Raw genomic sequence first — 55,661 nt, 5'->3', positions numbered from 1 at the left:
CGGCCCTGAACCGGTATCCCGGCGACGCGGCCACCCTGCACCGGGCCGTGCGCGAGGCCTTCGACATCCCGGCGCAAGCGGCACTGCTGTTCGGCAACGGCTCGGACGAGCTGATACACCTGATCGTGCAGGCCTGCTGCGAACCCGGCGACGTGGTGCTGGCGCCGGCGCCGTCTTTCGTCATCTTCGAGATGGCGGCGCGCTACAACCACGCCCGCTACGTCGGGGTCCCCCTGACCACCGGCCTGGAACTCGACCTGCCCGCCATGCTGGCGGCCATCGCCACGCACCGGCCCAAGGTCATCTTCCTGGCCCTGCCCAACAACCCGACGGGCGGCCTGTGGCCGGCCGCGGCCGTGCAGGCCATCCTGGCAGCGGCGCCGGGCCTGGTGGTCATCGACGAGGCCTACCAGCCCTTCGCCGACCAGACCTGGATGCCGCGCGCGGCGGAGCTGGCCAATGCGGTCGTGCTGCGCACCGTGTCCAAACTGGGCCTGGCCGGCCTGCGTTTCGGCTATCTGGCCGGGCCGCCGGCGTGGATAGGCGAATTCGACAAAGTCCGCCCGCCCTACAACGTCGACGTGCTGACCGAAGCGGTGTTGCTGGCCGTGCTGGCCCATAAACCGGTGCTGGACGCCCAGGCCGCGCAGCTGCGCGCCGACCGCGAACCGCTGGCACGGGCCCTGGCCGAACTGCCCGGTACAACGGTCTATCCGTCCGCCGCCAACTTTCTGCTGGTCCGCTTTTCGGAGGAGTTAGGAGCGGATGCCGTGCATCAAGCGCTGAAATCGCGCAAAATATGGGTCCGTGCATTCGGTGGCGGCGACGTTTTGCTCAAGAATTGCCTGCGCATCTCCATCGGCACCCCCGCGGAAAACGCGGCCCTGCTGGCGGCGCTGCGGGAAATCCTCGGTCATCCGCCACAATCGGCGGGCCTGAAGCAAGCCTCCGCCGCCTGAGCCCCTGGCCCGCTCCGCTCATACGAACGTTCTTTACGAGTACTCCATGCGTACCGCCGAAATTACCCGCAACACCAACGAAACGCGCATCCGCGTGGCGATCAACCTGGACGGCACCGGCCGTCAGGCCATAGACACGGGCGTGCCTTTCCTCGACCACATGCTGGATCAGATCGCCCGCCACGGCTTGATCGATCTGGAAGTGAAGTGCGACGGCGACCTGCACATCGATGACCACCATTCGGTGGAAGACGTCGGCATTACGCTGGGCCAGGCCATCGCGGCCGCCATCGGCGACAAGAAGGGCATCATGCGCTACGGCCATGCCTACGTGCCGCTGGACGAAGCCCTGTCGCGTGTGGTGGTGGACTTCTCCGGCCGTCCCGGCCTGGAATTTCACGTTCCGTTCACGCGTTCGCACATCGGCAAGTTCGACGTCGACCTGACTCGCGAATTCTTCCAGGGCCTGGTCAACCACGCCCTGATCACCCTGCACGTGGACAATCTGCGCGGCCAGAACGCGCATCACCAGTGCGAAACCGTCTTCAAGGCCTGTGGCCGCGCGCTGCGCATGGCGATCGAGCGCGATCCGCGCAGCCAGGGCGTGGTGCCGTCCACCAAGGGCGTTCTGTAATCAGGCTATCGGGCATACCTTCGTGACTACCATCGCTATCGTCGACTACGGCATGGGCAATTTCCATTCGGTGGCGCGTGCCGTTGCGCACGCCGCGCCGGACGCCGACATCCGTATCTGCAACCAGGCCGCCGACATCGACGCGGCCGACCGCGTGGTCTTCCCCGGCCAGGGCGCCATGGCGGACTGCATGCGCACGCTCAACGAATCGGGCCTGCGCGACGCCGTCAAGCGCGCCGCCCGCGCCAAGCCGCTGCTGGCCGTGTGCGTGGGCGAACAAATGCTGTTCGACACCAGCGAGGAAGGGCCGACCATCTGCCTGGGCATTTTCCCGGGCGTGGTGCACCGTTTCAGCGGCCCGCAGTACGCCGCGCCCATCGGCGCCTATGAAGAGCACCCGGCGCAGCCGCAGCAGGAACTGCTGAAAGTGCCGCACATGGGCTGGAACCAAGTGCGCCAGTCGGGCTCTCATCCTATCTGGGCCGGCATTCCGGACCAGACGCACTTCTATTTCGTGCATAGTTATTACGCCGTGCCCGCCGATCCTTCGATTATTGTTGGGGAAAGCGATTACGGCGGTTCCTTTACCTGCGCGGTAGCGGCGGATAACATTTTCGCGGTGCAATTCCACCCCGAGAAGAGTGCCGAACATGGCTTGCGCATGTACCGCAATTTTGTAGACTGGCGCCCATGACTGCCTGCTGCCGCCCCAACGCGGCAGCGACGTCTGCCGGCCTGGCCCCTTCTGTTCCGACCAACTAAAATTTTTACGCGCTATCAATCATGCTGCTGATCCCCGCCATCGACCTTAAAGACGGACGCTGTGTCCGCCTGCGCCAGGGAGACCTGGACGATGCAACGGTGTTCTCCGAAGACCCCGCCGCCATGGCCACCCACTGGCTGGAGCAGGGCGCGCGCCGTCTGCATCTGGTGGACCTGAATGGCGCGGTTGCCGGCAAGCCGCGCAACGAGGCCGTCATCAAGGCCATCGTCGACGCCGTCGGCGACGAGATCCCGGTACAGATCGGGGGCGGCATCCGCGACCTCGACACCATCGAGCGCTATCTCGACAGCGGCATTTCCTACGTCATCATCGGCACCGCCGCGGTAAAGAACCCCGGTTTCCTGCACGATGCCTGCGGCGCCTTCCCCGGCAGCATCATCGTCGGCCTGGACGCGCGTGACGGCAAGGTCGCCACCGACGGCTGGAGCAAGCTGACCCGCCACGACGTGCTGGACCTGGCCAGCAAGTTCGAGGACTACGGCTGCGAAGCCATCATCTACACCGACATCGGCCGCGACGGCATGCTGTCCGGCGTGAACGTGGATGCCACCGTGCGCCTGGCGCAACACGTGCGCATTCCCATCTACGCCTCGGGCGGCATCGCCGGCCTGCAGGACATCGAAGCCCTGTGCGCCGTCGAGGAAGAAGGTGTCGAAGGCGCCATCCTGGGCCGCAGCATCTACGAAGGCGCGCTCGACTTCCAGGTCGCGCAGACGCGCGCCGACGAACTGGGCAAGCAATGACAGACAGCGCAACGGGCACCGCGGTCAACGCTTTGACGCGGCGCATCATTCCCTGCCTGGACGTGACCGCCGGGCGGGTCGTCAAGGGCGTGAACTTCGTCAACCTGATCGATGCGGGCGACCCCGTCGAAATCGCGCGCCGCTACGACCAGCAGGGCGCTGACGAACTGACCTTCCTGGACATCACCGCGACCAGCGATGGCCGCGACCTGATCCTGCCCATCATCGAGCAGGTGGCCTCGGAAGTGTTCATTCCCCTGACCGTGGGCGGCGGTGTGCGCCAGGTCTCGGACATCCAGCGCCTGCTCAACGCCGGCGCCGACAAGATCAGCATCAATAGCGCTGCCGTGGCCAATCCGGAACTGGTACGCGCGGCCGCGGACTTCCACGGTTCGCAGTGCATCGTTGTCGCCATCGACGCGCGCCGCGTGTCGGAGCCCGGTGCCGCTGACCGCTGGGAAGTATTCACCCATGGCGGGCGCAAGGCCACCGGCATCGATGCCGTCCAATGGGCGCGCCGCATGGCCCAATACGGCGCCGGCGAGATCCTGCTGACCAGCATGGACCGCGACGGTACCAAGTCCGGTTTCGACCTGGCCCTGACCCGTGCCGTGTCCGACGCCGTGCCCGTGCCCGTGATCGCTTCGGGCGGCGTGGGTACGCTGCAGCATCTGGCCGACGGTGTCACCACCGGCCGCGCCAGCGCGGTGCTGGCCGCCAGCATCTTCCACTACGGTGAGCACACCGTGGGCGAATGCAAACGTTTCATGGCCGATCAAGGCATTGCGGTACGATTGGACGCATGATGGATAACACTCCCGCCTGGTTGGCCGACGTCGAATTCGACGCCAACGGCCTGATACCCGCCATTGCCCAGGACGCCGCCAATGGCCAGATCCTGATGGTGGCCTGGATGAATAGCGAATCGCTGGCCGAGACCGCCGCCACCGGTCGCGCCGTGTACTGGTCGCGCTCGCGCCAGCGCCTGTGGCGCAAGGGCGAAGAGTCCGGCCACGCGCAGCTGGTGCGCGAGTTGCGCCTGGATTGCGACGGCGACGTGGTGCTGCTGAAGGTAGAGCAGCAGGGCGGCATCGCCTGCCACACCGGTCGCGCCAGCTGCTTTTTCCGCCGCCTGGACGGCCAGGACGCGGACGCCGCCTGGACCACCGTCGATCCGGTGCTGAAGGATCCGGAGCTGATCTACAAATGAATGCCGCCCAAAACGTGGACGCAAATGCCGCGGACGCAAAGACGGCCGATGTGCTGGCACGCATCGCCGACATGCTGGAAACCCGCCTCCCGCGGAACGGCGGCGACCCGGCGGCTTCCTATTCGGCCAAGTTGCTGGCGCGCGGCCCGGACGCCTTCCTGAAGAAGATCGGCGAAGAGGCCACGGAACTGGTCATGGCCGCCAAGGATGGCGTGGCGGACAAGATCGTCTATGAAACGGCCGACCTGTGGTTTCATTGCCTTGTCGCCTTGGCCCACTACAATCTGCGCCCCGAAGACGTGCTGGCCGAACTGGCCCGCCGCGAAGGTATGTCGGGCCTGGCCGAAAAAGCCAGCCGGCCGGCGTCCTGAAGCCGGTTTCCAGGGTGCCATTCCCTATCGAGGTCTCATGAGCGAAAACTGTATCTTCTGCAAGATCGGCCGTGGCGAGATTCCGGCGAAGAAGGTCTACGAAGACGACGATTTCGTCGCCTTCCACGACATCAATCCCGCCGCGCCGGTGCATCTTCTGCTCATTCCGCGCCGCCATCTGGCGTCCATGCAGGACGTGACACCCGAGGACGCGGGCTGGTTGGGTAGAATGATGGCATTGGCGCCTCGATTGGCGGCCGAAAACGGCTGCAATCCGGGCCCACAAGGCGGATTCCGCATCGTCGTCAATTCCGGCGTAGAAGGCGGACAAGAAGTCCCGCATCTGCATTTACACATTATTGGCGGTTCGCGACCCTGGGCGGGTCGCGCAGCCCCGAACGCTTGATTACGGAGAACCGTCATGGGCAGTCTCAGCATTTGGCATTGGTTGATCGTCCTCGTCGTGGTGGCGATGATTTTTGGTACTAAGAAGCTGCGCAACATCGGCGGCGACCTGGGTGGTGCCGTCAAGGGCTTCAAGGAAGGCATGAAGGACGCCAACGGCGACCGTGTCGAACCCGAAGCGCCGGTGCAGCAGCGTGTCGGTGGCGACACCATCGACGTCCAGGCCAAGGAAAAGACCCACTCCTGATCCCGCAGCCCGCGCCATGCGTGGTGGGCCGCAGCGCGGCCGCCGGCGGGTGCCTACTCCCACTACGGCCGTCGTATGTTTGATATGAGTATGGGGGAACTGATGGTGATCGGCGTCATCGCGCTGATCGTCATCGGTCCCGAACGTCTGCCCAAGGTCGCCCGCACGGTAGGCCACTTGCTGGGCCGCGCGCAGCGCTACGTCAACGACGTCAAGGGCGATATCCGCCGCGAGATCGAACTGGACGAGCTGCGCAAGTTCAAGAGCGAGATGGAGGATGCCGCGCAGACCGTGCAGACGTCGATGCGCGACACCACCGAATCCCTGCGTGAACCGGCCCAGGCGCTGCGCCAGGAGCTGGATGATGCGGCCAAGGCCGCCAGCGGCGCACTGTCGCTGTCGACCCCTGTCGTCGACGAGGACGGGCAACCGGCCCATGTCGAAACCGCTGCTGGCACCCCGGCTGCGACTGGCGTGGACAGCAATGCGCCAGCCGTCACTGAATCCGCAACCGGCGCCGCTGCCGGGACCGCGACGGAGCCTGCTACCGGCGCCGCCATCGTGGGTGCCGACCCCGCGGCGGGTACCCGGGTGGAAACGGGCGCCTTGCCCGCCAGCGCTATCGCATCCGCCACGGAAGCCACGCCCGGCCTGACCATCCCCGCTGAAGTCGCGGGCAAACTGCGCGTTGCCGCGGCAGCCCCGGTATCCGCAACCCCGGCCACCCCTGCTGCACCCGCTGCCCCGACCCCGGCCGCGGCACCTGTTCAATCGTCTACCGGTACGCCCACGTGAGCCAGGAAGTCCCACAAGAAGAAGGACAAGAAGACAGCTTCATGTCCCACCTCATCGAGCTGCGCTCGCGCCTGATACGCGCGGTGCTGGCGGTGCTGGCGGTCTTCGTCGTGCTGTTCCTGTATCCGGGCACCGCCAAGATCTATGACCTGCTGGCGCGCCCGATGCTGTCATCGCTGCCGGAAGGCACGCACATGATCGCCATCGGCGTGATCACGCCCTTCATGGTGCCGCTGAAGGTGACCATGATGGCGGCCTTCGTCATTGCCCTGCCAGTGGTGCTGTGGCAAGCCTGGGCCTTCGTTGCCCCCGGTCTGTACAAGCACGAAAAGCGCCTGGCGCTGCCGCTCATCGTCTCGACGACCATACTGTTCATCGCCGGCATGGCGTTCTGCTATTTCGTCGTCTTCCACACCATCTTCCACTTCATCGCCAACATCGCACCGAGTTCGATCACGACGGCGCCGGACATCGAGGCCTACCTCGGTTTCGTCATGACGATGTTCCTGGCCTTCGGCATTACCTTCGAAGTGCCGGTGATCGTCGTGCTGCTGGTGCGCTTCGGCGTGGTCGACGTCAAGAAGCTGGCCGCCGCGCGCGGCTATGTGGTGGTGGGCGCGTTCGTCATCGCCGCCGTGGTGACGCCGCCCGACGTGGTCAGCCAGTTCCTGCTGGCGGTGCCGCTGGTCCTGTTGTTCGAACTGGGCCTGATCTGCGCCCGCATGGTGCGGCCCAACAAGAGCGCCGTTGCCGACGGCGAAAACGCGCTGGTGGAAAAGGAATAAGAAGACGCAAGGCGCGGGGGGTCGGATTATTCCTACCCCAACGTCCGAACACAGAGGCAAAAACAGGACTGATTCACGCTTGTCGGCTACGGAACCGGTCCGTAGAGTGTTCGCATGAACATCGCTGACCGTCTTTCCTCGTTGATGCGCTGGCGCGGCATCCGCAGCCAGCGGCACCTGGCCCGCCTGTCTGGTGTCCCGCAGACTTCCATTCATCGCATCCTGGCCGACCGGCCGGGCTATGCGCCGTCCTATTCCACGGTGGGCAAGCTGGCCTATGCCCTGTCCGTCAGCCCCGACTGGCTGCGCGGCGACGAACACGCGATGCGGATACGCCCGCCCGCCATCGCGCTGCCACCCCGCCCGCCGCGACCTTCGCAGCGCGGCGAGGACGATGTAGCGGAGATGAAGCGCCTGATGGCCACCCTGACCGCCGCCGAGCGGCGCAAGATCGTGGCGGTGGTGCGCCTGATTGCCCAGGGGCGGCTACCGTCTACTTTGGCCGCTGAGGCCGCACGCCAATCTTGACCTTCAAATTCATCAAGCGGTTGTTGCGCAACACGGTCACCACCACTTCCTGATTGGGTGGCAGCAGGGCAATCATCGCCAGCATGGACGTCGTGTTCTGCACTTCATTGCCATCCAGGCTGCGCACGATGTCTCCCACCTTCAGGCCACCGCGTCCGGCCGGGCCGTCGCGCATCACGCCCGCGATGATGACACCGCTGTTGCTGGACAGGCGGAAGGCGCGCGCCAGTTCCGGCGTCAGGTCCTGCGGCTCGACCCCCAGCCAGCCGCGCTTGACCTGGCCGGTGCGGATGATCTCGTCCATGACCGCGCGCGCCGTATCGATGGGAACGGCAAAGCCGATGCCCAGCGAGCCGCCCGACTGCGAGTAGATGGCGGTATTGATGCCCACCACATTGCCGGCCGCGTCGATCAGCGCGCCGCCCGAATTGCCGGGATTGATGGCCGCATCCGTCTGGATGAAATTCTCGTAGGAGTTCAGGCCCAGGCGATTGCGCCCCAGCGCCGAGATGATGCCCTGGGTGGTGGTCTGGCCCACGCCGAAGGGATTGCCGATGGCCAACACGACGTCGCCCACCTTCAGGCCCGTATCCGCGCCCAGCGTGGCCACGGGGGTCTCGCCGAACTGCGCGGGCAGCTTGAGCACCGCCAGGTCGGTGTCCGGATCGGCACCTACCACCTGGGCGGCGGTCTCGCGGCCGTCAGCCAGGGCCACCTCGATGGCGTCCGCGGCCTCCACCACGTGATAGTTGGTCAGCACGTAGCCGGCGCGCACGATGACGCCCGACCCCAGGCTGGTCGATTCATGGCGCCGCGATGCGTTCGGCAACTGGCCCATCAAGCCACGCAGGACCGGATCGTTGGGCTGGGGAATCGACGGCACGTCGACATGCTTGGCCGTGTACACATTGACCACGGCGGGCGCCGCCCGCGCCACCGCGTTGGCGAAGGACAGCAAGGGCGCGGGAGGGGCCGGTTCCGGCGCTGCGGCCCGCGGCTCGGCCTCGGGGACGGCAGGCGCGCCGCGGCCGCCCAGGGCCACCCAATCGGGCCGCAGCGCGGAGACCACGAATAGAATGGCAAGACTGACCGTGACGGCCTGGGCGAATATCAGCCAAAGTCGACGCATGAATTTAGGAAGGCAAGGCTATGAACAGAATAGATACCCACGAACTGGCGGCGTGGCTGGACCAGACGCTGCAACCGGCGCGCTTCAAGGACTACGCCCCGAACGGCCTGCAAGTGGAGGGCAAGGCATCGGTGGGCCATATTATCGCTGGAGTCACCGCCACCGAAGCCTTGCTGCGCGTAGCGATCGAACGCGGCGCCGATGCGTTGCTGGTACACCACGGCTGGTTCTGGCGCAACGAAGACGCCCGCGTGCGCGGCCCGCGCCGCAACCGGCTGGCGCTGACACTGGCGCACGACCTGAACCTGTTCGCCTACCACCTGCCGCTGGACGCCCACCCGCAACTGGGCAATAACGCGCAGCTGGCGCGCGTGCTGGGCCTGGAACCGGAGGCCGATGCCAACGGTAGCCCGCGTACCTGTGGCCGCGACAACCTGATCTGGCTGGGTAGCGCGCCGGGCATCGCCACGGTGGGCGAGTTGACGGCCCGCATCGCCGAACGCCTGCAACGCACGCCGCAAGTGATCGGCGATCCGGACCAGCCGGCAGGCCGCATTGCCTGGTGCACCGGCGGCGCCCAGGGCATGTACACCGAAGCGCTGGATGCCGGCGCGCAGGTGTACATCACCGGCGAAATCTCCGAGCCTTGCGTGCACACGGCGCGCGAGACCGGCACCACCTTCATCAGCGCCGGCCACCATGCCACGGAACGCTACGGCGTCCAGGCACTCGGCGAAGCCGTCGCGCGCCAGTTCGGCATCCGCGTCGACTTCGTCGATATCGACAATCCGGTCTAGTGCCAGTTCACACCGGCGACCGGACCGCTTATACACCCGGCGTGCGTGGCGGTTGCTGCGGCTGCAGCGGCTGCGGCGCGGCGGCTTGCTGCAGCGCTTGCGCCTTGAGCAAGTCGCGGATTTCCGTCAACAGCTTCTGGTCGGCGGTGGGGCCGCCAGGCGCGGCGTCCAGCTTGGAACGCGCACCGGCAATCGCCTTGACCATCAGGAAGATGATGAAGGCCAGCAGGATGAAGTTGATCAGGATGGTGACGAAGTTACCCCAGGCGAACACGTTGCCGCCGGCCTTGAGGATTTCGGCATACGTCATCGGGCCGGTGTAGCCCTCGGGCATATGCAAAACGATGAACTTGTTGGAGAAATCGACCGAACCACCCAGAATGAAGTTGATCAGGGGCATCACGATGTCTTTGACCAGGGAGTCGACGATCCTGCCGAACGCCGCACCGATGATGACACCAACGGCCAGGTCAACGGCATTTCCCTTGACGGCGAAGTTGCGGAAGTCTTTTAGAAATCCGGTCGCTTTGCTCATACGTGCTCCTTACAGTGATACGCCCTGGATTGGGCTGAGGCTATAATACGCGGTTGCTACATTGTTACAAATGGCCAGCCACATATCCACACCCCTTTTAAGGGGGAATGCTACACACCGTTGTCCAACGGGCAGCGGTCGCATAACAAGGATGGAAGATGAGTCAGAACACGATGGTGCATGGAGATGATGAAGGCGCAGTACCCACCAATTTGCCGCCTGATCCATCTAGACGTTTTTGGGTAACAACAGCCTGTGCTCTGGGTGGCGTTGCAGGGGTAGCAACCGCCGTGCCTTTTGTCAGTACCTTTGCCCCCTCCGCCAAGGCCCGCGCGGCCGGCGCTCCCGTTGAAGTCAACGTTGGCGATATTCCCGTCGGCCAGATGATCACGGTTGAATGGCGCGGCAAGCCAGTCTGGATCATTCATCGTTCGAAAGAACAACTCGAAGGCCTCAAGGTCAACGATCCTCTCGTTGCCGACCCGCAATCCAAGCGGCCGGGCTTCACTCCCGCGTATGCCGAGAACGAACACCGCTCACGCAAGCCCGAGCTGTTCGTCTGTGTCGGCATCTGCACGCACCTGGGTTGTTCGCCGACCGCTCACTTCGAGACAGGTGGCGCGGGCGGTTTGCCTTCGAATTGGGAGGGCGGTTTTCTCTGCCCCTGCCATGGTTCCACCTTCGACCTCGCCGGCCGCGTGTTCAAGAACAAGCCCGCGCCGGACAACCTCGAAGTGCCTCCGTATCAGTATTTGACCGACGCCCGCATCATCATCGGTGTCGACGAAGACAACAAAGCCTAGGACCCACGCCCCTCGTCACGGGGGGTGGGTGCCTGCGCACACAAGAATCAGATACGCCGGGCGGGGAACCCGCCACGTATAGCAAAGGAGCGGCTTCATGGCTGGCGAGAAACACGTCGAGACAACAGGTTTGCTGGGTTGGGTGGACAGGCGCTTCCCTGCCACCGCCACCTGGAAGGCACATCTTTCCGAGTACTACGCCCCGAAGAATTTCAACTTCTGGTACTTCTTCGGCTCGTTGGCGCTGCTGGTGCTGGTGATCCAGATCACCACCGGCATCTTCCTGGTGATGCACTACAAGCCCGACGCGGAACGTGCGTTCCAGTCCGTCGAATACATCATGCGCGAAGTGCCCGGCGGATGGCTGATCCGCTACATGCACTCGACCGGCGCATCGATGTTCTTCGTGGTGGTCTACATGCACATGCTGCGCGGCCTGTTCTACGGGTCGTACCGCAAGCCGCGCGAACTGGTCTGGATCTTCGGCGTGGCGATCTTCCTCTGTCTGATGGGCGAGGCCTTCTTCGGCTACCTGCTGCCCTGGGGCCAGATGTCGTACTGGGGCGCGCAGGTGATCGTCAACCTGTTCTCCGCCATCCCGTTCATCGGACCGGACCTGGCCATCTTCATCCGCGGCGACTATGTCGTGTCCGATGCCACGCTGAACCGCTTCTTCGCCTTTCACGTCATCGCCATTCCGCTGGTGCTGGTGGGCCTGGTGGCGGCGCACCTGGTGGCGCTGCACGAAGTGGGGTCGAACAATCCGGACGGCGTGGAAATCAAGCAGGGCCCGAAGGACCGCTTCGGCCGGCCGCTGGACGGCGTGCCTTTCCACCCGTATTACACGGTGCATGACATCGTCGGCGTGGCGGGCTTCCTGATCGTGTTCGCCGCCATCGTCTTCTTCGGCCCGGAAATGGGCGGCTATTTCCTCGAGTACAACAACTTCATCCCCGCCGACTCGCTGAAGACGCCGCCGCACATCGCGCCGGTGTGGTACTTCACGCCGTTCTACTCGATGCTGCGCGCCACCACCGACGACTTCACCTGGGTGTTGTCCGGCGCCGCGGTCCTGGGCGCCATCGCGCTGTTCCTCAAAGGTAACTTCAAAGGAATCTGGCGCCTGGTGGTGCCGGTCATCCTGCTGGCCATCGCCGTGCTGCTGCGTGTCCTGGACGCCAAGTTCTGGGGCGTGGTGGCCATGGGCGGCACGGTGGTCATCCTGTTCTTCCTGCCCTGGCTGGACCATTCCCCGGTCAAGTCGATTCGCTACCGGCCGGATTGGCACAAGGTGCTTTACGGCATTTTCATGATCAATTTCGTGGTCCTCGGTTATGTCGGCACCCAGCCGCCATCACCCGCGCTGAACCTGACATCGCAGATCGGCACGCTCTATTACCTGGCGTTTTTCCTGTTGATGCCGGTCTGGAGCCGTCTGGGCACCTTCAAGCCCGTACCCGACCGCGTCGTCTTTCACGCCCACTAAGCCCCAGGACCTGAAACGGAATGATCATGATCAAGAAGCTGATGGTTGCCGCGGCGATGATGCTCGCGTGTACCGCCGCGCAGGCGGCAGAAGGTGGATATCCGCTGGACCGGGCGCCGGACCGTTCGAACGACATGGCTGCCCTGCAAAATGGGGCCAAGCTCTTCGTCAACTATTGCCTGAACTGCCATGCGGCCAGTTCGATGCGCTACAACAAGCTGCAGGATATCGGGTTGACCCCCGAGCAGATCACCAAGAACCTGATGTTCACGGGCGAGAAAGTGGGCGACCTGATGACGGTCGCCATGCCGCCCAAGGACGCCAAAAAGTGGTTCGGCACCACCCCGCCGGACCTGTCCGTGATCGCCCGGGCCAAGTCCCAGACTGCAGGCCAGCCCGGAACCGATTATATTTACGCCTATCTGCGTTCTTTCTACCGCGATACCAGCCGGCCGACCGGCTGGAATAACCTGGTGTACCCTAATGTGAGCATGCCGCACGTGCTCTGGGAACGCCAAGGTCCGCGTGAGTTGACGACGGTGGCCATGCACGAAGTCGAAGGCAAGGGAGGCGAACCCGGCTGGGAACGTACAACCACCGTTTATGATGCGCAGGGTTATGCCACCGTAAAGAAAGAAGCGGTCGAGCATTTCCATGGCAGTGAAAGCTTCAACGCGACGTTCAAGGCCTCGAACCCGGCGCTTACCGCCCAGTTCGACAATGATGTCGCCGATCTCAGTGCATTCCTGACCTGGATGGCCGAACCTGTCGCTCAATTCCGCAAGGCGTTGGGCGTTTGGGTATTGCTATTCCTGGGTCTGTTCCTGGTCGTGGCCATGCGCCTTAATGCTTCCTATTGGAAGCACGTCCGGTAAACCAGCTTGCCCCGCCGGGGGCTGGCGGGGCTCCTGGAGCCTCCGTGGGCAGCATCGCCCTTGCTGCCCCCCTGGCAATTGGGGCCAGCGCCTGCTAGATTCGCAGCGCTGGCCTTTCGCTTTTCATACAAGGACTTATCGCCATGATGGTGCTTTATTCCGGAACCACGTGTCCGTTTTCGCAACGCTGCCGCTTTGTGCTGTTCGAAAAAGGCATGGATTTTGAAATCCGGGACATCGATCTGTACAACAAGCCCGAAGACATCTCGGTCATGAATCCCTATGGCCAGGTACCCATCCTGGTCGAACGCGACCTGGTGCTGTACGAATCGAACATCATCAATGAATACATCGATGAGCGCTTCCCCCACCCGCAGCTGATGCCGGCCGACCCGGTGATGCGCGCGCGCACCCGCCTGTTCCTGTTCAATTTCGAAAAGGAACTGTTCGTGCACGTGTCGGAGCTGGAAGACCGCAACAGCAAGCCGGACGAGAAGCGCCTGGACCGTGCCCGCCAGAACATCCGCGACCGCCTGGCCCAGTTGGCGCCCATGCTGTTGAAGAACAAGTACATGCTGGGTGACGAGTTCTCCATGCTGGACGTGGCCGTGGCTCCCTTGCTGTGGCGCCTGGATCACTACGGCATCGAACTGCCGAAGAACGCGGCTCCGCTGCAGAAGTACGCCGAACGCATTTTCTCGCGCCCGGCTTACATCGAAGCGCTGACCCCGTCTGAAAAAGTGATGCGTCGTTAAGGACCGGCATGGGTGAATCGTCGACCAAGCCGTATTTGATCCGCGCCCTTCACGAGTGGTGCACGGATAACGGCTATACCCCGTACATCGTGGTGCAGGTGAACGCCCGCACCATGGTGCCGCCGGCGCATGTGCGCGATGGCCAGATCACGCTGAATATCGGCAACCTGGCTACCAACCAGCTGCGGCTGGGCAACGACCTGATCGAATTCCAGGCCCGCTTCAGCGGGATCGTGGAAGACGTTTCGGTTCCCATCGGGGCTGTCAGCGCCATCTACGCGCGCGAGACGGGTGCCGGCATGGGCTTCGAGGTGCAGACCGACGAGCCCGGCGCGGAAGGCGAGAATCCCACGCCGGATACGCCGGAAGGCCAGGGCGAGTCGCAAGACGATGGACCGCCCAGCGACGATCCGCCGCCACGGCCGCGCCTGACGATCGTCAAGTAAGGCCCGCGGCCGGTAGTTGGCCGTACAATACGCCTCCCTTGCGGTCCGTCCCCTCTGGCGGCGGACCGCCCAAAGCCGGCTTAGCTCAGTTGGTAGAGCAGCGCACTTGTAATGCGAAGGTCGGGGGTTCGATTCCTCTAGCCGGCACCATCACCATCAAGCGACCACGCGCTCGCCCAGCGTGCGCACGGCAGCCGCCAGGCGCGGGCTGTCTTCGTGTTTCGCGGTATTCAGCGTGGACCATTCCGGCTTGCTGCGCGCTTCCTTCAGTTCGTCCGCCAGCTTGCCCTCGCGCCACTCCAAGTCGCCTTCGCTCTGCGCCTCGGCCAGGCGCAGCGGATCCCGGGCCGCGTGTCCGCGCCGTTCCAGCGCATTGATCAGGCTGCGCGCGCGCAAACCCAGCAGCCGCAGCACGGCATCGTCTATGCTCAGCTCGCGATAACCGCGTACCTTGCCAAGCAGACGCTGGCCGTAGCGCGTGGCGCTTTGCCACAAGCCGCCCGTTGCGGCGCCCACCAGCGCGGCCGCGCCCAGGCTGACTCCCGCCAGCATCAGGTCGACCGCGGCGCCGGCCATGGCGCCCGCGGCGACTCCCATGCCGACGCTGACACCGGCATCCTTCAAGGCCTGGGGGTGGAAAAGATCCATGCCCCAGCGCTCGCCGGTCAATGGCAAGGCCTCGGGCGCATAGTCTTCACGACGGAAGTTGTAGAGCGCCAGCAAGGCATCGATGCAGGCTTGCTCGCGTTGCCGCACGCGATCCTGCAGATCGCGCGCGGCGGCACGCAGCGCCTCTTCGTCGGGCGCGGCGCTCAGCCGCAAGGCGGCAATGTCCAGCAGCATGCCGGCCGCCAGGCGGCCAGCCGCTTGGCGCCGTTCCAGACGCTGCTGCATGAGATGGTCGGACAAGGCCTGCAGCGTGGGCGCATGCGCGTCCAGCAGCATGCCCAGCCGCATGTACAACTGGCGCTCACCGTCCAGCGGCGGCGCCACGGTGTCGAATTCGACCAGGGCATGCAGCCCCAGCCGTGCCATCGCTTCGCGCCACTGCTGTGCGCGATGGGCCGGCGCGCGCACGAAATTCAATACCGGCAGCAACGGCCTGCCGCAGGCCGCCAGCAGCGCGAGTTCATCCCGATGCTTGGCCAGCACGGGGTCGCGCGCATCGATCACGTAGAGCGCCGCGTCGCAGTCCAACATCTTGGCCAGCACGCGCGCTTCCTGTTCGAAGCGCCCGCGGGCCTCGGGCGCGCCCAGGAAACGGCGGATGCGGGCCGGGCCGTCCAGCCTTTCCGTGCCGGCCAGGCGTTCCACGTAATCGAGCAGCGCCACGCTGTCTTCCATACCCGGCGTGTCGTACCACGCCAGCACCGGCCGACCCTCCAGGCGCAATTGCGCGCCCTGCACGCGGCGGGTGGTACCCGGTGCGTCGGCCACTTCGCCGAAGCCGGCGTCGCGGGTCAGCGTACGCAACAGCGACGTCTTGCCCGTGTTGGTATGGCCGACCAAGGCGATCTGCAGCGGACGGTCAGCGGGCGCGCGTGTCCCGGCCGCGGGAGCGGATGGGGTCGATCCGGTATGTTCCATCGGTAGACTTGGTGACTGCGATGGCTCACCAGCCGTTGCAGCGCCAGGGATGGGACGAACGGAATCGTCGGATGCATCAGCCATGGTCGGCCTCCAGCCAGCGCAGCGCCGGTTCGGCTTCGTGCAGCAGATCTTCATCGGCTACTCCCGCCGCGCGCAGTTGCGCGCGCCAGGCCGCGGCACGCGCCGGCAACGCGTCGCTGTAGCTGTCGTTGCCGTTGTCGTTGTCGTTGCCGCTTTCGCTGTCGCTGTCGCTGTCGCTATCGTTGTGGGTGTCACCGCGGGCGGTCTCGCCCAGCAGCCACAAACGCGTCCGTTGCGCGACGGCGGACAATTCGGCGATCAAGGCCAGCGCGCCGCGGTCCGGCGTCTGCCGGGTATCGCAGACGATCAACAGGCGCGGCGCCGGCCGCGCCGCGAGGGTGTCGAGCAGGCGCCGGCGCTGTTCACGGGTATCCAGGTTGCCGCCATCGGCCACGGCCGCCGGTAGAGGCACCGGCGGCCAAGGCAGATCCGGCGCCAGCTCCAGCCCGACCAGGGTGGGCGCCACGCCCACGGCGGCGGCGCTTGCGCTGCCCATGCGCGGCCCCTGCTGCGGCATGGCCGGAGCATCGTCATCCAGGATGTCCGCAACGGGCGCCAGCCGCGCCGCCAGGCCGGCATAGCCGGGCAGGTCGAGATCCAGGCGCAGGCCGGCCAGGGCCCGTCTCAGCATGAATACGCTGAGCAACCATGCCAGCAGGCGCGGCAGGATGCCGTAGGTCACCAGCGCGCCGATCAGCCACATCGACCATTGCGCCTGCGCCAGCGCGGGTAACTGCTGCGTGCCGTCGCTGGCCGCCACCAGGGCGGCATCCGGTACGCTGAAGCCCAGCCGCGCCGGCAGCCAGCCCAGCAAGCCGGTCAGGCGCACGAAGGTCTGCGGCTCCAGCAAGGTCGTGGCCCAGATGAAGCGATAGCTGGCGGTGGACAACACCAATAGCAGCGTCGCCAAGGCCGCGGTCAAGGCCAGCAGCCACACCAGGTGGCTGACCGCGCCGAACAGCCAGCGCAGGCCGCCGCCACGCGCCAGCAGGCTTAGCAGGGCCTGCGCGGCAAGGCCCGTATCCGGGCCGCGCGCCAGGCGCCGGCTGGCCCACAGCCACAGCCGGGCCAGGCCCTGGCCCGCGTTCCGCGGCGTGACGGCGCTGGCGCCGAGCCAGAACAGAAAGGTCAGGGCATGCAGCCCCAGCAAGGCGCCCAGGGCATGCAGGACGTTGACCGCCCGGCTGCCATCGCCCAGCGCGCCCAGCGCGGCACCGATGCCGGCCATCAGTCCTATGCCAGCCAGCAGCGCCAGGCCGATGCCGGCGCCACGGCGCCAGGTAACCAGACAGGCATCCAGACCGGTCTGGCGGCCAAGCAGGCGCGCCCGCAGCAGGACACGTTGCGGCAGCGGGACAGGCGCAACGCGCGCCTGGCGCAAGGCTTGCGCGTCGTCCACCGGACCCCAGTGCTCTTCGCGCAGGCGCAGTGTTTCCGCCAGCCACAGGTCGTCCAGGGTGGCGGTTGGTGTCTGGGAATCAGGGGAAGCGGTTGTATTCAACGGCGGTCGGTCAGGTCACTGGCGCGCAATGGGGCATTCTAGCGTTTGTAACGTGGTCCTCGCCGGCACCAGCCGCCGCCTTCGCGTCAAAAGGGCGAGGTTCGAAGAAGGATGTTGACTTTTGAATGCAGATGGCGTAACCTCCATAAAGTTCGTCATACCCGGGCTTAGCGCTCGGGTCTTTTCGTAGCTGTCTGCACAGGCTTTCCTGCATGCACACAGCAGAGCGCCCCAGGCGATTTCCCCGTCCTCAATAAAAACACGGAAATCCGCTGGCGCTGAAAACGTCCCCGATGTTGTCCCACCGAATCAGTGTTCGGGATCATGCCGGGCTGCTCCTCGTGAGCACGGCTTCAGACACCGCAATTCAAGACGTCTCTTGATTCGAAACCGCTGCGTCGGTTCTTGTAGCGTTTTGTGCATTTTCGCGTGTCTTTTGCGGAGTGCAATCCCTCATCCTTACGGACGAGGCCATTACGCCATCTGCAGCAATGTTCCCGTCACGTAACTGGGACAACATATGACGAGTGCCACCCGTACCCGGATCTGTTTCCAGGTTGGCGTGGCAACCGTACCGTTCGATCTGCGACGGTGAGCTATCTCCGGCAGACCACGCTACGGCGCCAGACTTCGCGTCCGGCACACCATGACATGCCCGCACGATGCGGGCCATAACAACACATAGCTAGATTGGAGTACCCAACAATGGCCACCATGCAACCTCGTTTGACCCGCCGCGCCAGCCATACGCTGGACAACACCCCCATTCACGTGGGCGACATCGTTCATCTGCAACTGGAACACGGCCCCGGCATCGCCGCGCGCGTGATCTACAACGCGCCGTTCAACGGCGCCACGACCTACACCACGGACCTGGTGCCGTGCACCACGGAAAACGGCCGTGTCCAGAAGCAGCGCTTCCGTTTCCGCCACGAGCACGTTCATCGCATCGAATCCGTGCGCGGTTGAGGATCAGCGCCGGCCATGCCGGCGCGCGATCCCCTGATCCACGGTTCGAAGATTCGAAGGTTCGAACACCAACAGTTCGAACGCAGCAGTCATAAAACCCACGGCGCGCATCGGCGCGCCGTTCAGAAGTCGCTGCTGGCCATTGTCGGCGCTGCCCGACTAAACTTGCCGACCGCGACCGCTTTTTCCCCCTCGTCGTTTCCCTTAAGCTTTCATCACTGGCGGAATGCCGGGCGCCGTAGCGTGGCCCGATGTCCTTTCCCCGCCCATCCCCGTCCTTCGAAACGATATAGGCGCGCTTGCCTCGGTACGCGTGCATTGCCCATGCTGTTGCCCATCCTGCTACTTTCCGCCGCCGGTTTTACGATCCTCACCACTGAATTCGTCATCATCGGCCTGCTGCCCGGGCTGGCCCGCGACCTGGGCGTGGATGTCGCGCAGGCCGGCCTGCTGGTGACCTTGTTCGCCTTTACGGTTGCCGCGACCGGCCCCTTTTCCACCGCGCTGATGGCGGCGCTGCCGCGCAAGCGCGTGTTCGTCGGCGCCCTTGCCATCTTCGGCGTGGCCAATGCGGTGGCGGCGTGGGCACCCAATATCTACATCATGGGCATCGCGCGCTTCGTGCCCGCACTGGCGCTGCCTGTGTTCTGGTCCTTGTCCAGCGACACCGCCATCAGCCTGGTGGGGCCGGCCAAGGCTGGCCGGGCCGTATCGATGGTGGCGTTCGGCATCGTGGTGGCGACCGTGCTGGGCATTCCCATCGGCGTCCTCATAGCCGATGCCTTTGGCTGGCGCGCGGCTTTCGCGGTGCTGGCGGTATTGGCGTTTGCCAAGGCCGGCTTGCTGCAACGCTACATGCCGCAGGTACCGGGCAGCGCCCACGCCGGCTCGCTGACCACGCAATTCCGCAGCCTGCGCGACCCGTTGCTGATCGGCCATGTGCTGCTGTCCCTGCTGGTCTTCACCGGCATGTTTACCGCGTATACCTATCTGGCCGACATGCTGGAGCGCCTGGCCGGCTTCAACGGCCAGGTCGTGGGCTGGTCCATGATGGCCTTTGGCGCGGTCGGCCTGATCGGCAATACGCTGGGCGGCCGCATGGTGGACCGCAGCCCCATCGGCGCCACGGCGCTGTTCAGCGTCCTGATGGCGGTGGGTTTGCTGGTCATGGTGCCGGTGATCCACACGCCGATGTGGCTGGCGGTGGCCCTTGCTTTGTGGGGCGTTGCGCAGGCAGCCCTGTTCATCGTGTGCCACGCCCGCGTGATGAAGGCCGCGCCGCATGCGGCGGCCTTCGCGGCGTCCTTGAACATCTCGGGCGCGAATATCGGCATCGGCGTGGGGGCGGCCCTGGGGGGACGCGTCATCAACACCTATGGCCTGGGCGCGCTGGGCTGGGCCGCGACGGCCGTACTGGTGCTGGCCCTGATGGTGGCGATGTGGTTGATGCGCGCCACGCGCCGCGCCGCATCCACGCAGTCGACTGCGTGCAATCCAGCCGAAGAGGTCTGCGTGGCAGCGGGTGGATGATCGCGCAATGCGGCGTGTCAACGAAGCTCGATTGAACAAGCCCGCTTAAAAGAAGTTTGCTTGAGGACGCTTGCTTACCCGCGCTGCCAGCCCGCCAGCAGCGCCGGCAGTTCGCTCATGTCGCGCAATACGTGCGCCACGCCCACATCCAGCAAAGCCTTGGCATCGCTATGGCCCGGGCCACCGGGGCTGTAGCCGAATACCGTGGCGCCCGCGGCCACGCCGGCGCGCGCGCCGGTGATCGAGTCTTCCACCACGGCGCAACGTGTCGGATCCACATCCAGCACGCGCGCGGCGGCCAGGTACACATCGGGCCAGGGCTTGTTGCGCGCCTGCTCCTGGCCGCTCATCACATTTTCACCGAAGTAGTCCTGCAGACCGGTCTTGTTCAGTTGCAGGCGCAGCTTGTAGCTGTCCGCGCCCGAGGCCACGGCGATACGGCCCTGCACGGCGGCGTGGACCGCGTGCACGGCCGCCGGCGCGCCCGGAATGGGCAGCAGCTCTGTTTCCAGCGCGGCATTGCGGCGCGCGCGGAAACGTTCTATCCACGCTTCGTCGATCAGGTGGCCGGTCTCGGCCTGGATGCGCGGCGCTTCGTCCAGCACCGTCTTGCCCAGGAAAATCCCCAATGTCTGTTCCAGGGTCAGCTGCCAGCCCATCTCGCCCAGCATGGCGGTAAGGATGCGGTTGGTGATTCCTTCGGAATCCACCAGTACGCCGTCGCAATCGAACAGGACGGCATCGAAAGGAAATTGGGACATGGATATCGGCAGGGCGGCCGCCAGGCCGCCGCAGTGTAATGAAAGCGGGAAGGTTGGAAGCGTACCCGAAACCGCGCCCGCCATGCCGCGCCGCAAAAACAATCGGCCGGGATCGCTCCCGGCCGACTGGTACTCATGCGGATTGACGCGAATTACTTGCGTGCACCGCCGGGAGCGGCAGGGGCCGCCGGCGCGACCTGATCGGCCGGCTCGTCGCCTTCATCGGCATCACCGTCTTCAGGCTCGTCCTCGTCCATGCCCTCGGAAGGATGCATGCCCATCGCCATGCTGGCGACCATCATGGCGAACTCTTCCAGCGGCATCTTCTTGCCGTTCAAATTGACCACCTTGTCGGCATAGTTCAGCGTGCCGACCACGTTGTCGCCGTCCTTGCTCAGGTAACCGGTGGCGACCGCCATCTGGGCCAGTGCCTGAGTGGTGGCTTCGGCCTGCTTCTGCGCGGTAGCGGCATCCAGCCCGCCTTGCTGCTGCATCTGCTGCGCGAGGATGCTGTTGACCATCGGCGCCGAAATGACCAGCTTGGCGTCCAGCTTGCGCAGCAGCTTGGTGACCATCTGGTCGACGGGTTGGTCCGGCGAGCCCGGATCGCCCAGGTCCAACGTCAGGTCGAAGCGCGACTCGCCCTTGGCGTTGTGGATCAGGATCGGATCGACGAAGATCGTGGGATTGCCCGCCAGCAGCGCCTTGCCCGCCGCCATCGCCTTCTGGCGCTCCTCGGGCGGCAGGTCGAATGCCTGTTCCGGATCCTCACCGGGCTTTTGCTTCATGGCGCGAGTCAACAAATTGCCATACAGCTCGACCAGCGCCTTGACCGGCTCCGCCGCCAGATTGCGCGCGCCAAAGCCCAGGCGCATGCCGGCGATGTCCTGGCCGCCCAGGTTGAGCATGCCAACGTCGTACACGGCCTTCACAGCCAGGCCGGTGGGGCTTTCAGTCAGCTCGGCGTTCTGCGTATAGTTGTTCAGCACGATGGCCGGGTCGGCGGCGTGCACAATGCGCATCTGCTTGACCGCCACCTGGTTGGTGCCCACCTGCAGGCCAGCCTGCCCCTCGTGCATATCGCTGTTCAGCGACACGCCGGTGATCTGGACGGTACCCGGTGCGTTGGGATCCTTGATGTCCAGGGAGATCGAGTCCACGGTACCCGAGACCTTGGCCGCCTTGGTGGCGCGTGCCACCGCGACCTGCAGGTTCATGCCGGAGAACTTCAGGTTGCCGTCGGCATGCTGCATATCGACCGGCTGCAGCACCAGGTTGCCGTCCACGTCGCGGTTGTAGTGGATGGTGGCATTGCCGGAGAACGGCGCCGTGCCCTTGGTCAACTCGAACCAGCTCTTCACGGTGTCGTTGTTCACCAGCTCGAAAGCGCTGGTGGCCATCACCGGAGCCAGCGCGCCGGTCTTCAGGCGAGCCAGCGGGAAGGGGCCATGTTCCACATGGTCGTGCAGCAGGATGGCGACGTCCTTGACGGGCTTGCCTTCCTCGCCGGGCACACCCTGGATGGTCACGCTGTACTGGATGTCCGACGAAAAGACGTGCCGCTCGATGGAATCGACGACGATCTTGACCTTGGCGTTCGGCATGAACGCCTGAATTTTGGCATTGCCCTCGTCCACGCCCTGGCGCACCACGGCTTCGAGGCGCTGGCCGGTGTACCAGGACGCGCCCACCCAGGCCACGCCAGCAACCACAATCACGCCTACCACGACTCCTAGCGACTTTTTCATGAGGCTTCCACTTTCCTGGTTGATTTCAGGCCCGGATTATAGATGTTACAAATCTGGCGGCTACGTCGAAAACGTACTCATTGCCAGCAAACAGTTACAGAAGGCAACTGTGCGCAAATCCGCCCGCCTGCCTTAACGCCTATCCGGGTTCAGCTACAATGCGCGCCGTGTGCAATGCCAATCGGCACACATCCCATGCGCGGCGTTCGCCGCCATGAAGCGATGGCCCGCCGGGCCTTCCTTTTCTCCTGTTTCCGTCCGCCTTGATTGGAGTCTCTCAACTTGAGCGACAGGCTGCCGCTGGAGTTGTACTTGACTGCCAATACCACCTTCGCCGACCTCGGGCTGGCCGATTCCCTTTTGCGCGCCATTGCCGACACCGGCTATACCGCGCCGACGCCCATCCAGGCCCAGGCCATTCCGCTGGTGCTGCAGGGCGGCGATCTGCTGGCTGCGGCCCAGACCGGCACCGGCAAGACCGCAGGCTTCACCCTGCCCATCCTGCACCGCCTGATGCAGGCGCCGGCCGCGCTGCGCAAGCCTGGCCGCCCGCGCTGCCTGATCCTGACCCCGACGCGTGAACTGACCGCGCAGGTCGAAGAATCGGTGCAGACCTACGGCAAATATTCATCGCTGAAATCCATGGTGATGTTCGGCGGCGTCAACATCAATCCGCAGATCAGCGCGCTGCGCAAGCCGCTGGACATCCTGGTCGCCACCCCGGGCCGCCTGCTCGATCACGCCGGCCAGAAGACGGTGGACCTGTCCGGCGTGGAAATCCTCGTACTGGACGAAGCCGATCGCATGCTGGACATGGGCTTCATCCGCGACATCCGCCGGGTGCTGGCCCTGTTGCCCGCCAAGCGGCAGAACCTGCTGTTTTCGGCGACGTTCTCGGACGAAATCCGCACGCTGGCGCGCGGCGTCCTGAACAATCCGGGCGAAGTCTCGGTAACACCGCGCAACACCGCCACCGAGCTGGTCACCCAGACCATGCACCTGGTCGAGCAGCATCACAAGCGCGACCTGATCAGCCACATCATCCGCGAAAGCGGCTGGCACCAGGTGCTGGTCTTCACCCGCACCAAGCACGGCGCCAACCGCCTGGCTGAAAAGCTGGTCAAGGACGGCCTCAGCGCCGCCGCCATCCACGGCAACAAGAGCCAGGGAGCCCGCACCCGCGCGCTGGCCGGTTTCAAGGACAGCAGCGTGACCGTGCTGGTCGCCACCGACATCGCCGCGCGCGGCCTGGACATCGACCAACTGCCCCAAGTGGTCAACTTCGAGCTGCCCAATGTGCCCGAGGACTACGTGCACCGCATCGGCCGCACGGGCCGCGCCGGCGCCACGGGTGCCGCCATTTCGCTGGTCGATCCCAGCGAAGTGAAGCTGCTGCGCGCCATCGAGAAACTGATCCGCAAGCCCATCGACCGCGTCGAGGTCAAGGGCTGGACGCCGCCCGTCGGCGGTCCGACCCATGAGCGCGACGACGAAGACGACGAGCGCGAAGGCCGCGGCTTCCGTAACGGCTCCGGCCGTAACGGTGCAGGCCGCAGCGGCGGCCGTTCCGGCAACGGCGGCGGTGGCGGTGGCCGTGCCGGCCAAGGCAGCGGCCGTTCGGCCAATGGCGGCGCCGCCGCCCGCGCCGGCAGCGGTCACGGCGGTGCTGGCGGTGCCGGCAACGGCCGTCCGGCCGGCTCGGGATCTCGCAACGGCCCGGCGCCGCGTAGTGGCGCGCCTCGTGCCGGCGCGGAAGGTCGCGGCGGCAACGGTGGCAATGGCGGCGAAGCTCGCCGTCCGGCACCGGCCCGCCAGGCGGACAACCGCCCGGCCGCGCCGGCGGCCCGGCGTACGGACGGCGCCCGCCGCCCCGCGCTGCTGTCGAAGTAATCGGTCGCTGTCGATTCGGTCTTTTCAAGCTCTCGGGCAGACAAGCCGTTCGCCAGCAACCGTTCAAGCAAAACCGTCCAACCAATCCGTTCCATCAAGCCGTGACGCTCTCCACCTGGCTGACTTTCTTCCTTGCATCCTGGGCGATTTCGTTTTCGCCCGGGGCCGGTGCCATTTCCGCCATGTCCTCCGGACTGAAGTACGGTTTCGCGCGCGGCTACTGGAATACGGCCGGGTTGATCATGGGCATCCTGTTCCAGTTCGTGGTGGTCGGGGTAGGACTGGGGGCCTTGCTCGCCACGTCGGAACTGGCCTTCGCCTGCGTCAAGTACCTGGGCGTGGCCTACCTGATCTACCTGGGCTGGCGCCAGTTCCGCACCGACGCCGCGCCGGTCGCCGTGGACACCGGCAATCCGGCGCACGTGTCCGTGCGGACGCTGGTGCTGCGGGGTTTCCTGATCAACGCCAGCAACCGCAAGGGCACGGTGTTCCTGCTGGCCGTGGTGCCGCAGTTCATCGAGCCGGCGCATGCCCTGACGCCGCAATACTTCGCCATCGGGGGCACCCTGGCCTTCACCGACCTGGTGGCGATGGCCGTGTACACCCTGCTGGCCGCGCGCGTGCTGCGGCTGCTGCGCAGCCCGCGCCACATCCGCTGGATGAACCGCGTGTTCGGCTCGCTCTTCATCGCCGCCGGCCTGTTCCTGGCGACCTTCCGTCGCGCCTCATGAGCCGGCCGCCTCGCATCGCTTCCGTAGAGAATGCCTAGATGAATATCCAACAAGAAGTCGCGCGCCGCCGCACTTTCGCCATCATTTCCCACCCTGACGCGGGCAAGACCACGCTGACCGAAAAGCTGCTGCTGTTCGCAGGCGCGATCCAGATCGCCGGCAGCGTCAAGGCACGCAAGGCCAGCCGCCACGCATCCTCGGACTGGATGGAAATCGAAAAGCAGCGCGGCATCTCGGTGGCTTCGTCGGTGATGCAGATGGAATATCGCGACTGCGTCATCAACCTGCTCGACACCCCGGGCCACCAGGACTTCTCGGAAGACACGTATCGCGTGCTGACGGCGGTGGATGCCGCGCTGATGGTGATCGACGCCGCCAACGGCGTGGAGCCGCAGACCAAGCGTCTGCTGCAGGTCTGCCGGGCGCGCAACACCCCCATCATCACCTTCATCAACAAGATGGACCGCGAAGTGCGCGAGCCGTTGGACTTGTTGTCTGAAATCGAATCGCACCTGGGCATGGACACCGTGCCGTTTTCCTGGCCGGTGGGCATGGGCAAGGCCTTCGGCGGCGTGTTCGACATCCGCCAGGACCGCATGCGCCTGTTCCGTGCAGGCCAGGAACGCCGCGGCGGCGATGATGAATTCATCCAGGGCCTGGATAATCCGGAAATTGGCCAGCGCTTCGGCAGCGCCTTCGACCAGGCCAGCGGCGAAATCGCCCTGATCAACGAAGCGTCGCCGCCCTTCGACGAGGCCGAATTCCTGGCTGGCCGCCAGACGCCGGTGTTCTTCGGCTCGGCCATCAATAATTTCGGCGTGCAGGAAGTGCTGGACGCGCTGGTCGACATGGCGCCGCGCCCCGGCTCCCGCCAGTCGCTGCAGCGCGAGGTGCTACCCGAGGAGCCCCGCTTCAGCGGCGTGGTGTTCAAGGTGCAGGCCAATATGGACCCGGCGCATCGCGACCGCGTCGCTTTCGTGCGGGTCTGCTCCGGCCGTTTCGAACGCGGCATGCGCTTGAAGGTCAGCCGTACCAACAAGGAAATGCGGCCCAATAACGTCGTGTCCTTCCTGTCCCAGCGGCGCGAGCTGCTGGACGAAGCCTACGCCGGCGACGTCATCGGTATTCCCAACCACGGCGTCCTGCAACTGGGCGACGTGCTGACCGAAGGCGAACAACTGCAGTTCACCGGGCTGCCGTTCTTCGCGCCGGAATTGTTCCAGGCCGTGGAAGTGAAGGACCCGCTGCGCACCAAGCAGTTGCGCACCGGCCTGATCCAACTGGGCGAGGAAGGCGCGATCCAGGTGTTCCGCCCGGTCGCCGCCGGTGGCGCCATGCTGCTGGGCGCGGTCGGCCAACTGCAGTTCGAAGTGGTGGCCCACCGCCTGAAAGCCGAGTACAACGCCGACGCCCGGCTGATGCCGTCGCGTTACACCATGGCCCGCTGGATTACGTCCGACGATCCCAAGGCGCTCCGCAAGTTCATGGATGCCAATGCCGCGCACATCGCCTATGATGTTGTCGACGCCGCGGCCTTCCTGGTGAGCTCGTCCGCGCAGTTACGAGTGGCGGAAGAGTTATATCCAGATGTGAAATTCCATGCCATGCGTGAGCACGGTGGCCGTGTCTTCGGCGACAAACTCCAGGCCTGATACGATTACTGTCCCCCAGAGACCCGAGAGGTTAGGAATGTCTTGGCGAGTATTGTTCGCAACACTGCTGGTAGCGCTAGGCGCCGCGGCGTGGGGCGGAATCCAGTTCGGCGATTGGCTGGTGGCCCATGCGCCGCCCGCGGCACCGGCACCCGGCCAGAACGGCGGGGCGGACGAAGCCATCCTGGACGCAAACGGCCGCCCTTATCTGGCGCAGCCGCCGCAGCCGCGCGTGGACGGTACGCTGGGCGTGCCGGACAAACCGGCCGATGCCGACTGGCAAGTCAATATGGTGTCCCTGTTCGACACCGTGCATGATCCGCTGGTGCAGATCTCGCGCGACACCATCACCATGGACCAGGCGCGCCAGATCGCGTCCGAGACCAACACGCCGCTGCCTACCGGCAACGACATCAGCACGCTGGACCTGGCCACGCAGCAGGCTCAGACCCAGCAGGCCGCGCAGCAGTATGCGCAGATCCAGGCGTCGCGCAACGTCACGCAGTCGACCATGGTGCAAGCCATCGACATGCCCACGCCGCGCCAGCAACAGGCCATGGCCAACAGCACGCCGGCCGGCAAGGGTTGGCAGGACGCACTCAAGCACGACCTGGCGCAGTGTGCGTCCATGGGCTTTTTCGATCGCCCGACCTGCTCCTGGAATGCCCGCAACAAGTACTGCGGTCCGAACCAGGCCTGGGGCACCATCGCGGAATGCCCGAACAAAGTTCAATAACCTTGCCGCGGCGGTAACCCGCCGCGGCAACGGCCTCATCCGTCCGGACGGCGTCTGTCCTCCGCAGCTGCGCAGGTGATCATGAAAAACGCCACCTTTACAGGTGGCGTGCGTGCATCAAGCTGCCGTGAGGATCAGCTGTCCACTTCCATCTGGCTTTGCAGATAGTTCTGCAGGCCCACCTGGTCGATCAGGCCGATCTGCGTTTCCAGGTAGTCGATGTGTTCTTCGGTATCGTCCAGGATGTCCTGGAACAGATCGCGCGAGACGTAGTCGCGCACCGACTCACAGTACGCAATCGCGTCCTTGACCGTGCCCTGGGCCGCGGTTTCCAGCTTCAGGTCACAGGCCAGCAATTCCGGCACGTCTTCGCCGATCAGCAGCTTGTGGAGATCTTGCAGGTTGGGCAAGCCGTCCAGCATGAAGATGCGTTCGATCAGACGGTCGGCGTGCTTCATTTCGCCAATCGACTCTTCGTATTCGTGCTTGCCCAGCTTGTTCAGGCCCCAATGGCGCAGCATGCGGGCATGCAGGAAGTATTGGTTGATCGCCGTCAACTCATTGGTCAACTGTTTGTTGAGAAACTGGATGACGGTTTTGTCGCCTTTCATGATGGAGCTCCTTGCTTCGATTGCCCGCAGACTACCACCGGTACAGGCGCGCGAACACCCCTTTTTCAGCACGTAGTAAATCGCTTTGCGACCGCTATACGAAAGCGTAAGCAGGAAGAAAATGAGAATGAATCTGGGTCAGACGGGCTCCAAAGCGCGCCTCGATTCAGCGTGAAACCCCTGTATCCATGGGGTTTCTGGTCGCCAGCCAGATGCCGGCCGCAATCGGCAAAATGCCCAATAAGTCCATCGTGGCGACGTGTTCACCCAAGGCCAACCAGCCAAATAACAGTCCGAGCGGCGGCATAAGAAAATGCAACGCACTGGCCGCTGTTGCGCTGGAACCGCGCAAGATGTGGAACCAGAGGCCATAGCCGCCGACCGAAACGGCGAAGACCATGTACATCAGGCTCCAGAACAGGTTCGGCGACCAGTTGATCGCCTGCCCCGTCTCATGCAGCAGGGCGAAAGGCAACAGGGCCAGCGCACCCGCCAGGGCCTGGCCCCCCGTGGCCTGCCACAGCCCGCTGGCCGGCGGGCAGCGCTTGTACAGCAATGTCGCCACCACCAGGGCGACCAGGGCGGCGGCGACCAGCCATACGCCATGGGGATCCTCGTGCATGCCATTCAGGCGCGAACGCAGCACCAGGGCCACGCCGGCCAGGCCCAGCAACAGGCCCATGCATTTGCGGCCCGTCAGCCGCTCACCCAGCACTGGCCCGGCAAGCACGCCGATCAGCAAGGGGTTGGTGCTGATCAACACCGCTGTGAATGCCGACGAGACGCTGACCATGCCGCTCCAGCTCAGGCCCAGATACAGGGCGTTGTTCAAAACCCCCAGGACGGCCAGGAGGCCCACCTCGCGCCACGTGGGGCGACGCAGTTGCCCGCTCCACGCAGCCAATGCCAGCAGCGCGATCGCGGCCAGGAAGAAGCGGATCGTCAACAACGTCAATGGCGGACAGTCGCGCAGGCCGAATTTGGCGCCGGCGAAGGCGGAACTCCAGAGCAGGCAAAACAGGGCCACCGGGCCCCAGGCCATGCCGCGCCCGGCCTTGGTGGTCATGGAAATCTCCAGCAAGTCATCAGTGACGGATCAGGCGCTTATTGTGCGAGCAGACGCTTTCATTGACAAACCTATTCTTTCCATCGAAAGTATTTGAAAAACCGATGGAAGCCGGCCATGCCCGATCTCGACCTGTTACGCAGTTTCATTTCCGTCGTGGACGCTGGCGGCTTCACTCGCGCGGGCGAGCGCGTGCACCGCACGCAATCCACGGTCAGCCAGCAGATCCGCAAGTTGGAGGATCGGCTCGGATGCATGCTGTTTTTCCGCGAAGGCAGAAAAATCAACCTCACTAACGAGGGTGAGCGCCTACTTAGCTATGCGCGCCGCATGCTGGCCCTGGCGGTAGAGATGCAGGATGCGGTGGGCGGCGTGGCCCCTGCCCAGGTCTTGCGCCTGGGCCTGCCGGACGATTTCGCGGTGGAGTCCCTGACCCGGGCGCTGGCCGCTTTCGCCCGTACCCGGCCGGATGTGCGGCTGACGGTGCGCTGCGACCTCAGTGCCAATCTGGATCAATCCTTGCGCCAGGGCGACCTGGACGTCGTCCTGCTCAAACGGGAGCCGGACAGCGGGCCTTGCGTGGCCGCGTGGCGGGAGCGATTGCTGTGGGTCACGGGGACCGCCGCGTCCACCCCATGCCTGGATCCCTTGGCGCTGGTCAGCAGGCCGCAAGGCTGCCTGTATCGCAATCGCGCCATCCACGCGCTGGAGCGGGACGGCCGCCGCTGGCGCATCGCTTATGAGAGCCCCAATCTGATGGGCATCCGCGCGGCGCTGGCGGGTGGATTGGGGGTTGCGCTGGTCGACGCGCTGACGCTCAGCCCAGACATGCAGGTATTGGAGGCGGGCCTGCCGGAGATCCCCGAATGCGAAATGGCGCTGATCCTGGGGCCGTCCGCCAGCGATGCGGCGCGCGAATTGGCGGAACTGATGCAGGAACTGTGCGATGCGGATCGGGGTGCCAGGACGCCTGCCACGCGCCAGATACGAAATCGGGTTGCTTTGGATTTAACGACTTCTTTGAGGTGATAGTTGATCGTTGGGATCTCAACATCAAAGATCTCCGCCATCCCCTTCTGACTTGCCCAGACAGTTTCGTCTTCCGCGATGACCTGACAGTCACACGCGCGAGCGAGCTGCGTTTTACGCCGCGACGACGATGGGAATGGGGAAGGAGTTGGCGGCTTGCGCGCCTTGGTCGGGCAGCGACAGGGCCGATTCGGCAAGGCGTCCGCGGGTGGGTACCGCCATCGACTGCACGTGACATACGCTGGAGCAGCGTCCGCCCGGCAGGTACTCCGCCGCGGTGGCCGCGCACGAGCCGCAGCACGAGGCCACGCCAAGCTCGAATTCCAGATCATCCAGAGACGTTGCGCCCGCATCCACACAGGAACGGACCTGACGTTCGGTGACAGCATTACATACGCAAATGTACATGCGAATTATTATTGATGCTTATTCTCATTCATGCAAGAGGGAATAAACGGGGACGGGCGCAGGAAAAATGGGGGCGGTTTCAGGACTGCGGCGGCGCGTGCTTTCAACGCAACAGGCGCCGCTTAACCCAGTGCCGCCTGGCCCTTGCGCACGGACGCAGGCGCAATGCGCAAGGCTTCCCGGTATTTGGCCACGGTACGGCGGGCGATGACGATCCCCTCTTCGGCCAGTTTCAGCATGAGCTGATTGTCCGACAGCGGCTTGGCGCGGTTTTCCTCCGACACCATGCGGCGGATATGCTCCTGCACTGCCGTCGCCGACGCCGAGTCGCCCGTCTCGGTAGCCACCCCCGCGCCGAAGAAATGCTTCAGCTCCAGGGTGCCGAAGGGCGTAAGCATGAATTTCTGCGTGGTCGCGCGCGAAATCGTCGATTCATGCAGCCCCAGTTCACCGGCGATGTCCTTCAGGATCAAGGGGCGCATCGCCGACGGCCCCTGGCTGAAGAACGCCGCCTGGTGGTTCACGATGGCCTGCGACACCCGCAGGATGGTGTCGAAACGCTGCTCGACGTTGCGTATCATCCAGCGCGCCTGCTGCAACTGGGCATGCAGGCCGGCATGGTTGGATTCACGCTGGTTGCCCAGCATCTGGGCGTACAGCCCGTTGACGCGCAGACGCGGCATGGCCGCGCTGTTCAGCACCACCTGCCAGCCCTTGCGCGCCTTGCGCACGATGACATCGGGCACGGCGTAGTCGGCCGCGCCCACGGTCCATTTGCGGCCCGGCCGCGGGTCGAGCTTGAGTATCAGCGCACGTGTGGCGCGCAGCTTGGCGTCGTCGCAATGCAGGGCCTCGCGCAGGCGAGCCGGGTTGCCGGCCGCCAGCAGGGGCAGGTGATGGGCGCAGACCTCGCGGGCACAGGCCAGCACGGCAGGGTCGGCGGCCTCTGGCAAACGCAGGATGTCCGCGTGACGCAGTTGCAAGGCCAGGCATTCCGCCATGTCGCGGGCGCCGATGCCGGGCGGGTCGAAAGACTGCAGCAGCCGCTGGGCGGCGCGCAATTCATCGACGTCGGCCTCGGCCTCCTCCGGCAGCCACTGCAGGATTTCCTCCAGCGAGGACGCCAGGTAGCCGTTTTCGTCCAGTTCATCGATCAACAAGGTCGTCAGCACGACATCGCGCGCGCTGGCCCGCGTCAAGGCCAGCTGCGCCAACAAGTGCTCGCGCAGCGTATCGGGCCTGGCCGCCTCCGGCAGGTCGTTGTCCTCGTCGTTGTAGACGCCCTTGGAGCCGGGCATCTCGTCCAGGGGGGTCTCGCGGTCGGGCGCGGGCTCGTCATCCTGGGCCGAGGCTTCGCGGTTGGGGTCGGTTTCGTCCGCCCGCACTTCCTCGTCGCGCTCCAGCAAAGGGTTCTCGGCCAGGGCCTGGGAAATCTCCGTTTCCAGGTCGAGCGTCGACAATTGCAGCATCCGGATGGACTGCTGCAATTGTGGAGTCAGCGTCAAATGCTGACCGGGACGAAGTTCGAGGCTGTGCCGCGTCATAAATATGTTTCTAGGAGATGCCGAGCAATAAATAGGTGCGGAGTCATAGGTACAATATTTTGCATGAATCCCTCCTCCCCCGATCGCATCCGTCAGGACTGCCGTCTGATCCGTCAGACCTTGCTCAGACTGGCCACCCCCCGCCTGGTGCTGCGGGCCGTCGTCATCATAGTGGCAGCCGCCATCTGGCTCTACGGTGCCGGCCAGATTACCGACTTCGGGAAAACCATCAATTATGGGGCTTTGCAGCCGCTGGGACAGCAAAGCATAGATTTGTTGAACCGCATCAACCCTTATCTCTGGTGGGGGGTAGCGGCGATCTGGTTCCTGATCGTGTTCTTCATCGTGCGCGGTTGGCTGCGCGGCAACATCTACGCCGCGCGCGCCCGCGTGGTGCCGGCCGACACCTTCGCCGACCTGGTGCCGCAACTGTCAGACGAGGTGGTGGACGTGGTGCGCTGGTGCTGGGGCAGCCGCGACGAGCCCTTCACCGTTGGCGATCTGCAACGCGTGCTGAGCGAGACCCGCAGCGGCCGTATCGACAAGATCACCATGGTGCGCGAGCAGGAAGCCATGCTTGGACTGCCGCCCTTGCCCGGTACCGGCGGCCCCCTCCAGCGGGCGGATCTTCCGGTGCTGGACGAGCGTGACCGGCTGCCGCGTACCGGCGCCCGCGATTACCGTAGCGCTGAACGTAGCGACGTGCGCCAGGATCCCGTCCTGGACGACCGCCCGGCGGTCCGCGATCGCCACGTGGAGCCGCGCATCGGCCCGACCAAATAAGCGGATAGGTGGCTGGCGCGGCAGGCACCCCTGCGCAGCCGCCCCACAACCTGTCTACAAAGCCGCCTTGAAGCCCTGCTTCAAGGCGGCTTCGTTTTTGCGGCCGCCGCCCCTTTTTGGCCTGGCCGACTTGCGCCGGGCCGGATTTTATGTTCGACTAGCGGCTTACTTTATCGATCAGCCCATGGCCTACACGCGCACCTCCTTCGCGATGACTACCGGACGCAACAGCGCCCCGGCGGTCGGCGTGCGCGCTGATTCGTCCCTGACCACCGGCCTCTCGGCTGTGTCGGCATCCCAGTCCGCCCGCGGCAACACCGTTGCCGTGCGCGCGCTATCGCTAGCGCTAAACCTATCGATCGGTTGCCGGGCCTAGCGTCCCGTGGCAGTTCGGCAGCCCCCTCGCGCCACCACGTCTTCCCCTCGTCATTTTTCGTCTTCACTATTCGCCGGTTGATGCCGGCGTAGCCGTGTAGGAAGCTCATGCAGGCCCCCTCGTGCCGTGGCCCTGAGCACCGATCCGGCGGCGCCGCCGAACCGCGACCACCCATAAGGTGCACTCACCATGATGCTCGCCAACCCCGCCACCAAGTACGTACCGTTCGTCCCGTTCGCCAAGGAGTTCTCTGAACGCACCTGGCCCAGCCGCCGCATCACGCAGCCGCCGATCTGGATGAGTACCGACCTGCGCGACGGCAACCAGTCCCTGATCGAGCCGATGAGCGTGGAGCGCAAAGTGCGCTTCTTCGAACAGTTGGTGAAGATCGGCTTCAAGGAAATCGAGGTCGGCTTTCCGTCCGCATCGCAGACCGACTTCGACTTCGTGCGCAAGCTGATCGACGAAAAGCGCATCCCCCAGGACGTCACCATCATCGTGCTGACGCAGTCGCGTGAAGAGTTGATCACGCGCACCGCCGAAGCGGCCGCCGGCGCCCATCGCGCCATCATCCACCTGTACAACGCCGTGGCGCCGGCCTTCCGCAAGGTCGTGTTCAACATGACGCGCGAGCAGATCAAGGGTATCGCCACCAGCGGCACGGCCTTGATCAAGCAGGCCATGGCCAAGTATCCGCAGACGCAGTGGGCCTACCAGTACTCGCCTGAAGTGTTCAGCACCACCGAGCCCGACTTCGCGCTGGAAGTGGCCAACGCCGTCGCCGACGTGTGGCAGCCGACGCCGGAAAACAAGATGATCCTCAATCTGCCGGCGACGATCGAGGCGACCTCGCCCAATCTGTACGCCGACCAGATCGAATGGATGCACAAGAACCTGGCGCGCCGCGACAGCATCGTGCTGAGCGTGCACCCGCACAATGACCGCGGCACCGCCGTGGCCGCCGCCGAGTTCGCCGTCATGGCCGGCGCCGACCGCATCGAAGGCTGCCTGTTCGGCAGCGGCGAGCGCACCGGCAACGTCGACCTGGTGACCCTGGCCTTGAATCTCTACACGCAGGGCGTGCATCCGGGCCTGGATTTCTCCGACATCGACGAAGTGCGCCGTTGCGCGGAGTACTGCAACCAGTTGCCCGTGCATCCGCGCCACCCCTACGCCGGTGACCTGGTCTTCACGGCGTTCTCCGGTTCGCACCAGGACGCCATCAAGAAGGGCCTCGCCTTGCAAAAGGCCGACGCCGTCTGGGAAGTGCCTTACCTGCCCATCGATCCGGCCGACCTGGGCCGCAGCTATGACGCGGTGATCCGCGTCAACAGCCAGTCGGGCAAGGGCGGCGTGTCCTACCTCCTGGAACAGGAACATGGCCTGGCCTTGCCGCGCCGCCTGCAGATCGAATTCAGCCGCGCCATCCAGCGCGTGACCGACGAGACCGGCGCCGAAGTGACGGCCGACGCCGTGTACGGCATCTTCAAGAAGGAATACCTGGAGCAGCACACCCCGTGGAAGCTGATCCGCCACCGCATCGTGGGCGATCCCGGTGCCGGCGAAGGCCGAGACTTCCGTGTCGAGGCCGAGGTCGACGTAAACGGCGAACGCCGCACCATCGTCGGCGAAGGCAATGGCGCGATCTCGGCCTTCGTGGCTGCCCTGGGCATGCCGGTCAAGGTGATGGACTACCACGAGCACGCCATTGGCGCGGGCGCCGATACGCGCGCCGCCAGCTATGTGGAAGTGCGCGTGGGCGATGCGCCGACGGGCTTCGGCGTGGGTATCGACCGCGACATCGTGACCGCCTCGTTCCACGCCCTGCTCAGCGCCGTGAACCGCCACCTGAGCGCCAATCCGGACCAGGTCGCGGTGCCGGCGGACGAGGCCGTGTCGGCCTGAGGCCGCGCATCCGACGCTGTTCGCCCGACGGCTTCCTCGACCGAAGCCGCCGGGCTCCCGCTCCCGGCACGGCGATCCCGTGCGGGCAAGACGACAAAAGGGGCTGTTGCCGCCATACCCGCGGCAACGGCCCCTTTGTATTGCGCGGCTAGCGTATGCCGGCGCGCAGGAAGGATTGCACGAACTGCCGTTGGAACAGCAGGAAGGCCACCAGCAGGGGTGCCGCGGACAACAAGGTCGCGGCAGTGATGACCGACCAGTCTATGCCCTGGTCGGTCGACGAGAACACCTGCAGGCCCACCGTCAAAGGCCGCGCCTCCACCGAGTTGGTGATGATCAAGGGCCACAGGAAGTTGTTCCAGTGATAGCTGACCGACACCAGGCCATAGGCGATATAGGTCGGCTTGCCCAGCGGCACATAAACCTTCAGCAGCACCTGCAAGGCGCTGGCGCCTTCCACGCGGGCGGCTTCTTCGAGCTCCCGTGGAATCGTCTTGAACGTCTGGCGCAACAGGAAGATACCGAAAGCCGATGCGAAGTAGGGCAAGGCAATGGCGAATACCGTATCGCGCACACCCAGCCAGCTCATGGTGCGATAGTTCTCCACGATGAGAACGTCCGGCATCACCATCAACTGCAGCAGCACCAGCAGGAATAGAAACTCGCGGCCGCGGAATTCCAGCCGGGCGAAGGCATAGCCCGCCATGGTGGACAGCACCAGCTGCGCGACCAGCACCATCGTCACCAGCATGAAGGTGTTGAGGTAATAGCGGGGAAACGGCGCCGCATCCCAGGCCCGCGTGAAATTGTCCAGGGTCCAGGGCGCGAACAGGTCGAAGCGCGTTGCATAGGCTGCCGGATGCACGGCCGCCCACACCGCGTACAGCAGAGGCAGGATCCAGATGAGGCCCAGCAGCCAGGCGCCGATGGTGTCCAGCCACGCGCCGGCTTCACGCGGACCGCTGGTTGTCAGCCCACGCATGCCGCGTAAAGCCGGGGTGGCGTTGGGGGCGCGGGGTGGCACGCTCGCGTTCATTGGTAATGGGTCCTCTTGTCCAGCCAGCGGAACTTGATCGCCGCGATGATGCCCAGCACGGCCAGCAGCACCACAGTCAGCGTTGCGGCGTAGGCCGTGTCCCAGAAGCTGAAGCCGATCTGGTAGATGTAGAACAGCAGCAGCGTGCTGGCGTTATCGGGACCGCCGTGCGTCATCACCACCACGTGGTCGATCAGGCGGAAGGCGTTGATCAAGGCATTGATCAGGACGAACAGCGTGGTGGGCATCAGCAGCGGCCACAGCACGCGGCGGAAGTACTGCCAGCGCGACGCGCCTTCCAGCATCGCGGCCTCGCGCAACGACGGCGACACGCCCTGCAGCGCGGCCAGATAGAAGATCATGAAGAAGCCGGCTTCCTTCCACACCGATACGATCATCAGCGCGGGCAGCGCCGCTTCCTTGGTACCCAGCCAGTTCGGGCCCGGCAGGCCGAAGAACTGCAGGATCTGCGCCAGCAGGCCGTATTGCGGCGTGTAGAAGAACAGCCAGATATTGGCCACCGCCACCATGGGCAGAATGGTGGGCGTGAAATATGCCAGGCGCAGGAAGCCGCGTCCGGCCAGCCCGCGATTGACCCACAGGGCCATCAGCAGCGCGATGCCCACCGCCGTCGGCACGGTGCCCAGGGCGAACCACAGATTGTTGATCAGCGCGCGCCAGAACACGGGGTCCTGCAGCATGACCTGGTAGTTTTCCAGGCCGACGAATACCGCCGGCCGGCGACCCTTGGGCGTGGAGAAAAAGCTGTGCCACAGGGTCGCCAGCGCCGGATAGTGCGTGAACGCGACAAGCAGGACCATGGCCGGCAGCAACAGCAGCCAGGCGTACACGGTATTCAAGGTCCTGTTCATCGCGGGCCCGCCCCTTTCCGGTTTACTTGTACGAACGCAGGATGCGGTCCGACTCACGCTGGGCGTCGGTCAGCGCCTGCTGCGGCGTCTTGGCGCCGGTCAGGGCGGCCTGCAGGGCGTCGTTCAACACCTTGGTCACGCGCTGGTTCTCGTGCGTGGAGAATTCCGCCACGCTCACGTCCAACTGGTCGCGCGCCACGGCGGCGGCCGGCACTTCCTGCGCGTACTTTTTCATCTTGTCGGTCTGCCAGGCAGCCGGGGTCACGGCCACATAACCCGTGGCGATGCTCCAGTCGGCCGCGCGTTCCGGCGCGGTGGCCCAGCGCGCGAACTTCAGCGCCGCTTCCTGCTGCGCCGGTGTGGCGTTCTTGAAGACGTAGAAGTTGCCGCCGCCGGTGGGGCTGCCGCCGCGCTTCTGCTTGGGCATCATCGCCACGCCGAAGGGGAAGCTGGCGTTGCTGCGGATGTTGGTCAGGTTGCCGGTGGTGGTCCAGATGATGGCAGCCTTCTTTTCCAGGAAGTCCTTGGGCGTGGTGCCCCAATCGATGGTGCCGGTGGGCATGACGCCGTGCTTGGCGGCCAGGTCGCGCCAGAACTGCGCGGCTTCCACCACGGCGGGCTTGTCCAGCATGACCTGGTTACCCGCTTCGTTCATCAGGATGGCGTCATTGGGCGTGGTCAGTGCCTGGAACAGCCAGTAGGCGAAGCTGCCGCCCGACGGGATTTCCAGACCCCATTGCGTCACGTTGCCGGCGGCATCTTTCTTGGTGAGCTTCTTGGAAAACTCGACCAGTTCCTGCCAGGTGGCGGGCGCGTGCTCGGGATCCAGGCCCGCGTCCTTGAACATGGTCTTGTTGTAGTACATGACGATGGTGGAGCGCTGGAACGGCACACCCCACACGTGGCCGCCGCTGCGGCTGTTCTGCATGAAGGCATCGTAGAAGCCGCCCAGCCATTGCTTGCCGGCGTCATCCTTGGCCAGGCCGTCGATGGGCACGATGGCGTCCTCATCGATCAGCGTGAACATGTCGGTGGACAACAGCACGGCCAGCTGCGGCGGGTTACCGCCCTTGAGCGCGGTCAGTGCCTTGGCGATGGAGTCCTGGTAGGAACCCGCATATACGGGCTTGATCTTGATGCCGGCGTTTTCCTTTTCGAAAGCCGTCACCATGGTGTCGATGATCTTGGTGATGGGACCGCCCACCGCGACGGGATAGTAGAACTCGACCTCGACCGGCTTGTTCTGGGCGTAGGCGGGCAGGGACAGGAAGGCGCCGGCGGTCATCGCGGCCAAGCTTTTCAATACAGTGCGTCGCATGATGGGAGGATCTCGCTAATAGACAACAATCGGACAACGATCGGAACAGCAGTCGGAGGAAAGGGAGCTACTGATGAAAGAATGGCAAGCGCGGGCGTCAACCCGCTGCCAGCGCAAGCGCGCCGGCATCGAAGAAATGCTGGTGCTGCGTATCCCACTGTAGATGCAGGACCTCGCCCGGCGCCGCGTGCAGATGGCCGGTCACACGGACCGCGATGCCGCTGCTGGTGCCGATGGCGCAGGTGACGATGGAGTCGGCGCCGAAGTATTCGACGCCCTGCACCGTGGCGGCGTGGCCGGGACCCTGGCCCGGGCCGCGCTCCGCGTCATGACCTTGGCCTTGCCCTTGATGCGCGCTGCCGGCCGGGCGCACGGCCGGCGCCGCCAGGCGTATGTGTTCGGGACGCACGCCCAGCTTGCGGGCGGCGGCCGGCGCCTGCGGCACCGCCGGCCCGCTGGTGCCGGCGGGCACCATGGCGCCGCCCACGCTATCCAGCGTGATCAGGTTCATCGGCGGCGTGCCGATGAAGCGCGCGGCGAACTCGGTGGCAGGACGGGCATACAGGCGGTCCGGCGTATCGCATTGCTCGATCACGCCATTGCGCAACAACACCACCTGGTCGGCCATGCTCATGGCTTCGGTCTGGTCGTGCGTGACGTACACCATGGTCATGTTCAGCTGCTGCTGCAGGGCGCGGATCTCGCGCCGCATTTCGTGACGCAGCTGTGCGTCCAGGTTCGACAGCGGTTCGTCCATCAGGCACACGGGCGCTTCGGAGATCACCGCGCGGCCCAGGGCCACGCGCTGCTGCTGGCCACCGGATAATTGCGACGGCTTGCGGTCCAGCAGATGGCCCAGTCCCAGCAGGCCGGCAACGCGGTCGAGGCGGCGTTGGTAGTCGGCGGCCGGCTCCTTGCGCACCTTGAGGCCGAACAGGATGTTCTCGCGCACCGACAGGTGCGGGAACAAGGCATACGATTGAAAGACCATGGCCACGCGGCGCTTGGCCGGCGGCAGGTCGGTGACGTCGCGGCCGCCGATATGGATGCGGCCGGAGGTGGGCGTGTCCAGCCCGGCGATCATGCGCAAGGTGGTGGACTTGCCGCAACCCGAAGGGCCCAGCAACACCGTGAAGCTGCCCGCCGGCACGGTGAAGGCCACATTGCTGATGGCCGCCGCGTCGGCGTACTGCTTGGTCAGCTGGTCCAGAACTATCGCGGCCATGTCCCCTCGCTGTGCTTGTTTTTCATGGCTATTGTGCGGGTAAATGAAATCCTTTTCATTGTGCGGTGCGAACATGACGGAATCATGGCACCGTCCCCGCTACTTCACTCGTCGATCAACGCGCCGTCCTCGTGGAAAGGATAGGGACCGGCGTAGTCGCCGATGAACGCCACATGGCTGACCAGCGCGCCATTACGCCATTCATGCAGATGGAAGCCGGGCGGCTCCATGACGAAGGCCGACGGACCATCCGGCCGCAGGTCCAGGGCCACCTGGTGCGCCGGGCTGGAGCAGGTCGACGCGATGGTGCCCGCGAAACGGCGAAAAATGCTGCGGTGCAGATGGCCGCACATGATGCGTTCGACGTTGCCGTGGCGGCTGACGATGTCCGCCAACCCTTCGGTGCCGGCCAACAGGCCGATGGCATCCATATGCGCGATGCCGGTTTCGAAAGGCGGATGATGCATGACGATCACGGTGGGACGTCGCGGCTGTTCAGCCAGGCGGTCCGCCAGCCAGGCCAGGCGCTGCTCGCACAGCGAACCGTGGCTTTGCCGCGGCACCACCGTGTCCAGCGCCAGCACGCGCACGGGGAACTCTTCCACCGTGTATTGCATGAAGCCGTCCACATCCGCGCCCGCCAGATAGGCGTGATCGGCGAAGACTTCGCGCAGCATGGCGCGGTCATCGTGATTGCCAGGCAACAGCACATAGGGCATGCGCAGGGCGTCCAGCATCTTCTTCAGGTGGGCGTATTCGGCGGGCCGGCCGAAGTCGGTCAGGTCGCCGCTGATCACCACCAGGTCAGGCAGGGGATCGAGGCGGTTCAAGGCCTGCACGGCCGGCGGCAGGTAGGCGTCGGTTTCGACGATGCGGTAGGCCTTTTGTCCGGGCAGGCGGATGTGCAGGTCGGTAATCTGGGCGATCAGCATGAGAGTCCTGATGAATGCAGCACAAGAGGGAAAGTCGGTGAAACGGCATCGATGCCGCGGCCCGGCGAGCCGCAAGCCCGGTCGATGCAAGGGGCAGCGGGCGCGCAGCCAGCGTGCGTCAGCCTGGCAGGGGCCGCGTCAGCCGCAGCGACACGGCCTCGCCCACGCGGTGGGAACTGGCGGCGGGCAGGATCACGGGAAAGGCCTGGCCATCGTCCAGCTGCAGTTGCAGGCGCAAGGTGGTGCCCAGGAAGAAACGCGCGGTAATACGGGCCTGCAGCGCGGACGGCAGCGCCGGCAGCAGTTCCACTTCGTGCGGACGAAAGCCGATGACCTGGTCGCCGCTCGCCACCACGCCATGCTCCAGCCGCGCGCGCACCTTGCACAGCGTGCCCAGGAACTCGCCGACGAAGGGCGTGGCAGGCTGCCGGTACAGTGTCTCGGCATCGCCCACCTGTTCCAGGCGGCCGGCCGACATCACGGCGATGCGATCGCCCAGCATCATGGCCTCGTCCTGGTCGTGCGTGACGATGACGGTGGTGATGTGCAAGTTACGCAGCATCTGCGCCAGTTCCACGCGCAGGTGTTCGCGCAGCTTCGCATCCAGCGCGGTGAGCGGTTCATCCAGCAGCAGCACGCGCGGCTCGATCGCCAACGCGCGCGCCAGTGCCACGCGTTGGCGCTGGCCGCCGGACAGCTGGGAGATACGGCGGTCGGCCAGGGCCTCCATCCGCACCAGCCCCAGCATGTAGCTCACGCGCTCCGCCTGATCCGGCTTGGGCATCTTGCGGATGCGCAGGCCGTAGGCGACGTTCTGGGCCACGGTCATGTTGGGAAACAGCGCGTAGTTCTGGAACACCACGCCGACGCCGCGCGCCTCGGCCGGCTGCGCACTGACGTCCTCGTCGTCGAACAGGATGCGCGTGCCGGCATCGGCGCTTTCCAGGCCGCAGATCAGGCGCAGCAGCGTGGTCTTGCCACAGCCTGACGGCCCCAGCAGGGCCAGCGTGCGGCCGCCTTCGATGCGCAGGTCCATGGGATGCAGCGCTTGCGTGCCGTCAGGCCAGGTCTTGGCGCATTGTTCGAGGGTGATGGTGACGGGATGCTTCATGAAGAATGTCTCGAAGAGCCGGTGCGCGCGGCCAGCCATTGCAGGCCCAGCAGCAATGGCAGCAGCATCAGCAGGAAAACCAGGGTGTAGGCCGAAGCCACTTCCAGCCGCATCGATGCGTAGCTGTCGGCCAGGCCCACGGGCAGGGTTTGCGTCAATGGCGTATGCAGCAGCCAGGTCAGATTGAATTCGCCAACCGACAACGTCAGTACGGTCAAGGCGCCGGTAAGAATGCCCGGCGCCGCATTGGGCACGACGATGTGCAGGAAGCGATGCAGGCGGGAAGCGCCCAGCGTGGCGGCCGCTTCGTCCAGCACCGCCAGGCCACCCATGGCCATGCTGGCCGCGGCCGCGCGCACCATGAAGGGCAGGGTGAACAGCACGTGGCCGATGACGATGAACGCCACGCTGCTGCGCAGATTGCCCACGGTGCCCCAGGACACGATCAAGGCCAGCGCGGTGGCCAGGCCGGGCACGGCCACCGGCAGGGTCAGCAATTCCTCGAAGGCGCGCGCCACGCGGCCGCGCTTGAGTTGCAGCGCCCATGCCGCCGGCACGCCCACCAGCAGGCAGACCGCCAGCGTCGCCACGGCGATACCCAGCGAGCGCCAGATGGTGGTGGCGTACAGATCCCATACCTGCGCCACCCAGCGCAGCGTCAGGCCGCTGGACAGGCCGACGAAGTAGTTTTTGGTCAGGCCCGCCAGGATGGACAGCACCACGGGCCCGATGAGGAAAGTCGCGACCGCCAGCGTGGCGGCCAGGCCCAGGCGGAACTCCAGCTTGCCGGCGGCGGACCGTGCCGTCGCGGGACGCGTTGCGGGGGGAGACGAAGACGAAGAAGGCAAAGAGGAAGGTAAGGACATGGAGGTGGATAGCCCCATCAAGCACCGGCGCCCGCGCGCGCGCCGCCCAGCGTATGCGCGGCATACAGCACGACCCAGGTCACCAGGCCAAGCACCACCGACAATGCGGCGGCCACGGGGATGTTGGCGTAGTTGGTGAACTCGTTATAGATGGTGGTGGGCAACACGTCGATCTGCGTTCCCAGCGTGAACACCGTGCCGAAGGCGCCCATGCTGGTGGCGAAGCACATCGCGCCGGCCGCCATCAGCGCCGGGGCCAGGGCCGGCAACTCAACGTCGATGAAGCGCCGCGTGGCGCTGGCACCCAGCGTGCGGGCCGCTTCCAGCAAACCCTGGTCGAGCTGCTGCGCGGCCGCCGTCACCATGCCTATGGTGCGCGGCAATGAAAAATACAGATAGCCAAGGAATAATCCCGCCATGCCGTAGGCGAACACCAGCGGCGAGCCCGTCAGCGCCCGCGTCGCGCTGGCCAGCAGGCCCTGGCGCCCGGCCACCAGGATGACCAGGAAGCCGACGACCACACCGGGAAAAGCCAGGGGAAACATCAGCAGGCCCACCAGCAGGCCGCGTCCGAAAAAGCGGGGATGACGCGCCAGGAAGCGTCCCACCGGCAACGCCATCGCCAGCGTGGCCAACGTCGCCGCCAGCGACAGCAGGGTGGTGTTCAACATGCTGCGCCAGTACTGCGCGTGGGTCAGCACGATCCAATAGGCCGAAGGTGCCGAGGACGCCGGGGTCGTCCCGTCACCCCCCCGGCCGTCGAAACCCATCAGCGCCAGCCGCGCCATGGGCAACAGCCAGAAAGCCACGAAGAGCGCCGCGGCCGGCGCCGCGAATCCGATCCAGCCGCGACGGCTCATGTCAGTTCACTTCCTTGCCGTACTGCTCGGAGAAAGCACGCTGCACTTCGGCCATCTTGCCGTAGTCCACCGCGGTGGCGCGGGCATAGTCCGCCGCCGGCAGGAATTTCTTCTGTGCTTCGGGCGACACGGCATTGGCGCGGATGGGCCGCAGGAAAGCATTGGCCCAGATGGCCTGGCCTTCGTCGGACAGCGTGAAGTCCAGCACCTTCTTGCCGTTGGCTTCGTGCGGTGCATTGGCCACCAAGCTCATCACGTAAGGCACGGCGATGGTGCCTTCGGACGGGATGACGAACTGGACGTTGGCGCCGTCCTTGTACTTGGCGCGATAGGCGTTGAAGTCGTAGTCGATGAGGATGGGGATTTCACCCGACAGCACGCGCGCATAGGCGGTCTGCTTGGGCACGATGGGCTCGTTGGCGCGCATCTTCTTGAACCAGTCCAGGCCCGGACCGAAGTTGTCCAGCGTGCCGCCCAAGGCCTGGTTGATGGCCACGGCGCCGACGTAGCCGACGAAGGCCGACGCGGGATCCAGGTAGCCGACCATGCCGCGGTACTCAGGCTTGAGCAGGTCCTTCCAGGACGTGGGCACCGGCTTGCCGTGCAGGGCATCGACGTTGACCATCAGACCCAACGTGCCCGAATGGATGGCGAACCACTTGCCGTTGGGGTCTTTCATGCCGGCGGGGATGTCGTCCCAGTGGGCTGGCTTGTAGGCCTGGATCAGGGTGTCCTTGTCGGCCTGGATGCCGAAGGTCACGCCGTAGTAGACGACGTCGGCCACCGGTTTGGCGCGCTCGGCGGCCATCGACGCCAGGGCCTGGCCCGAGTTCTTGTTGTCGCCGGGCACCTGGATACCGGTCTTGTCCTTGATGGCCTTGAGCTCGGTGGCCCAGTCGGCCCATTCGGGGGGACAGTTATAGCAGACGGCGGTCTGCTGGGCCTGCGTGGCACCGGCGGCCAGGCCCAGCGCCAGGATGGCGCTGCGCAGCACATGAGGGAGAGAACGGAACATGAGAGGATTCCTCTTCAGGAAGCAACGGAAGTGGCGGCGGCAATGGTGCCGCCGGAAATCAGGCGATGCGCCAACCGCACTGACGGCGGCGTCTCGCCCTGCAAGCAGGCCAGCAGGCTGGCGCACGCACGCGCGCCGATGTCATGGCTGGGTTGTTCGATGGTGGTCAGCGGCGGCACCATCAGGCTGGCGAAGGTCATGCCGTCGAAACCGCACACCGAAATGTCGGCGGGTACGGCCAGGCCCAGGCCACGCAGGCAGGAGATGACCGAAGCGGCCAGCAGGTCGTTGGAACAGAACAGCGCGGTCGGCGCCTCGGCCCCCTTACCCGCAGCCAGCAGTTCACGCAATTTTTCGCTGTCGGCCGCGGTATGCGAGTCCATGGGCAGATGCAGCACTTCTTCCAGCCCCAGCTTGCGCGCCTGGCTGCGCGCGCCCGCCAGGCGGCGGCGCGCGCGATCCGACGCGGTCAGGGGGCCGCTGACGATGGCGATGCGGCGATGTCCGCGCGCGGCCAGCAGGCTCACCATGTCGCTGGCGGCGGCGGCGTTGTCCACCGACACGAAGGGATGCGTGGACGATTCGTTATAGGCCAGCACATAAGGCAGGTCGTGGCTGGCCAGCAGGCGCAGCGTGGCGCTGCGCGCGGGATTACCCAGCGTCAGGATGAGGCCGTCGACCTGATGGTCGATCAGGCTTTGCACGGCATCGGCCTCGGTGGCCGGCGCATAACGGGTCGAGGCCACCATGACGCTGTAGCCATGCGCATGGGCGTATTGCTCGGCACCTTCGAAACATTCACCGAATACGGGATTGCGCAGGGTCGGCAGCACCAGGCCCAGCGTGCGCGTGCTGCCCGAACGCAGGCTGCTGCCTACGCGGTTGGGCCGAAAACCGTGCTCGCGGGAGACGGCCTTGATGCGCTGCAACGTGTCCGGTTTCAGCAGATCGGGACGATTGAAGGCGCGCGACACGGTGGCGGGAGAAACGCCGGCGTCGCGGGCAATATCGATGATCGAGAGACGTTGCGAGGTTTTTTGCGGCACGCCGGACACCCGTGGCTATAAGCTTCTGCTGAAAACGTTTTCAACATGACGGCACTTTAGGGGGATCATGTGACAGAGGCATTGCAGGCCCATGGGTTACGCTGCGCGGGCTCGGACCCGGCAATTTCATGTGCGCTGCAACAGCAGCTCTTGGGGGATACACGGATTCGGTATATGGGCAGGACTGGCACAATGGTTGCTGCGAAGAAAAATATCAGCGGCAGTCCAATGCCCGACCGCCGTGCCTGGATCGGCCGGCGGCTTTGTTTTTGGGGAAGGTTTTTGTATGGCAATCGTTCTGAATCACTTGAGCGCAGTGGAGGCTGCTCGACTGCTGCAACGCCGTGAGCTTACGGCCGCGCAACTGTTGCGGGCTTGTTTTGCGCGCATCGAGCAGCGCGAAGACACCGTGCACGCATGGGCGGCGCTGGACAAGGATGCCGCCCTGGCCCATGCCGAGGCGCTCGACAATGGCCCGATACGCGGTCCGCTGCACGGCCTGCCTTTCGGCGTCAAGGACCTGATGGATACCAGCGACCTGCCGACCACTTATGGCTCGTCGATCTACAAGGATCACCGGCCCGCGGCGGACGCGGCAGTCGTGGCGTTGTGCCGCGAGGCCGGCGCCCTGGTGGCCGGCAAGACGGTGACCACGGAATTCGCCACCTACAAGACCCCCGTCACGCGCAATCCGGTCGATCCCGCGTACACGCCCGGCGGTTCATCGAGCGGCTCGGCCGCGGCGGTGGCTGATTTCATGGTGCCCTTCGCCCTGGGCACGCAGACCGCGGCTTCCATCGTGCGGCCCGCGTCCTATTGCGGTGTGGTCGGCTTCAAGCCCACGTTCGGCGTGGTGCCGCGCGACGGCATCAAGCCGGTGGCCGCGTCACTGGATACCGTGGGCTGCTTCGCCCGCACGGTGCCTGACATCGGTCTGGTGGCCTCGGTGCTGATGCGCAATCCGGAATTGCAGAAGCTGGAATTCAACGGCAAGCCGCGCATCGGCATGTACCGCACCCTGCAATGGCGCCACGTCCTGCCGGAAACCAAGGAAGCCTACGCCCAGGCCGCCGATGTGCTGGCGCGCGCCGGCGCCATCGTGCGCGACGTGGAGCTGCCGCCGGACTACTGCTCGCTGGTGCAGCTGCAATCCGACGTCATGGCCTATGAGGCCTGCCACGCGCTGGCGCACGAACGCAGCGGGTTCGAGGGGCAGATGAGCCCGCGCCTGCTGGACCTGCTGGATGCGGGAGCCGGCATTTCGGACGAGGACTATCGGGCCAAGCTGGCGCTCGCGGCCGAGCGCTATGAGCGCGCCAACGGCTGGTTCGAAGAATTTGATGTTTTGTTGACGCCCAGCGTCGCCGGCGAAGCGCCCCTGGCCGATCTCGGCACCGGCGACCCCTTGTTCGGCCGTGTCTGGACCATGTTCGGGGTTCCTTGCGTGCACCTGCCTTTCGCGCAGGGTCCGCATGGCCTGCCGGTCGGCTTGCAGGCGATCGGCAGACGCGGCGACGATCACAAGACGCTGAGCATCGGCGCGTGGATACATGAACGCCTGACGCGTTGACCGAGCGTAAGGGGGTAAGAGGCTAAGTCAGGCCTCGATCCCACATTCACGCATCGATCATGTCCTCATGGACACTCAATAACCGACCGACAATCCCGGCAAATCCACCGTGATGCGCGGCTTGCCCAGCGCCAGCGCGGTCTGGCGCGCATATTCGCCGGCGCGCGACTGATCGCTGGACAGCACCGCGTAACCCAGGGCATCCGCCACGCCCATGATCTTGTCCAGCAACAGGACCTTGCCGCTCGGCCGCAGCGGTTCGCAGCCCAAGGCGGTCCAGGTCTGTTCGAACCACTCTCGCGCCTCGGTCGCCAGCGCCGGGGTGGGCTCCACCTGGACGGTCAGGTCCAGGCTCTGGCGAGGGGTGAAAATCAGCGTCAGGTCGCAGCGCATGTGGATCTCCCGGAATGGGGTGGTAAAGCGTTCTTGCAATGCGGCAGTACGGCGATGCGCCCATCCGGCGGCCCGGCCGGGCTGCCGTGGCGACCAGATCAAGCGTTACCAGGGCGATGCGGCTTCCCAGGAAAGCGTGGCGCCCTTGGCCAGGGATTTCTTCATGAGGTCCAGCAAGGGATAGGCGCGCTGCTGCAGGCCCACGGGCCTGGACACGGGATGCACCGGCGGCTTGTCGTCATCATCGTCCTCTTCCTTGACCGCGGGAGCCTGGACGATGGCTTTCTCGATGCCGTCGATGGCAGCCTGGAGCTGTTCGGGCGTGAATACACCGCGCTCGGGAAAGGATTCGGGCAAGGATTTGCCGGCGGCGCGCAGCAGCGGACCGGCGTGCTCGGACAACATCAGGACTTCCGAACCGGCTTTCGAGCGAAACGTGATCAGCATGGCATATCCAGAAAAGGGGCCGCGTGCGCGGCGACGTTGAACAACACTACCCCAAGCCGGCGAGCCTGCCAACCCGCACGCCCTGTTATCATCCTGGGTACCCAGGAAAGGGGCCCAGGTGCGTCCTGACCCAGCCGATGGCGATATGTCCCCCAGGGCCGCGCGCCCTGCCCGATGACAGTCCGTCAGCCGCTTTGCCGGCGTGACGCCCGCCTCGGCCCGGATCCGCGCCTGCCGCCTTCCTTTTGATATCTTTCATTCTTTCCGAGTCCCCATGCTCCCCGAGCAACAACAACAGCTTGTCTCCCTGATTCAATCCGCCGTCGCAAGCCTGCTGCCCGACGTACAGCCCAATATCCTGCTGGAACGTCCCAAGGTCGCCGCGCACGGGGATGTGGCGACCAATGTCGCCATGCAGGTGGCCAAGCCGGCGCGGCGCAATCCGCGTGAGCTGGCCCAGTCCATCGTCGACGCGCTGCTGGCCGATCCGGCCGCGCGCGCGCTGATCGACAGCGCTGAAGTGGCGGGCCCCGGTTTCATCAACCTGCGCTACACCGCCGCCGCCCGCCAGGCCGTGCTGGCCGCCGTGGCCGCCCAGGGCACCGACTACGGCCGCGCCCCGCGCAATGGCGAAAAGGTCCTGGTCGAGTTCGTCTCCGCCAATCCCACCGGCCCGCTGCACGTGGGCCATGCGCGCCAGGCCGCGCTGGGCGACGCCATCTGCCGCCTGTATGACGCCAGCGGCCATGACGTGCTGCGCGAGTTCTATTACAACGACGCCGGCAACCAGATCCACAACCTGGCCATCAGCGTGCAGGCGCGCGCCCGCGGCATCGGCCCGGATGACGCCCGCTACCCGGCCGACGGCTACAAGGGCGACTACATCGCCGACATCGCGCGCGACTACCTCGACGGCAAGGCCGTGCGCGCCACCGACGGTACCGAGACGGTCGGTTCGGGCCAGATCGACAACCTGGACGACATCCGCATCTATGCCGTGGCCTATCTGCGCCGCGAGCAGGACCTGGACCTGCAGGCGTTCGACCTGAAGTTCGACAATTACTTCCTGGAAAGCTCGCTGTATACCTCCGGCCGCGTCGAGCAGACCGTGGACAAGCTGGTTGCCGCCGGCCATACCTATGAGCTGGATGGCGCGCTGTGGCTGCGCACCACCGAACTGGGCACCGGCGACGACAAAGACCGCGTCATGCGCAAGAGCGAAGGCGGCTACACCTACTTCGTGCCGGACGTGGCCTATCACGTCACCAAGTGGGAACGCGGCTACCATCGCGCGGTCAACATCCAGGGCAGCGATCACCACGGCACGGTGGCGCGCGTGCGCGCCGGCCTGCAGGCCCTGGAAATCGGCATCCCCAAGGACTATCCGGCCTATGTGCTGCACAAGATGGTCAAGGTGATGCGCGGCGGCGAAGAGGTCAAGATCTCCAAGCGGGCAGGCAGCTACGTGACCATGCGCGACCTGATCGACTGGGTCGGCCGCGATGCCGTGCGCTACTTCCTGATCCAGCGTCGCGCCGATACCGAATTCGTCTTCGACGTCGACCTGGCACGCTCGCAAAGCGACGAGAACCCGGTCTACTACATCCAGTACGCGCACGCCCGTATCTGCACGATGGTGGGACAGTCCGGCGAAAGCGCCGAAGCCATCGCCCAGGCCGATGCGGCGCGCCTGACGGCGCCGTCGGAATTCGCGCTGATGCAGCGCCTGGCCGAGCTGCCCCAGGTGGTGAAGCTGGCGGCCCAGGAACTGGCACCGCATCACATCGCCTTCTGGCTGCGTGATTGCGCCGCCGATTTCCATGCCTGGTACAACGCCGAGCGCGTGCTGGTCGACGATGTAGAACTGAAGCGTGCCCGCCTGAAACTGGCGGCGACCACGCGCCAGGTGTTGGCCAACGGCCTGGCCCTGCTGGGTGTATCGGCACCCGAGCGCATGTAGAGCCCAGATGGCCACCAGACGCAAACCCGCCGGCAAACCCGCCGCAAAACGTAAATCCGAACGCGGCAGTACCCTCTACGGTGTGCTCGCCGGGCTGTTGATCGGCCTGGTAGTGGCCGCCGGCGTGGCGTTCTACGTCACCCGCGCGCCGGTGCCGTTCGTCGACCGCGCCACCCGCGAGGCCGACCAGAAGTCCCTGCCGGACGTACGTACCGCCCCCGATCCCAATGTGGGCCTGTATGGCCGCGACGGCGCGGCGGGTACGGCGCCCAGCGGGCCGACGGCCACCACGCCGGCGCCCGCGCCTGGCGCCCAGTCCAATCCACGCGCCGCGCCGGCGCAGAATCCGGACGACCTGGGCGCCTTGATCGCCACCCTGCCGTCCAACGATACGCTGGCGGCACGCAGCGGGGCGGGGCCGTCGACAGCACAATCGGCAGAGAAAGCGGCGGACAAGCCCCGTGACAAGCCCGCGGACAAACCGGCCGCCGAGAAACCCGCGGCCAAGCCGCCCGCCGCCGTGGCCAGCGCTGCGCCCACCGCCAGCAGCAAGGACGCCAAGACCGGCAAGGACACCTACTTCCTGCAGGCGGGGGCCTACCGCAGTTCGGACGAAGCCGAGGCCATGAAGGCGCGCATCATCATGCTGGGCCTGCCGGTGGCCGTGCAGCGCGCCGAGGTCAATGGCAAGCCCCTGAACCGCGTGCGAGTCGGCCCTTTCAGCAAGCTGGACGACATGAATCGCGCCCGCGCCCGCCTGGGCGAAAGCAAAATCGAAGTGGCGGTCATGCGCCAATGAACGAACCCTGGCCGCGCCGTGCCGCGGCCAGGAACTCCGGCAGCGATCCATGGTCTGATTCGTGGTCTACTCCCTGCTGATCTGATTCAACTCCCCGGAACCCAACCGACATGACCAAATTGCTCACCCGCCTGCTGGCAGTCTCCGCCCTTGCGGCCACCACGCTGTTTGCTCCCCTCAGCCACGCCCAGGGCGCCCCGGGCGCCCAGGCCTATGTGCTGGTCAACCCGCCCTTGCCGTCGGACACCCCGGGGAAGATCGAGGTGCTGGAGTTCTTTGCTTATAGCTGCCCGCACTGCAACGCCATGGAGCCCATGGTGCTGGACTGGGTCAAGAAAGCGCCCTCGGACGTGGTGCTCAAGCAGGTGCCGGTGGCTTTCAACGCCGCCATGAAGCCGATGCAGCAACTTTTCTACACGCTGGAAGCGCTGGGCCGTTCGGACCTGCATCCCAAGTTCTTCGCCGCGCTGCATGTCGATCACAAGCGCCTGTATGACAAGAAGGCGATTGGCGACTGGGCCGCCGAACAGGGCGTGGATCGCGCCAAGTTCGATTCGGTCTTCGATTCGTTCACGGTGGGCACGGAAGTGCAACGCGCGAATCAGCTGGCCGAGGCTTACCACATCGACGGCACGCCCTCGTTCGGCGTGGGCGGCAAGTTCCTGACCTCACCGGTGCTGGCCGGCAACAGCTACGAAGGCGCCTTGGCCGAAGTGGACAAGCTGATCCCGATGGCGCGCGGTAAATAGACGGACCGGGCTGAAGGAAAAAATAAGGCGCACCGTGGTGCGCCTTATTTTTTTCCAGGACCGCGGCGGCCGGCTCAGCCTTGGGCGGCGTCGAGGGCTTGCGCCAGGTCGGCGATGATGTCCTCCGGCGCTTCCAGGCCGATATGCAGACGCACCAGCGCGGCATTGTCGTCGCTCCAGTACCGATGCGACTTCAGCGTGCCGGCATCGACCAGCTGCACGAGACTTTCATAGCCGCCCCAGGAGAAGCCGATGCCGAACAGCCGCAGGGCTTCGACGAAGCGGCGCGACTGGGCCGGCGACAACTTCAGGGCCACCGCCAGCATGCCGTTCGATCCGGTGCAATCACGTTGCCACAAAGCGTGGCCGGGGTCGGACGGCCATGCGGGATGGTAGATGCGCGCCACTTCCGCGCGCGCTTGCAGCCACGTGCAGACCTGCAAGGCGTGGCGCGCGTGCTGCGCCATGCGCACGGGCAGCGTGCGCACGCCGCGCAGGGCCAGCCAGGCGTCATCGGCGCTGATGGAATAGCCCATGGCGTACTGGGTTTTGTTCAGGCGCAGGCCGATCTCCGCATCGCTGGCCACTACCGCGCCCAGCATCAGGTCGGAGTGCCCGCCAACGTACTTGGTGCCGGCCACCACGGACACGTGCGCGCCTAGCTTCAACGGCTGGTAGATGTAGCCCGAGCCCCAGGTGTTATCCACCGCCAGCACCAGCTTGTGGCGCTGTGCCTGGCGCGCCAGCGCCGGCAGGTCCAGCATCTCGAACAACAGCGAGCCGGGCGACTCCACATACAGCAGCTTCGTATTGGGCCGCACCAGGCTGTCGATCTCTTCGCGGTTGGGCGCGAAATACGTGATCTCTATCCCCATGCGGCGCAGCACTTCCGTGTCGAGCAGGCGCACGGGGCCATAGACGTTGTCCGAGACCAGCGCGTGGTCGCCGGCCGACAGGAAGGTCATGAAGGTCAGGGTGATGGCGGACAGGCCCGACGGCGCCAGGAAGGCCTGCTCGCCGCCTTCGAGCTGCTTGAACGCCTCTTCCAGCGCGATATGGGTGTCCATGCCCATGCGGCCGTAGGTCACCGCGCGCTCGCCCATGCCTTTGCGCCGCTGCGCGTCCTCCAGGGCCGACAGGTCGCGGAAGCGCACCGTGCTGGTCCGCATCGAAGGCAGGGCCACGGGCGCCGAACCGGTGGCCGGATCGAAGTCGGCCGTACCGACGTGTTGCAACAGCGTTTGAAGATGCTTGGAAGACGATGCAGTCATGGCGTTTCTGTAGCGGATTTATAGGGCGTTATAACGGCGAGGCACGGACTCGGGCACGTACCAGGCACCTATAGTACCCAGTGATCGCGGCCACGGCCAAAAGCGGCGGCCATGGCGTGGATACCGCCGGCTCTGCGGCTATCATCGCGTCACCATGCCTGATACCCATACCCTGCTCAGCTTCTTCGGCATCGCGGTGCTGCTCGCGCTTACGCCCGGCCCTGACAATCTGTTCGTCCTGATGCAGTCGGCCCTGTGGGGTCGACGCGCCGGACTGCTGGTGGTGCTGGGCCTGTGCACCGGCCTGGTGGGGCATACGGCCGCGGTGGCCGCGGGCTTGGCGGCCTTGCTGGCTGCATGGCCGACCGCACTGGTCGTGTTGCGCCTGTGCGGCGCGGCTTATCTGCTGTATCTGGCCTGGCAGATCCTGCGTTCTGTGGTGCGTTCAGTGCTGCGGCCGCACATGGGCAACGGGACGAATGCCGGGACCGCGGCAAATGCCGACGCCGGGACGGTCGCCACGAGGCAGGACATCCCCGCGGACAGGACGAAGACCCAGGCCCCCGCCAACGCGCCGGCACCGACGAGGCCGGCCAGCGCCGGGGCCTTGTACCGGCGCGGCATCATCATGAATCTCACCAATCCCAAGGTGGTGCTGTTCTTCCTGGCCTTCCTGCCGCAATTCACCGTGCCGGCAGCGGGGCCGGCAGCGCCGCAGATCGTGCTGCTGGGCGTGCTGTTCATGCTGGCCACGCTGCTGGTGTTCAGCGCCATCGCCATCTGCTCGGGCGCGGCCGGCGCGATGCTGCAGCGGTCTCCCACCGCCAGGCGCGCGCTGGACGTATGCGCGGGCGTGGTGTTCCTGGGATTGGCGCTGCGGCTGGCCTTCAGCCGATGACGATGACGAGGGCGACGCTGAGCGCCTGCCCCTGAGCGCCTGCCCTTATGCCACGGCCTGGAAGCGCACGATGCCATCGGCGTCGGTGCGCCGGGTCAGCTTGCCCTGGTAGTACAGCATGTGCAGATGCGCCAGGGCCTCGCCCATGGCGAACGTCATCTGGTGCAGATCCAGCGCGCGCTTGAACATGATGGGCACGATGTCCGCCGTGCTGCATGGCTGCGCGCAAGCTTGCAGCACTTCCGCCAGGCGGTCCGCGTGATGGCGCCGTTGCTGGGCGATGCGTTCATGCAGCCCCTTGAAAGGACGGCCGTGCGAAGGCAGTACCAGGGTCGATTCCGGCACGTCCGCGTAGCCGTCCAGGGAATCCAGATAGCGCTGCAAGCCATTGCCATCCGGCTCATAGTCGAACACGCTGACGTTGGTCGAAATGCGCGGCAGCACCATGTCGCCGGTGATGACCACGCCGATCTGCTCGCAGTAGAACGACGCATGCTCCGGCGCATGGCCATAGCCCACGATCACGCGCCAGTCGCGTCCGCCGATGCGCACCTGGTCGCCATGCATGATGCGGGTGAACCTTTCGGGTACCGACGGCACCAGGTCGGGGTAATAGCCGACGCGCTCGCGCAGCTTTTCCAGCGACGCGGGATCGGTCATGCCGTGGCGCGAGAAGTGCGCCACTGCCCCCTCGCCACCCGCGCCCGACCCGTGCGAACGCGACCACAGGCAAGCCAGGGCATAGTCCGTCATCGTCATCCACAGCGGCGCGTTCCAGCGCTTGCACAGCCAATCGGCCAGGCCCACATGGTCCGGATGCATATGCGTGACCAGCACGCGCAGGACAGGCAGGCCGTCCAGGGCGTTCTCGAAAACCTGTTCCCACAACGCCTTGACGTTATCGCGGCTGACGCCGCAATCGACCACGGTCCAACCCGCGCGCCCGTCGATCTGGTCGCGCAGCAGCCACAAGTTGATGTGGTCCAGGGCGAAGGGCAAGGGCATGCGGACCCAGCGCACCCCGTCGGCTACGTCTATCGCGGTGCCGGGCTGCGGCAGATCGTCGCCCCAGGGATAACTCAGCTTGTGCTCATCGGGATTCATGCCCGCGGTCTCCAGGTTGTCGGGCGCCGCGCTTGACGTCCTCTGCGGACCATCATAAGTTACGTTTACGTAAGCTGCCAAATGCCCATGACCACATCCTGGACCATCTCGGAACTCGCGCGCGAATTCGACATCACGCCGCGCACCATCCGCTTCTATGAAGACCAGGGCATCGTCAGCCCTGCCCGCGACGGCCGCAATCGCGTCTACAGCACGCGCGACCGCGCCCGCCTGAAGCTGGCCCTACGGGGCAAGCGCCTGGGCCTGCTGCTGGCGGAAATACGCACGCTGATCGATATGTACGACGGTCCCGGCGACACCACGCCGCAGTTGCGCGAATACCTGGGCATCCTGCAGCGCCATCGCGAACAGCTGGAGGGCCAGCGGCGCGACATCGACGACACCCTCGCCGAAATCGCCACGCAGGAGATAGCCTGCCGCGACCTGCTGGACGGACAGGCCTGAGCGACGCTGAAACAAGGGTTTTCGGCCACTTGATATTACGTTTACGTAAACGTAATATAGTCCTCGATTTATGCACTGCAGCATTGCCGCCGCTCACGGCGTGGCGCATCATGCCAGCCGGTCGGCCAGATTTTGAATGAGACCCCATCACCACCGTCGCCCGGCGCGACGCGGCACCGCTGGCTTCAGACCGGCGGGCGGATCTTCGGAGACAGGCACATGGACCTTCCTGGTTTGAATTTCGATCTGGGCGCCGACCTGGACATGCTGCGCGACGCCCTGCGCCATTTCGCCCAGGCGGAAATCGCCCCGCGCGCCGCGGAAATCGACCGCAGCGACCAATTCCCGATGGACCTGTGGCGCAAGTTCGGCGACCTGGGCGTGCTGGGCATGACGGTGTCCGAGGAATATGGCGGCACTGCCATGGGCTACCTGGCCCACATGATCGCCATGGAAGAAATCTCGCGTGCCAGCGCGTCGGTGGGCCTGTCCTATGGCGCCCATTCCAACCTGTGCGTCAACCAGA

58 protein-coding genes and 1 tRNA gene (2 of these 59 running past the window's edge) are annotated in these 55,661 nt (G+C 65.4%); 35 read left to right on the top strand and 24 right to left on the bottom strand.

Translation table 11 applies throughout. The features are described from left to right. From hisC to CEY05_RS17515, 12 genes are all read left to right on the top strand, one after another. Positions 1-959 carry the 3' portion of a histidinol-phosphate transaminase gene (gene hisC, locus CEY05_RS17570; RefSeq protein WP_088596797.1) on the top strand. It extends 229 nt beyond the left edge of the window, so the window shows 959 of its 1,188 coding nt (coding positions 230-1,188); its start codon lies off the left edge, out of view; its stop codon occupies positions 957-959. Positions 960-1,005: 46 nt separating this feature from the next. Next, positions 1,006-1,593: an imidazoleglycerol-phosphate dehydratase HisB gene (hisB, locus tag CEY05_RS17565; RefSeq protein ID WP_088596796.1), complete on the top strand. Its 588-nt coding sequence runs from the start codon at positions 1,006-1,008 to the stop codon at positions 1,591-1,593. Positions 1,594-1,615: 22 nt separating this feature from the next. After that, complete coding sequence (gene hisH / locus CEY05_RS17560; protein WP_088596795.1) at positions 1,616-2,287, top strand: imidazole glycerol phosphate synthase subunit HisH; 672 nt, start codon at positions 1,616-1,618, stop codon at positions 2,285-2,287. An 89-nt stretch (positions 2,288-2,376) separates the two neighbouring features. Next, positions 2,377-3,120, top strand: coding sequence for a 1-(5-phosphoribosyl)-5-[(5-phosphoribosylamino)methylideneamino]imidazole-4-carboxamide isomerase (hisA, locus tag CEY05_RS17555; protein ID WP_088596794.1), 744 nt, complete (start codon positions 2,377-2,379; stop codon positions 3,118-3,120). Continuing rightward, positions 3,117-3,926 carry an imidazole glycerol phosphate synthase subunit HisF gene (gene hisF / locus CEY05_RS17550; protein ID WP_088596793.1) on the top strand — a complete coding sequence of 270 codons (810 nt, stop codon included), beginning with the start codon at positions 3,117-3,119 and terminating at the stop codon, positions 3,924-3,926. Before hisA ends, hisF begins: the two co-directional genes overlap by 4 nt. Beyond that, on the top strand, positions 3,926-4,330 hold the full coding sequence (gene hisI / locus CEY05_RS17545) for a phosphoribosyl-AMP cyclohydrolase (protein WP_088597633.1): 405 nt from the start codon (positions 3,926-3,928) through the stop codon (positions 4,328-4,330). The genes hisF and hisI overlap by 1 nt, the downstream gene beginning before the upstream one ends. Further along, on the top strand, positions 4,327-4,701 hold the full coding sequence (locus CEY05_RS17540) for a phosphoribosyl-ATP diphosphatase (RefSeq protein ID WP_088596792.1): 375 nt from the start codon (positions 4,327-4,329) through the stop codon (positions 4,699-4,701). The genes hisI and CEY05_RS17540 overlap by 4 nt, the downstream gene beginning before the upstream one ends. A 37-nt stretch (positions 4,702-4,738) precedes the next feature. Continuing rightward, positions 4,739-5,107, top strand: a complete 369-nt coding sequence (locus CEY05_RS17535; RefSeq protein ID WP_088596791.1) for a histidine triad nucleotide-binding protein — start codon at positions 4,739-4,741, stop codon at positions 5,105-5,107. Positions 5,108-5,122: 15 nt separating this feature from the next. Beyond that, positions 5,123-5,353, top strand: a complete 231-nt coding sequence (gene tatA, locus CEY05_RS17530; protein WP_088596790.1) for a Sec-independent protein translocase subunit TatA — start codon at positions 5,123-5,125, stop codon at positions 5,351-5,353. A 90-nt stretch (positions 5,354-5,443) separates the two neighbouring features. Then, a complete protein-coding gene (tatB, locus tag CEY05_RS32000) occupies positions 5,444-6,148 on the top strand; it encodes a Sec-independent protein translocase protein TatB (protein ID WP_369825960.1) in 705 nt (234 codons plus the stop codon). A 41-nt stretch (positions 6,149-6,189) separates the two neighbouring features. Beyond that, the gene (gene tatC / locus CEY05_RS17520) at positions 6,190-6,933 is read left to right on the top strand and encodes a twin-arginine translocase subunit TatC (RefSeq protein ID WP_369825959.1); all 744 of its coding nucleotides are present in this window, start codon (positions 6,190-6,192) and stop codon (positions 6,931-6,933) included. A gap of 114 nt (positions 6,934-7,047) precedes the next feature. Then, a complete protein-coding gene (locus tag CEY05_RS17515) occupies positions 7,048-7,461 on the top strand; it encodes a helix-turn-helix domain-containing protein (RefSeq protein ID WP_088596787.1) in 414 nt (137 codons plus the stop codon). On the opposite strand, the gene CEY05_RS17510 is transcribed toward CEY05_RS17515, so the two are convergent. After that, positions 7,427-8,590, bottom strand: a complete 1,164-nt coding sequence (locus CEY05_RS17510) for a S1C family serine protease (protein WP_088596786.1) — start codon at positions 8,588-8,590, stop codon at positions 7,427-7,429. The genes CEY05_RS17515 and CEY05_RS17510 overlap by 35 nt on opposite strands. 20 nt (positions 8,591-8,610) lie before the next feature. Between CEY05_RS17510 and CEY05_RS17505 the strand changes: the two genes are divergently transcribed. Next, positions 8,611-9,387, top strand: a complete 777-nt coding sequence (locus CEY05_RS17505; RefSeq protein WP_088596785.1) for a Nif3-like dinuclear metal center hexameric protein — start codon at positions 8,611-8,613, stop codon at positions 9,385-9,387. A gap of 28 nt (positions 9,388-9,415) precedes the next feature. Here the strand turns inward: CEY05_RS17505 and mscL are convergent, their stop codons facing one another. After that, entirely contained in the window at positions 9,416-9,922 is a 507-nt protein-coding gene (mscL, locus tag CEY05_RS17500; RefSeq protein WP_088596784.1) for a large conductance mechanosensitive channel protein MscL, read from the bottom strand. 158 nt (positions 9,923-10,080) lie between these two features. Between mscL and petA the strand changes: the two genes are divergently transcribed. From petA to CEY05_RS17470, 6 genes are all read left to right on the top strand, one after another. Then, positions 10,081-10,725, top strand: coding sequence for a ubiquinol-cytochrome c reductase iron-sulfur subunit (gene petA / locus CEY05_RS17495; RefSeq protein ID WP_088596783.1), 645 nt, complete (start codon positions 10,081-10,083; stop codon positions 10,723-10,725). A gap of 97 nt (positions 10,726-10,822) precedes the next feature. Next, complete coding sequence (locus CEY05_RS17490; RefSeq protein WP_088596782.1) at positions 10,823-12,211, top strand: cytochrome bc complex cytochrome b subunit; 1,389 nt, start codon at positions 10,823-10,825, stop codon at positions 12,209-12,211. 20 nt (positions 12,212-12,231) lie between these two features. Continuing rightward, positions 12,232-13,086, top strand: coding sequence for a cytochrome c1 (locus CEY05_RS17485; protein ID WP_198952818.1), 855 nt, complete (start codon positions 12,232-12,234; stop codon positions 13,084-13,086). Positions 13,087-13,229: 143 nt separating this feature from the next. Continuing rightward, positions 13,230-13,841: a glutathione S-transferase N-terminal domain-containing protein gene (locus CEY05_RS17480; RefSeq protein WP_088596781.1), complete on the top strand. Its 612-nt coding sequence runs from the start codon at positions 13,230-13,232 to the stop codon at positions 13,839-13,841. 8 nt (positions 13,842-13,849) lie between these two features. Beyond that, on the top strand, positions 13,850-14,287 hold the full coding sequence (locus tag CEY05_RS17475) for a ClpXP protease specificity-enhancing factor (protein WP_088596780.1): 438 nt from the start codon (positions 13,850-13,852) through the stop codon (positions 14,285-14,287). Positions 14,288-14,361: 74 nt separating this feature from the next. Beyond that, positions 14,362-14,437, top strand: a tRNA-Thr gene (locus CEY05_RS17470). Between the two features lie 6 nt (positions 14,438-14,443). On the opposite strand, the gene CEY05_RS17465 is transcribed toward CEY05_RS17470, so the two are convergent. Then, on the bottom strand, positions 14,444-15,874 hold the full coding sequence (locus tag CEY05_RS17465; RefSeq protein ID WP_088596779.1) for a GTPase/DUF3482 domain-containing protein: 1,431 nt from the start codon (positions 15,872-15,874) through the stop codon (positions 14,444-14,446). 76 nt (positions 15,875-15,950) lie between these two features. After that, complete coding sequence (locus CEY05_RS17460) at positions 15,951-17,459, bottom strand: DUF2868 domain-containing protein (RefSeq protein WP_233161576.1); 1,509 nt, start codon at positions 17,457-17,459, stop codon at positions 15,951-15,953. Positions 17,460-18,164: 705 nt separating this feature from the next. On the opposite strand from CEY05_RS17460, the gene CEY05_RS17455 reads away from it, so the two are divergent. Both CEY05_RS17455 and CEY05_RS17450 read left to right on the top strand, forming a co-directional pair. Continuing rightward, the gene (locus CEY05_RS17455; RefSeq protein ID WP_088596778.1) at positions 18,165-18,428 is read left to right on the top strand and encodes a hypothetical protein; all 264 of its coding nucleotides are present in this window, start codon (positions 18,165-18,167) and stop codon (positions 18,426-18,428) included. 324 nt (positions 18,429-18,752) lie between these two features. Beyond that, positions 18,753-19,958: an MFS transporter gene (locus CEY05_RS17450; RefSeq protein WP_088596777.1), complete on the top strand. Its 1,206-nt coding sequence runs from the start codon at positions 18,753-18,755 to the stop codon at positions 19,956-19,958. A gap of 74 nt (positions 19,959-20,032) precedes the next feature. On the opposite strand, the gene CEY05_RS17445 is transcribed toward CEY05_RS17450, so the two are convergent. Both CEY05_RS17445 and CEY05_RS17440 read right to left on the bottom strand, forming a co-directional pair. Continuing rightward, the gene (locus tag CEY05_RS17445) at positions 20,033-20,719 is read right to left on the bottom strand and encodes an HAD family phosphatase (RefSeq protein ID WP_088597630.1); all 687 of its coding nucleotides are present in this window, start codon (positions 20,717-20,719) and stop codon (positions 20,033-20,035) included. Positions 20,720-20,871: 152 nt separating this feature from the next. Continuing rightward, positions 20,872-22,467 (bottom strand): YdgA family protein, encoded by a 1,596-nt coding sequence (locus CEY05_RS17440; RefSeq protein ID WP_088596776.1) that lies wholly within the window; start codon positions 22,465-22,467, stop codon positions 20,872-20,874. A 312-nt stretch (positions 22,468-22,779) separates the two neighbouring features. On the opposite strand from CEY05_RS17440, the gene CEY05_RS17435 reads away from it, so the two are divergent. From CEY05_RS17435 to CEY05_RS17420, 4 genes are all read left to right on the top strand, one after another. Then, positions 22,780-24,357, top strand: a complete 1,578-nt coding sequence (locus CEY05_RS17435) for a DEAD/DEAH box helicase (RefSeq protein ID WP_198952817.1) — start codon at positions 22,780-22,782, stop codon at positions 24,355-24,357. 101 nt (positions 24,358-24,458) lie between these two features. Continuing rightward, the gene (locus CEY05_RS17430; RefSeq protein WP_088596775.1) at positions 24,459-25,088 is read left to right on the top strand and encodes a LysE family transporter; all 630 of its coding nucleotides are present in this window, start codon (positions 24,459-24,461) and stop codon (positions 25,086-25,088) included. A 38-nt stretch (positions 25,089-25,126) separates the two neighbouring features. Further along, on the top strand, positions 25,127-26,740 hold the full coding sequence (locus tag CEY05_RS17425; RefSeq protein WP_088596774.1) for a peptide chain release factor 3: 1,614 nt from the start codon (positions 25,127-25,129) through the stop codon (positions 26,738-26,740). Positions 26,741-26,777: 37 nt separating this feature from the next. Continuing rightward, entirely contained in the window at positions 26,778-27,476 is a 699-nt protein-coding gene (locus CEY05_RS17420) for a hypothetical protein (protein ID WP_088596773.1), read from the top strand. Positions 27,477-27,610: 134 nt separating this feature from the next. Here the strand turns inward: CEY05_RS17420 and bfr are convergent, their stop codons facing one another. Then, positions 27,611-28,087: a bacterioferritin gene (gene bfr, locus CEY05_RS17415; protein WP_088596772.1), complete on the bottom strand. Its 477-nt coding sequence runs from the start codon at positions 28,085-28,087 to the stop codon at positions 27,611-27,613. Positions 28,088-28,253: 166 nt separating this feature from the next. After that, positions 28,254-29,153 (bottom strand): DMT family transporter, encoded by a 900-nt coding sequence (locus tag CEY05_RS17410; protein ID WP_088596771.1) that lies wholly within the window; start codon positions 29,151-29,153, stop codon positions 28,254-28,256. Between the two features lie 117 nt (positions 29,154-29,270). On the opposite strand from CEY05_RS17410, the gene CEY05_RS17405 reads away from it, so the two are divergent. Beyond that, positions 29,271-30,182, top strand: a complete 912-nt coding sequence (locus tag CEY05_RS17405) for a LysR substrate-binding domain-containing protein (protein WP_088596770.1) — start codon at positions 29,271-29,273, stop codon at positions 30,180-30,182. A 114-nt stretch (positions 30,183-30,296) separates the two neighbouring features. On the opposite strand, the gene CEY05_RS17400 is transcribed toward CEY05_RS17405, so the two are convergent. Beyond that, the gene (locus CEY05_RS17400; RefSeq protein WP_088596769.1) at positions 30,297-30,590 is read right to left on the bottom strand and encodes a bacterioferritin-associated ferredoxin; all 294 of its coding nucleotides are present in this window, start codon (positions 30,588-30,590) and stop codon (positions 30,297-30,299) included. A 122-nt stretch (positions 30,591-30,712) separates the two neighbouring features. Continuing rightward, entirely contained in the window at positions 30,713-32,134 is a 1,422-nt protein-coding gene (gene rpoN / locus CEY05_RS17395) for an RNA polymerase factor sigma-54 (RefSeq protein WP_088596768.1), read from the bottom strand. Positions 32,135-32,197: 63 nt separating this feature from the next. Between rpoN and CEY05_RS17390 the strand changes: the two genes are divergently transcribed. Both CEY05_RS17390 and leuA read left to right on the top strand, forming a co-directional pair. After that, entirely contained in the window at positions 32,198-32,917 is a 720-nt protein-coding gene (locus CEY05_RS17390) for a hypothetical protein (protein WP_088596767.1), read from the top strand. A 565-nt stretch (positions 32,918-33,482) separates the two neighbouring features. Beyond that, on the top strand, positions 33,483-35,198 hold the full coding sequence (leuA, locus tag CEY05_RS17385; protein WP_088596766.1) for a 2-isopropylmalate synthase: 1,716 nt from the start codon (positions 33,483-33,485) through the stop codon (positions 35,196-35,198). A gap of 148 nt (positions 35,199-35,346) precedes the next feature. Here leuA and CEY05_RS17380 read toward each other — a convergent pair whose 3' ends face one another. From CEY05_RS17380 to CEY05_RS17335, 10 genes are all read right to left on the bottom strand, one after another. Next, on the bottom strand, positions 35,347-36,180 hold the full coding sequence (locus tag CEY05_RS17380) for a carbohydrate ABC transporter permease (protein ID WP_088596765.1): 834 nt from the start codon (positions 36,178-36,180) through the stop codon (positions 35,347-35,349). 50 nt (positions 36,181-36,230) lie between these two features. Further along, positions 36,231-37,106, bottom strand: coding sequence for a carbohydrate ABC transporter permease (locus tag CEY05_RS17375; RefSeq protein ID WP_088596764.1), 876 nt, complete (start codon positions 37,104-37,106; stop codon positions 36,231-36,233). A gap of 22 nt (positions 37,107-37,128) precedes the next feature. Beyond that, positions 37,129-38,424, bottom strand: a complete 1,296-nt coding sequence (locus tag CEY05_RS17370; protein WP_088596763.1) for an ABC transporter substrate-binding protein — start codon at positions 38,422-38,424, stop codon at positions 37,129-37,131. 97 nt (positions 38,425-38,521) lie between these two features. Beyond that, complete coding sequence (locus tag CEY05_RS17365) at positions 38,522-39,649, bottom strand: ABC transporter ATP-binding protein (protein WP_088597628.1); 1,128 nt, start codon at positions 39,647-39,649, stop codon at positions 38,522-38,524. A 104-nt stretch (positions 39,650-39,753) separates the two neighbouring features. Continuing rightward, positions 39,754-40,581, bottom strand: a complete 828-nt coding sequence (locus tag CEY05_RS17360; RefSeq protein WP_088596762.1) for a phosphodiesterase — start codon at positions 40,579-40,581, stop codon at positions 39,754-39,756. Between the two features lie 118 nt (positions 40,582-40,699). Beyond that, positions 40,700-41,692: an ABC transporter ATP-binding protein gene (locus CEY05_RS17355; RefSeq protein WP_088596761.1), complete on the bottom strand. Its 993-nt coding sequence runs from the start codon at positions 41,690-41,692 to the stop codon at positions 40,700-40,702. Next, complete coding sequence (locus tag CEY05_RS17350; RefSeq protein ID WP_088597627.1) at positions 41,689-42,558, bottom strand: ABC transporter permease; 870 nt, start codon at positions 42,556-42,558, stop codon at positions 41,689-41,691. The genes CEY05_RS17355 and CEY05_RS17350 overlap by 4 nt, the downstream gene beginning before the upstream one ends. Before the next feature lie 17 nt (positions 42,559-42,575). Continuing rightward, positions 42,576-43,418 carry an ABC transporter permease gene (locus tag CEY05_RS17345; RefSeq protein WP_088596760.1) on the bottom strand — a complete coding sequence of 281 codons (843 nt, stop codon included), beginning with the start codon at positions 43,416-43,418 and terminating at the stop codon, positions 42,576-42,578. A gap of 1 nt (position 43,419) precedes the next feature. Beyond that, entirely contained in the window at positions 43,420-44,433 is a 1,014-nt protein-coding gene (locus tag CEY05_RS17340) for an ABC transporter substrate-binding protein (protein WP_088596759.1), read from the bottom strand. Between the two features lie 14 nt (positions 44,434-44,447). Next, positions 44,448-45,479, bottom strand: coding sequence for a LacI family DNA-binding transcriptional regulator (locus tag CEY05_RS17335; RefSeq protein WP_088597626.1), 1,032 nt, complete (start codon positions 45,477-45,479; stop codon positions 44,448-44,450). A gap of 286 nt (positions 45,480-45,765) precedes the next feature. On the opposite strand from CEY05_RS17335, the gene CEY05_RS17330 reads away from it, so the two are divergent. Further along, positions 45,766-47,049: an amidase gene (locus CEY05_RS17330; protein WP_088596758.1), complete on the top strand. Its 1,284-nt coding sequence runs from the start codon at positions 45,766-45,768 to the stop codon at positions 47,047-47,049. A 75-nt stretch (positions 47,050-47,124) separates the two neighbouring features. Here CEY05_RS17330 and CEY05_RS17325 read toward each other — a convergent pair whose 3' ends face one another. Further along, on the bottom strand, positions 47,125-47,442 hold the full coding sequence (locus tag CEY05_RS17325; protein ID WP_088596757.1) for a hypothetical protein: 318 nt from the start codon (positions 47,440-47,442) through the stop codon (positions 47,125-47,127). A gap of 105 nt (positions 47,443-47,547) precedes the next feature. After that, positions 47,548-47,889, bottom strand: coding sequence for a DUF1840 domain-containing protein (locus CEY05_RS17320; protein WP_088596756.1), 342 nt, complete (start codon positions 47,887-47,889; stop codon positions 47,548-47,550). A gap of 274 nt (positions 47,890-48,163) precedes the next feature. Between CEY05_RS17320 and argS the strand changes: the two genes are divergently transcribed. From argS to CEY05_RS17305, 3 genes are all read left to right on the top strand, one after another. After that, positions 48,164-49,849 carry an arginine--tRNA ligase gene (gene argS, locus CEY05_RS17315; protein WP_088596755.1) on the top strand — a complete coding sequence of 562 codons (1,686 nt, stop codon included), beginning with the start codon at positions 48,164-48,166 and terminating at the stop codon, positions 49,847-49,849. Positions 49,850-49,856: 7 nt separating this feature from the next. After that, the gene (locus CEY05_RS17310) at positions 49,857-50,648 is read left to right on the top strand and encodes an SPOR domain-containing protein (protein WP_088596754.1); all 792 of its coding nucleotides are present in this window, start codon (positions 49,857-49,859) and stop codon (positions 50,646-50,648) included. 110 nt (positions 50,649-50,758) lie between these two features. Further along, positions 50,759-51,397, top strand: a complete 639-nt coding sequence (locus tag CEY05_RS17305) for a thiol:disulfide interchange protein DsbA/DsbL (RefSeq protein ID WP_088596753.1) — start codon at positions 50,759-50,761, stop codon at positions 51,395-51,397. A gap of 74 nt (positions 51,398-51,471) precedes the next feature. On the opposite strand, the gene metC is transcribed toward CEY05_RS17305, so the two are convergent. Then, positions 51,472-52,668, bottom strand: coding sequence for a cystathionine beta-lyase (gene metC, locus CEY05_RS17300; protein ID WP_088596752.1), 1,197 nt, complete (start codon positions 52,666-52,668; stop codon positions 51,472-51,474). 154 nt (positions 52,669-52,822) lie between these two features. Here metC and CEY05_RS17295 point away from each other — a divergent pair, with 154 nt between their 5' ends. Continuing rightward, complete coding sequence (locus CEY05_RS17295) at positions 52,823-53,566, top strand: LysE family translocator (protein ID WP_088596751.1); 744 nt, start codon at positions 52,823-52,825, stop codon at positions 53,564-53,566. 45 nt (positions 53,567-53,611) lie between these two features. Here CEY05_RS17295 and CEY05_RS17290 read toward each other — a convergent pair whose 3' ends face one another. Then, positions 53,612-54,670 (bottom strand): MBL fold metallo-hydrolase, encoded by a 1,059-nt coding sequence (locus tag CEY05_RS17290; protein ID WP_088596750.1) that lies wholly within the window; start codon positions 54,668-54,670, stop codon positions 53,612-53,614. An 81-nt stretch (positions 54,671-54,751) separates the two neighbouring features. Here CEY05_RS17290 and CEY05_RS17285 point away from each other — a divergent pair, with 81 nt between their 5' ends. Together CEY05_RS17285 and CEY05_RS17280 are read left to right on the top strand one after the other, a co-directional pair. After that, complete coding sequence (locus tag CEY05_RS17285; RefSeq protein WP_088596749.1) at positions 54,752-55,135, top strand: MerR family DNA-binding transcriptional regulator; 384 nt, start codon at positions 54,752-54,754, stop codon at positions 55,133-55,135. Between the two features lie 219 nt (positions 55,136-55,354). Continuing rightward, positions 55,355-55,661, top strand: the start of a protein-coding gene (locus CEY05_RS17280) for an isovaleryl-CoA dehydrogenase (protein ID WP_088596748.1). The gene runs 872 nt beyond the window's last position; the window shows 307 of its 1,179 coding nt (coding positions 1-307); it begins with the start codon at positions 55,355-55,357; its stop codon lies beyond the right edge, outside the window.

Source organism: Achromobacter sp. HZ34, assembly GCF_002209485.1.
Classification (GTDB): Bacteria; Pseudomonadota; Gammaproteobacteria; order Burkholderiales; family Burkholderiaceae_B; genus Bordetella_C.
Note: the sequence above shows the minus strand (reverse complement) of the source record. Positions and strands in the feature narration are given on the sequence as shown.

Coding starts and splice junctions, on each gene's coding strand:
- metC (WP_088596752.1), bottom strand. CDS start 52,668: ATGACTGCATCGTCTTCCAAGCATCTTCAAACGCTGTTGCAACACGTC.
- CEY05_RS17365 (WP_088597628.1), bottom strand. CDS start 39,649: ATGGCCGCGATAGTTCTGGACCAGCTGACCAAGCAGTACGCCGACGCG.
- CEY05_RS17350 (WP_088597627.1), bottom strand. CDS start 42,558: ATGTCCTTACCTTCCTCTTTGCCTTCTTCGTCTTCGTCTCCCCCCGCA.
- CEY05_RS17360 (WP_088596762.1), bottom strand. CDS start 40,581: ATGCTGATCGCCCAGATTACCGACCTGCACATCCGCCTGCCCGGACAA.
- CEY05_RS17400 (WP_088596769.1), bottom strand. CDS start 30,590: ATGTACATTTGCGTATGTAATGCTGTCACCGAACGTCAGGTCCGTTCC.
- CEY05_RS17535 (WP_088596791.1), top strand. CDS start 4,739: ATGAGCGAAAACTGTATCTTCTGCAAGATCGGCCGTGGCGAGATTCCG.
- CEY05_RS17515 (WP_088596787.1), top strand. CDS start 7,048: ATGAACATCGCTGACCGTCTTTCCTCGTTGATGCGCTGGCGCGGCATC.
- leuA (WP_088596766.1), top strand. CDS start 33,483: ATGATGCTCGCCAACCCCGCCACCAAGTACGTACCGTTCGTCCCGTTC.
- CEY05_RS17295 (WP_088596751.1), top strand. CDS start 52,823: ATGCCTGATACCCATACCCTGCTCAGCTTCTTCGGCATCGCGGTGCTG.
- CEY05_RS17440 (WP_088596776.1), bottom strand. CDS start 22,467: ATGAAAAAGTCGCTAGGAGTCGTGGTAGGCGTGATTGTGGTTGCTGGC.
- CEY05_RS17310 (WP_088596754.1), top strand. CDS start 49,857: ATGGCCACCAGACGCAAACCCGCCGGCAAACCCGCCGCAAAACGTAAA.
- CEY05_RS17345 (WP_088596760.1), bottom strand. CDS start 43,418: ATGAGCCGTCGCGGCTGGATCGGATTCGCGGCGCCGGCCGCGGCGCTC.
- bfr (WP_088596772.1), bottom strand. CDS start 28,087: ATGAAAGGCGACAAAACCGTCATCCAGTTTCTCAACAAACAGTTGACC.
- CEY05_RS17445 (WP_088597630.1), bottom strand. CDS start 20,719: ATGTCCCAATTTCCTTTCGATGCCGTCCTGTTCGATTGCGACGGCGTA.
- CEY05_RS17375 (WP_088596764.1), bottom strand. CDS start 37,106: ATGAACAGGACCTTGAATACCGTGTACGCCTGGCTGCTGTTGCTGCCG.
- rpoN (WP_088596768.1), bottom strand. CDS start 32,134: ATGACGCGGCACAGCCTCGAACTTCGTCCCGGTCAGCATTTGACGCTG.
- CEY05_RS17290 (WP_088596750.1), bottom strand. CDS start 54,670: ATGAATCCCGATGAGCACAAGCTGAGTTATCCCTGGGGCGACGATCTG.
- tatB (WP_369825960.1), top strand. CDS start 5,444: ATGGGGGAACTGATGGTGATCGGCGTCATCGCGCTGATCGTCATCGGT.
- hisA (WP_088596794.1), top strand. CDS start 2,377: ATGCTGCTGATCCCCGCCATCGACCTTAAAGACGGACGCTGTGTCCGC.
- CEY05_RS17325 (WP_088596757.1), bottom strand. CDS start 47,442: ATGCGCTGCGACCTGACGCTGATTTTCACCCCTCGCCAGAGCCTGGAC.
- CEY05_RS17340 (WP_088596759.1), bottom strand. CDS start 44,433: ATGTTCCGTTCTCTCCCTCATGTGCTGCGCAGCGCCATCCTGGCGCTG.
- CEY05_RS17475 (WP_088596780.1), top strand. CDS start 13,850: ATGGGTGAATCGTCGACCAAGCCGTATTTGATCCGCGCCCTTCACGAG.
- hisF (WP_088596793.1), top strand. CDS start 3,117: ATGACAGACAGCGCAACGGGCACCGCGGTCAACGCTTTGACGCGGCGC.
- tatC (WP_369825959.1), top strand. CDS start 6,190: ATGTCCCACCTCATCGAGCTGCGCTCGCGCCTGATACGCGCGGTGCTG.
- CEY05_RS17330 (WP_088596758.1), top strand. CDS start 45,766: ATGGCAATCGTTCTGAATCACTTGAGCGCAGTGGAGGCTGCTCGACTG.
- CEY05_RS17370 (WP_088596763.1), bottom strand. CDS start 38,424: ATGCGACGCACTGTATTGAAAAGCTTGGCCGCGATGACCGCCGGCGCC.
- tatA (WP_088596790.1), top strand. CDS start 5,123: ATGGGCAGTCTCAGCATTTGGCATTGGTTGATCGTCCTCGTCGTGGTG.
- CEY05_RS17480 (WP_088596781.1), top strand. CDS start 13,230: ATGATGGTGCTTTATTCCGGAACCACGTGTCCGTTTTCGCAACGCTGC.
- CEY05_RS17490 (WP_088596782.1), top strand. CDS start 10,823: ATGGCTGGCGAGAAACACGTCGAGACAACAGGTTTGCTGGGTTGGGTG.
- CEY05_RS17455 (WP_088596778.1), top strand. CDS start 18,165: ATGGCCACCATGCAACCTCGTTTGACCCGCCGCGCCAGCCATACGCTG.
- hisI (WP_088597633.1), top strand. CDS start 3,926: ATGGATAACACTCCCGCCTGGTTGGCCGACGTCGAATTCGACGCCAAC.
- CEY05_RS17485 (WP_198952818.1), top strand. CDS start 12,232: ATGATCATGATCAAGAAGCTGATGGTTGCCGCGGCGATGATGCTCGCG.
- CEY05_RS17420 (WP_088596773.1), top strand. CDS start 26,778: ATGTCTTGGCGAGTATTGTTCGCAACACTGCTGGTAGCGCTAGGCGCC.
- mscL (WP_088596784.1), bottom strand. CDS start 9,922: ATGAGCAAAGCGACCGGATTTCTAAAAGACTTCCGCAACTTCGCCGTC.
- hisB (WP_088596796.1), top strand. CDS start 1,006: ATGCGTACCGCCGAAATTACCCGCAACACCAACGAAACGCGCATCCGC.
- CEY05_RS17410 (WP_088596771.1), bottom strand. CDS start 29,153: ATGACCACCAAGGCCGGGCGCGGCATGGCCTGGGGCCCGGTGGCCCTG.
- CEY05_RS17405 (WP_088596770.1), top strand. CDS start 29,271: ATGCCCGATCTCGACCTGTTACGCAGTTTCATTTCCGTCGTGGACGCT.
- CEY05_RS17450 (WP_088596777.1), top strand. CDS start 18,753: ATGCTGTTGCCCATCCTGCTACTTTCCGCCGCCGGTTTTACGATCCTC.
- CEY05_RS17425 (WP_088596774.1), top strand. CDS start 25,127: ATGAATATCCAACAAGAAGTCGCGCGCCGCCGCACTTTCGCCATCATT.
- CEY05_RS17505 (WP_088596785.1), top strand. CDS start 8,611: ATGAACAGAATAGATACCCACGAACTGGCGGCGTGGCTGGACCAGACG.
- CEY05_RS17465 (WP_088596779.1), bottom strand. CDS start 15,874: ATGGAACATACCGGATCGACCCCATCCGCTCCCGCGGCCGGGACACGC.
- CEY05_RS17510 (WP_088596786.1), bottom strand. CDS start 8,590: ATGCGTCGACTTTGGCTGATATTCGCCCAGGCCGTCACGGTCAGTCTT.
- CEY05_RS17540 (WP_088596792.1), top strand. CDS start 4,327: ATGAATGCCGCCCAAAACGTGGACGCAAATGCCGCGGACGCAAAGACG.
- CEY05_RS17390 (WP_088596767.1), top strand. CDS start 32,198: ATGAATCCCTCCTCCCCCGATCGCATCCGTCAGGACTGCCGTCTGATC.
- argS (WP_088596755.1), top strand. CDS start 48,164: ATGCTCCCCGAGCAACAACAACAGCTTGTCTCCCTGATTCAATCCGCC.
- CEY05_RS17355 (WP_088596761.1), bottom strand. CDS start 41,692: ATGAAGCATCCCGTCACCATCACCCTCGAACAATGCGCCAAGACCTGG.
- petA (WP_088596783.1), top strand. CDS start 10,081: ATGAGTCAGAACACGATGGTGCATGGAGATGATGAAGGCGCAGTACCC.
- CEY05_RS17305 (WP_088596753.1), top strand. CDS start 50,759: ATGACCAAATTGCTCACCCGCCTGCTGGCAGTCTCCGCCCTTGCGGCC.
- CEY05_RS17285 (WP_088596749.1), top strand. CDS start 54,752: ATGCCCATGACCACATCCTGGACCATCTCGGAACTCGCGCGCGAATTC.
- CEY05_RS17320 (WP_088596756.1), bottom strand. CDS start 47,889: ATGCTGATCACGTTTCGCTCGAAAGCCGGTTCGGAAGTCCTGATGTTG.
- CEY05_RS17380 (WP_088596765.1), bottom strand. CDS start 36,180: ATGCGTGGGCTGACAACCAGCGGTCCGCGTGAAGCCGGCGCGTGGCTG.